The following is a 54,693-nucleotide window of genomic DNA, read 5'->3' as shown; positions in this document are numbered from 1 at the left end:
CACCGCGTCGTCGATCGCCTGGCGGGCACCCGAGGCCACCGGCCCGACCGGCATCGGCACCCGCTTCTTCGGTCACCGCGACGTCTGTGAGAGCTGTGGTTCGTCGGTCCGGACGCTGTATTCCACCTTCCTGTGGATTCCGGTCGCGAGGCTCGGCCGGTTCCGGATCATCCCGACCGGCGGGCGCAGCTACGTCGGCCGCAAGGTCGTCGACCGGCCGGTGCCGACCGTCGTACGGCGTGAACCCGTCTCGCTGATCGTGGATCACCTCGAGCTCGACGGCGACCCGGCGTACAAGCAGGCCGAGGTGTACTGGGACGACCACGAGCCCGGCCAGGCGTTGCCGTTCTACCAGGCGGCCCTGATCGACCGGGAGAAGGTCCTGCCGGCCGACGACCCGGCGGTGCTGCACGTCCGGCTGCGGGTGGCGCAGGGTCTGCTCGCGACCGGGAACTACGGCCGGGCGATCGCCTGGTTCGAGTTGGTGACACCGCAACTGGTGGAGGTGTTCGGGTCGGACCACGAGCTGACCCGCGCCGCGACCGAGGCGGTCACCGGTGCGCGGCTGATGGTCGGTGGTCTTCGATCGGAGGCGAAGCTGCTCGCGGACATCGTCGCCGTCGACGAGCAGGACCTCGACCGCCACGACCCGCAACTGCTGCGGGATCGCGCCGCCCTTGGCCGCGCGTTGCTGGCGTGCGGTGACATCGCCGCCGCCATCGAGGCGCTGTCCAGGACGGTCGAGGACAGCAGGCACGCGCTCGGCGCCTCGCATCCGGACACCGCGGTCTATCGCGCGGCGCTGGTGGAGGCGTGCGATGCGGCCGAGGCCCGGGGCCGGAAGCGGGACGTGCAGGCGCTCGCGGCGGCCCGGCGGTTGCTCAGCGACGCAGTCGTACCGACAGGCACGTGACACAGCCTTCGAGCTTCTCGAACTCGCTGATGTCCACGACCACTGGCGTGTAGCCGAGGTGCTCGAAGAGCTCCGCGGACTTCGGCGCGGACGCGGCCATCAGCAGCCGGTCCTCCCCCAGCAGGACGACGTGTGACCCGGACTCCTCGGGGACGGGCCTGAACGCCTCGAACCCGTGCGGGTCGTCGACCAGCGGCTCGTACCCGACGACCGTTCCGTCGGGCAGTGCGGTGACGGCCGACTTCAGGTGCAGCACCTTGCTGACAGGTATGGCGCGCACAGTCGCACCGAGCGGTTCGAGTGCCTCGGCCAGTTGACGGATTCCTTCGGCGTTGGTGCGGCCGCCGAGTCCGGCGTACACGGTCGAGCCGATCTTGAGGATGTCGCCGCCGTCGAGGGTGCCCGGCTCGGTGATGCGGGTGACGCGGTAGCCCTGCTCGGCCACGGTCCGCTCGGCCGCCGCGGCTTCCGGCCGGCGCTGTTCGGCACCTGCGCGGGCGATCACGGCGAGGTCGCCGTACACGACCATGGTGTCCTCGATGAAGACACCGTCCGGGCACTCGTCGATGGCCGGCACCTCGACTGTCGTCCACCCGGTGCCTCGGAGCGCGTCGACGTACTGCTGCCACTGGCGGACCGCGAGGTCAGCGTCGACCGGTGTGCGTTCGATGTGCGTGACGAGTCCCTCCGCGAGACGAGGGCTGGGGTGTCGGACCAAGGCTGTCGGCATGCGTGCAGGTTAACTGGTACGGCCCTGGGTACTGGCCGGCCAGACGTTCGAGACTTGGAGGACGAGGAATGCCGAAGATCCTGCCGGCGACCGGTGGCGACGTGGTCGAGATCATCCTGGCCGACCACCGCTGGTTCGAAGAGGCGCTGCGTGAGTTACGGGACGTGCGGAGCGACCGCTCCGCCGTACTGGCCGACCTGGCCACCGTGCTGATCGCGCACGCCGAGGCCGAGGAGTCCAAGGTGTACCCGTCGTTGCGGAGGAAGCACGCGATCGACGCAGAAGAGGTCGAGCACTCCGTGCACGAGCACGACGAGGGCAACGCGGCGCTGCTCGAGCTGATGGAGGTCGAGGACACCGCCGGCGAGGAGTTCAGCGAGAAGCTGCACGAGTTGTCGGAGGCGCTGTCGCACCACCTCGACGAGGAGGAGCGCGACGTGCTCAACCCGGCCCGGACCGAGGTGTCGGAGGAGACCCGCCGCCAGTTGGGTGACGCGTTCGCCGAGGAACGCGCCCGGCTGATCGACTCCGGCTGCGGCGACATCGCCAACGTCCGCAAGCTCGTGGAGTCCGCCGGCCTCACAGCGGAATCGTGAGGCCTTCTTCCGCCGCGATCACTTCGCCGGTGAACACCTGCCGCGCCTCGGCGACCGAGACCGATCGGTCAGAGCCCGGCCAGAAATGCGTCAGCAGCAGCCGCCGGGCTCCTTGCGCACCACGCGCTGCTTCGGCCGCGGTCATCACATAGCGCGGCGTGGTCTGGGGCGACGGCCCCTGCAGCGTCGCGTCGGAGATGAACAGATCGGTGCCTCGGGCAAGCTTTTCCAGGTCCGGTGACGGACCGCTGTCGCCGGTGTAGGCGACGGCCACGCCGGGAGCGGTCAACCGCACCCCGAGGTTGATGTTGTAGTGCGGAAGCAGGACCGTCTCGACCGCGAACGGCCCGATCCGCGTGGTCGAAGCGAGATCGTGCACGTCGAAGACCGTGGCGGGATCAGGGTCGGGCTCGAGTGCCCGCAGTACGTCGAGGACACCCGGCGGACAGTAGAGCGGAATGGGCGCGGCGTCGGGTGCCTCGTAGTACCGCACGCGCGCGAGAGCACTGACGTCGACACAGTGGTCGGGATGCTGATGCGTGACGACGACCGCGTCGACCTCGCCGGTCGGGTCGTACCGCAGCAGCTGGGGCAGAGCGGCGTACCCGAGATCGAGGACGACCTTGAACCCGTCGTACTCGAGCAGGAACCCGGCACACGCGCGACCCGCCTCGGGCCACGCGCCGCACGAGCCGAGGACGGTGAGCGACCTCACCGGGCGGCGAACGGCTGGTCGCTCGGCACGATGTCCTTGCCGAGTGGTAGCAGCGAGATCGGGATCAGCTTGAAGTTCGCCAGGCCGAGCGGGATGCCGATGATCGTCAGGCACAGCGCGATGCCGGTGGCCAGGTGGCCCAGCGCCAGCCACCAGCCGGCGAAGATCACCCAGATGATGTTGCCGAGTACGGCGCCGGCCCCGGCGGTCGGCTTGTCCACCATCGTCCGGCCGAACGGCCAGAGCGTGAACCCGGCGATCCGGAACGCCGCGATGCCGAACGGGATCGTCACGATCAGCACGCAGCAGATGATGCCGGCGATCGCGTATCCGACCGCCAGCCAGAACCCGGCCAGCACCAGCCAGATCAGGTTGAGAAGCGTCCTCATGCCCTCCAGCCTGCCACCCGGCGGGTGTACGCCGGCTTCGGCCGCGCCACATGTCCGGGATCGTTCCGGGGCAACCAGTGCCCGTCCCTGACCACCGCCGGTGCTAGTAGTCGTCTCGGCTGAGGGTGGCGAAGGTCATCCCGGCCTTGACGAGGCGTTCGCGAAGCGCCGGACCCATGGCGGCGGCCGTGGTCGTTTGACCAGCCGTGTCCGGGAGGTCGTCGAGGGCGAGGCAAAGGGCGCTCTCACCGAGCATCTTGGCGGTTTCCTCGTACCCGGGGTCGCGACCGGCGACCTCGGTGATCACCTGCTTGCCACCACCGCGACCGACGAAACGGACGTTGAACCAGGACTTCGCGCGGCGCTCCGGCCTCGGCCCGTCGCCGGGCTTCAGCCGGTTGAGCAGCACGTTGCGGACCGGCGGGACCTGGGCCGCGGCCGCCAGCAGCGCAATGCCACCGATGCCTGCGGCAACCATCGGCAGGTGCCTCACGGCGGCGTAGTGCGAGTAGCGGAAGTCAGGGCCGTAGCGGTAGAGCAGGCGGGCGGAGTACGCCACGACCTGCGGGTCGATGGTCGGCAACGGCACCGCCCAGAAGCCCTGCTGGCGGTGGATCGCGCCGGGAACCGCCCTCGCCGATCTCCCCTCGGGACTGGGCTCGGCGCGGCGCCTGGCCCGGTGCGCCGCCAGGTTCTGCTTCGGGCGGGAGAGCGCGGTGATGACGGTGTGGAAAGTACCGCCTGACGGCCGTCCGCCGGCGCGGAGCAGACCGTCGACCTTGATCGGGACGCCTGCGGGCAACTGCTCGACGGTGTACTGGACGCCGAGGTCGTACGGGATCGAGTCGAAACCGCACGCGTGGACGATCCGGGCACCGCTCCGGACGGCACGCTCGTGGTACCGGACGTACATCCGGTCGACGAACTCGGGCTCCCCGGTCAGGTCGAGATAGTCGGTGCCGGCGTCGGCACAGGCCGCCACGACCTGCTCGCCGTACTGGATGTACGGACCGACCGTGGTGACCAGGATCCGCGTCGACTCGGCGAGTTCCCGCAGCGATCGCGGATCGATGACATCGGCCTGCAGGACGTCCCGGCCGAACCGTTCCAGCTTGGCCTTGTCGCGTCCGGCGACTGCCCAGTCCAGGTCCGCCGGAGCGTTGTTCTGGAGGTACTCGGCGGTGAGAGCGCCGGTGAACCCGCTCGCGCCGAGCAGTACGACGTCGTACCGGCGACTCATCGTCCCGCGGCCTTCTCGGCGTCGGCCCGGCCGCCGGCACCGGAGGCGCGCGTGGACTCGGCGCCGCGAGCCTCGATGTCGGCGAGCGCGGCCCGGTCGGCCTTCGGCACACTGAACCGCGAACCGGCCTCGATCACGTGCGGGATCAGCCAGCGGAACACCTTCAGCGCGCCGATCCACCCCGGCACGTGCACCACCCGCGAGCGCCGCTGAATCCCCTGGACGAACTTGTCCACCGCGAAGTCCAGCGGGTAGACCTTGCTCGCCAGCGGTACGCCGGTCCGCACCTTGCCGAACACCGGGTGCTCGTCGACCCCACGCACCATGTCGGTGTCCACGAACGTCATGTGCGCGACGCCGACCCGTACGCCGAGGTGCTTCAACTCCGCGCGCAGCGTGTCAGCCATCGCCTCCACCCCCGCCTTGGCGACGTTGTACGACGCGAGCCCGGGGATGTGCACGATTGCGGCAAGGGACGACACCAGGAGCAGGTACCCCTTGCTCGCCAGCAGATGCGGCAAGGTCAGGTGAACCGTCCGCCAGACGCCGTACAGATTGACGTCGAGGACCCGCTCCCACACCTTCGGGTCCATGCTCCGGCTGAATCCGGGCGCCGCGATGCCGGCGTTCGCCATCACCACGTCGATCCGGCCGTACCGCTCGACCACGGCCTCGACCGCGGTCCGCAGCGACTCGGTGTCGGTGACGTCGGCCTCCCACCAGCCGGCGTCCGGGCCGCAGTCCTCCGCCACCTTCTTCAGCTCGTCGGGCTCGAGACCGATCAGCGCCAGTGTGGCGCCCTGGCCGGCGAGCTTGCGGGCGACCGCGGCTCCGATTCCACGGGACGCGCCGGTGATGAGGACGACCTGACCGGGCAACGGACGCATTGGACCTCCAGCTGTTGAGTGGATACTCAACAGTAAGTGCCTGTTGACCATTTACTCAATAGACTGGCGGCATGACCTCGTCCGCACGGCTGCGCCCCGACCAGCGGCGCGCGCAGATCCTGGAGGCTGCCCGACGGGTCCTGGTCGCCGATCCGCACCGAGAGCTCACCGTCGAACTGGTCGCCGCGGAGGCCGGGGTCTCCCCCGCACTCCTGTTCCACTACTTCGGCTCGAAGAAGAAGTTCCAGTACGCCGTCATCGAGGAAGCCGCCGCGGAAGTCATGCTGCGGACCGCCCCCGACCCTTCGCTCCCACCGGTGGAGCAACTCCGCTCCGGCATTCGCGCGTTCGTCCGCGCCGTACTCGAAGCTCCGCAGCTGTACCGGGCGACGCTGCTGATGTCCGCGGCCGGGGACCCCGCCGTACGTGCGCTGCACTCGGAGATCCGTCAGGTCTTCAGCACCTGGGTCATCGGCGCCGTCGCTCAGCGCGGCATCGAGATCACCCCGACGGTCGAGCTCGCCTGTCACGGCTGGCAGGGGTACGTCGAGCAGACGCTGCTGACCTGGATCGACAACCCGACGATCTCGGCCGACGATCTCGAGGGCCTCTGCGAGCGCTCGCTCGACGCCATTCTCAGTACGACTCGCTGAAGCCTCACTAGGACTCGCTGAAGTCTCAGTAGGACTCGCTGAAGGCGGTCAGAGCCTCGAGTGTCGCCTTGGTGAGCTGGTCGGCCTGATCCGCGCCGATCGCGTCGCGAAGGCGTGCGTCGACCTCGTTGAGTACGGCCCGGCATCGATCGAGGAGCTGATGGCCGGCCGCCGTGACCTGGAGGTCGGCGGCCCGGCCTCGTCCTGGAGCGGTGAGCCGTTCGACCGCGCCCATCTCCTGCAACTGCAAGAGGGTGGACTGCATGCTCTGGGTCGTGATCCCGTCGCGGCGGGCCAGTTCGCTGTAGGAGAGGCCGGGCTGGTGCGCGAGGTGGCCGAGCGCCGAGAAGTGGCGCATCGACAGGCCCTGCCGACGCAACTCCGCCTCCGTCCGGTCGCGGAGCAGGCGGCCGAGCATCATCAGCAGGAGCGCGGGGCTGACCTGCGGCTGACCGGTCTCTTCCATCGGCACATCATCGCAGCCCGGCCAGTTTCAGGTTGCCTGATACTTGAGTTACAGTCTGCCTGAAACTTCTGCCGCGACGATCGGATCCGGATGAACAAGTTCCTGCTCAGCGTGCACGTCCTGGCCGCCATCATCTTCATCGGACCGGTGACGGTTGCGGCGAGCATGTTCCCGCCGCTCGCCCGGCGCGTGCTGGCCGCTGATCAGCCCGAGACCGGCGTACTGACAGTGCTGCACCGGATCAGTCGCGGGTACGCCATCGGAGGCCTGACCGTGCCCGTGTTCGGGATCGGGGTCGCCGCCGGGCTCGGCGTGCTCACGGACACCTGGCTCATCGTCTCGATGGTGCTGACCGCGATCGCGGCGGCCGTGCTCGCCTTCGCCGTGCTCCCGGCGCAGGCCCGGGTCCTGGAAGCCGCCGGCGCCTCCCCCGACGTACGTGAGCAGTTCATGCCTCAGGCGAAGACGTTGTCGATGACGACCGGAGTCTTCGCGTTGTTGTGGGCCGTCGTCGTGGTCCTGATGGTCGTCCGTCCCGGCTCGACGACGGGGGTCTGATGGTCAAGGTGCTGAAGGTCGCGGCCGCTGTCGAAGCGGTCACGGTGTGCCTGCTGTTCCTGAACTTGTTCACGGTTCACTGGCCGGCGGTGTCGTCCGCACTCGGTCCGACGCACGGGACGGCGTACCTGGTGACGATCGTCACCGCGCTGTCCACGGCCGGTGCCTCGACGCGGGCGAAGGTGCTGGCGTTCGTACCAGGGATCGGTGGGTATCTGGCGTTGCGCAATCTGCCGGTGGAGGCGCGTTAGGGTTTGGGCGTGCTGACGGTCGCGACGGTGAATGTGAACGGGATCAGGGCTGCGTATCGCCGCGGGATGGCGCCCTGGCTGGAGCGGACCGACCCGGACCTGCTGCTGATGCAGGAGGTCCGCGCGACCGACGACGTACTACGCGAACACCTCGGCGGCGACTGGAACATCGCCCACGCCGAGCCGACGATCGACGGTCACAAGGGCCGGGCCGGGGTCGCGGTGGCTTCACGCCGCCCGATCAAGGAGGAGCGGATCGACATCGGACCGGCGCGCTTCGCGGGGTGCGGGCGGTGGATCGAGGCGGACGTCGTGCTGGACGACGGGTCGCTGCTGACGGCGGTGAGCACGTACGTGTTCACCGGCGAGTTCGAGACGCCGCCGCGGCAGGAGGAGAAGTACGCGTTCCTGGACGCGATCACCGCGCGACTGACGCAACTGCGGGCCGACCGGCGGCACGTGCTGCTGTGCGGCGACCTGAACATCGCCCACCGCGAGGTCGACCTGAAGGCGTGGAAGGCGAACCGGAAGAAGAGCGGTTTCCTGCCCGAGGAGCGCGCCTGGATGGACCGCCTCTTCGACGCCGGCTGGGTCGACCTCGGCCGCCGCTTCGGCGGCGACGGACCCGGTCCGTACTCCTGGTGGTCCTGGCGCGGCAAGGCGTTCGACAACGACGCCGGCTGGCGCATCGACTACCAGATCGCGTCGCCCGACCTGGCTCTCGCGGCGACCGGTTGCGTGGTCCACCGGGCCCCGACGTACGCCGAGCGCTGGAGCGACCACGCTCCGGTGGTGGCGACGTACTCGCTCTGAACTCCGGCTGTGGAAAAGCGGCGCCGGGCTGTCGCCGGTTGCGGGTAGTCTCGCCGCATGTCCGAGTTGAAGTCTTCTGCTGAGCCCCCGGTCGCCGCCCGGAAGCCGGTCGAGCGCCGCCATCACGGCGACGTGTTCGTCGACGAGTACGAATGGTTGCGGGACAAGTCCGACGACGAGGTGCTGGCCTACCTGCGCGCCGAGAACGCCTACACCGAGGCGCGCACGGCGCACCTGGAATCGTTGCGTGAGGCAATCTTCAAGGAGATCTCGGACCGGACGCTGCAGACGGACCTGAGCGTGCCGGCCCGGCGCGGCGGGTACTGGTACTACTCCCGCACGATCGAGGGCAAGCAGTACGCGATCCACTGCCGGGTCAAGGTGGACGGCGACGAGCCGCCCGCGACCGACGGCGACATCCCCGGCGAAGAGGTGCTGCTCGACGGCAACGAGGTGGCCGGCGACTCCGAGTTCTTCGCGCTCGGCACGGTCGACGTGTCCCCCGACGGCCGGCTGCTCGCGTACTCGGTCGATCTGAAGGGCGACGAGCGGTTCACGCTGCGGATCAAGGACCTGTCGACCGGCGAGCTGCTGCCGGACGAGCTGCCGGGCGTGCACTACGGCTCCGCGTGGTCCGCCGACGGGTCGACGATCTTCTACACCAAGGTTGACGACGCCTGGCGGCCGTACCAGGTCTGGCGGCACACCCTCGGCGCGACCGACGACGTCCTGGTGATGGAGGAGCCGGACGAGCGGTTCTGGGTCGGTGTCGACCTGACCCGCAACGAGCAGGCGATCATGATCGCGCTCGGCAGCAAGCTGACCAGCGAGGTCTGGCTGCTCGACGCCGCCGACCCGACCGGTGAACCCGTCGTGGTCGCGCCGCGCCGCGAGGGTGTCGAGTACGACGTCGAGCACGCCGGCGACCAGCTGCTGATGACCCACAACGCGGATGCGCCGAACTTCTCCCTCGCGACCGCTCCACTCGACTCCCCCGGCTCCTGGACGACGCTGATCGAGGGCGACGAGACCAGCCGGCTGCTCGGCGTCGACGCGTTCGCCGACCACGTCATCCTGTACCGCCGCCGCAACGCGCTCACCGAGCTCGCGATCATGCGCCGTACGCCGGAAGGCTTCGGCGAGCCGGAGGTGCTGGAGTTCGACGAGCCGATCTACACCGTCTCCCCCGGCCGGAACGACGAGTGGCACGACACCCGTTACCGGTTCGGCTACACGTCGCTGGTCACGCCTGGATCGACGTACGACGTGAGCATCGCGACCGGTGAGCGTCGGCTGCTCAAGCAGCAGCCGGTGCTCGGTGGAGTCGACCTCGGCGCCTACACGCAGTACCGGGAATGGGCGACCGCGCCCGACGGGACCGCGGTGCCGATCTCGCTCGTTGCGCGCAAGGACGTCGCGAAGGACGGCAACGCGCCGGTCGTGCTGTACGGGTACGGGTCCTACGAGAGCTCGATGGATCCGTGGTTCTCGATCCCGCGGCTGTCGCTGCTGGATCGCGGTGTCGTGTTCGCCATCGCGCATGTCCGGGGCGGGGGTGAGCTCGGGCGGCACTGGTACGACAACGGCAAGATGCTGACCAAGAAGAACACCTTCACCGACTTCATCGCCGCGGCCGAGCACCTGGTGAAGGAGGGCTGGACCCGTCCCGAGCGGATCGTCGCCCAGGGCGGCAGCGCGGGCGGTCTGCTGATGGGCGCGGTCGCGAACCTGGCGCCGCAGGCGTTCGGCGGGATCGTCGCCGAGGTGCCGTTCGTGGACGCGCTGACCACGATCCTGGACCCGTCGCTGCCGCTGACGGTGATCGAATGGGAGGAATGGGGCAATCCGCTCGAGGACCGGAAGGTCTACGAGTACATGAAGTCCTACTCGCCGTACGAGAACGTCACCGCGCAGGAGTATCCGCGGATCCTGGCGATCACCAGCCTGAACGACACCCGGGTGTTCTACGTCGAGCCGGCCAAGTGGGTCGCCAAACTCCGCGCCACCGCCACCGGGGACGTCGACGTCCTGCTCAAAACCGAAATGGAAGCCGGCCACGGCGGCCGCTCCGGCCGCTACGACGCCTGGCGGGAACTGGCCTTCACCCTCGCCTGGCAACTCGACACCCTCGGCCTGGCCTGACCGCCACGTCCAGAAATCGGCCCACCCCGCGCCGTCACCGTTTCACGCGGGAACACGGCGGGTACCTGCGGCGTTGCTGTTCGATGGAGAGACCAATGGTGTGTTGTGCAACACATTCCACGGCCGGATACCCCGGGATTCTGCCCAGATTCTCAGCTTCCGGCACCGGTGTGCCACTGGACTTCGGCGCGGGAACGACCGGTGAAATACCGCGGAAGCTGCGCGATCACACCGGAATGCGCGCATATTCGGGCCGCGGCGTCCGGCAAACGGCCGCGAACGGGCCGGCAGAACCTGGTTTCCACGCGTGATCGGTGCCGGGAACTCTCAGGGAACGTTCAGGCTGTTTACACACTCGTCGTGGAATCTTGAACCTCACTCGAGCGTTGCTCTCCATGTAACGACGAAGGGAGTTTCGGTGGCTCGCACGACTCGTGTTCGCACCGCGGACGACGGCATCGACGGCAAGGACAGCGTCGGTCTCTACCTCGAAGAGATCGCGCGCACGCCCCTGCTGACGGCTGAGGAAGAGGTCGAGCTCGCTGAGACGGTCGAGGCAGGTCTCCTCGCGGAGCAACTGCTGGCCGAGGGGCGGGTTGGACGCAAGAAGGGCGGAGCGCCCAAATATGCGACGGAGGACGAACTGCGGTGGCTGGCCGAGGAGGGTCAGCGCGCGCAGCAGCGGTTCGTGACCGCGAACCTCCGGTTGGTGGTGTCGATCGCCCGCAAGTACGGGCGGTCGCAGATGCCGCTGCTGGACCTGGTCCAGGAGGGCAACACCGGACTGATCCGTGCGGTGGAGAAGTTCGACTACCGCAAGGGATTCAAGTTCTCGACGTACGCGACCTGGTGGGTGCGGCAGGCGATCACCCGCGGTATCGCGCAGCAGGCCCGGGTGGTCCGGCTGCCGGTGCACGTGGTGGAGCAGCTGAACCAGATCGGGTCGGCCCGGCGCACGCTGGAGCGCAAGCTCGGCCGGGAGCCGGAGATCGACGAGATCGCGGCGGAGCTGGACCTGGACGAGGAGCGGGTCACGGAGCTGATCCGGATCGGCCGGGACCACATCAGCCTGGACAACCCCATCGACGACGAGGGCGAGACCTCGCTGGGTGACCTGATCGCGGCCGAGACCGCGCCGGGCCCGGACCAGCTGGTCGCGGACGCGTCGGACCGGTCCGGCCTGTTCAGCCTGGTCGACCAGCTCGACCCGCGGTCCGCGGACGTGATCCGGCGGCGGTACGGCCTGCACGACGGCCGCCAGGCGAAGCTCGCCGACATCGGCGCCGTGCACGGCATCTCCGCCGAGCGCGTCCGTCAGATCGAGCGCGAGGCACTGGGCCGGCTGCGTCTGCTGGCCGACCCGACCCTGGCCGCGTAACCAACAACCCCGAAACCCCCAGCAAGGACCCCCGAGCCGCCCTCCCGGCCGGGGGTCCTTTCATTGCCGCCGCGCCTCAGGGGCCACTGGGCGGAGTAGTCAGGACAGGTGCACCCAGGACTCCACCGGGAGGTGGTCGCTCGGGAACTGCCCGTCCTTGCTGAAGGTGTTGATCGACGCCTTCGAGACCCGCAGGCCCGGGGTGGTCAGGATCCAGTCGATCCGGTTGCCGTTCGGCGTCAGCGGCCGGTAGCCGTGGAAGGTGCCGTAGAGGGCGCTGCGGCGTTCCGCGGTGACCCAGCTGTCGGCCAGCTTGCCGCTGGTGACGAGCTTGTCGTAGACGGTGACACCGGCCGCGGCGGCCTCGTTGAAGTCACCGGTCATGATCACCGGCAGCGACGGGTCGAGCGCCGTCATCCGCTGCAGGATCAGGTCGGCCGACTTCGACCGCGTCGTCGCGTCGAACGCCTCCAGGTGCGTGTTGATCGCGTAGAACTGCTTCGACGTGGCCTTGTCCTTGAACCGGACCCACGTCACCATCCGCGGGCAGCAGCCGGCCCAGGTCTTCGAGCCGATCACGTCGGGCGTGTCCGACAGCCAGTAGTGGTCGTACTCGAGCGGCTGCAGCCGGCGCGTGTCGAAGAAGATCATCATGAACTCGCCCTTGCTGCCGCCCTCGCGCCCCAGCCCGATCGAGTCGTACGACGGACCGAGGTCGGCCGAGATGTCCCGCAGCTGGGCGTACAGCCCTTCCTGCGTGCCGATCAGCTGCGGCCGCGCCTGGCGCAGCTGCTCGCGCATCACCGGCCGCCGCTCGGCCCAGCTGTTCGGCGGGGTGTCGCTGGCATAGCGCAGGTTGTACGACATCACGTGCAGCGGACCGTCGGCCGCGGCCGGCGCTGCGGCCTGCTCGCCGGCGGCCTGCGAGACACCGGTGGTCAGCGACAGGCCGGCCGCGGCGGCGGCCACGAGCGCGGCGAATCTACGGCGGGTGCTGAGCCTGATTCTGGGCATGGTCAATAACCTCCATGGGCGGATTGCTCGGAGGTAGGACGTTAACCATACTCGGTGTCCGGTTGCTAGCCGTAGCGCGTCGAGTGCGTGACGTCTCGGGTCGCCCCGGCCGCCTCCCGACCGGCGGGTTCAGGCCTCGTTCCACCTGTCGATCAGGGCCGGCAGCTCGGAGAGACGGTGGATGGTCGCGTCCGGCGTACCCTCCGTGTGGCCGATCTGCTCGACCGGGATCGCGCTGTGCGGGATGTGGGCCGCCCGCATGCCGACGTTCTGGGCGCCCCAGACGTCGTCGAACAACCGGTCGCCGACGAACAGACACCGGGCCGGATCGCTCACCCCCACGGCCTTCATCGCCGCGAGGAATGCCTCCGGGTGCGGCTTCGTGTACGGGATCTCGCTGGTGTAGACCGCTCCGTCCAGCAGGTCGAGTACGCCGTCGCGCTCGAAGATCTCCTCGTGGCGCCGGCGCGACCAGATCGTGTTCGACAACACGCCGAGCTTCAGTCCACGGTTCCGAAGCTCCTTCAGCATCGGTACGGCGTCCGGATCGAGCTCGGTGTGCGGATGCCACTGACGCTCGTACTCCGCCAGGGCCGCCGGAGTCATCACCACGTCGGCCAGCAGGCAGACCTCCTCGAGCGTGCTGCTCAGGTGCTCGTCACGGGACCTCAGCCAGACCGAGCCCTCGGCCTTGACCAGCCGCTCGGCCAACTCGTCGGCCCGGGCGTCGTCGATCACCTCGGCCACCGTCCGCCAGACGGCGTACAGGTCGATGTCGTGCCAGGTCGCCAGCGTGCCGCCCCAGTCGAACAGGACGGCCTCGATCGGTTCGGTCTTCGCGTTCGTCACGGCGGATACCTTGCCAGACCACGCCGACAGTTCTCCGCTGGTTTTTCAGCTGACCCGGGCGATCCGGTTCCGCTTGGCCAGCCAGACGATCGCGACGGCGTACAACGCCAGGCACGGCAGGTCAACGGCCAGCAGCGTCCACGGCGCGCCGCCCTGCTCGTCCCAGCCGTCCAGCTGACCCATTGCCGCAGGCAACAAGAAGGCGAACAGGTTGTTCAGCGCGTGCACCGAGACGGCCGCCTCCAGTCCCCCGGTCCACACCGTCAGCCAGCCGATCGTCATCGCGAAGACGAAGATGTCGGCCATCGCCCAGCCGGTGTACCCGTGGGCCGACACGAACGCCACGCTGCTGATCACGATCCCCGGCCACGGCGTCCGCAGCAGCGCCTTGAACCACTGCGCCCGGCCACCCACCTGGTCGGGTCCGTACGAGCCGATCGCCTGGACCAGCCAGCCGCGGAACACGAACTCCTCCGCCGCCGACTGGAACGGCACCAGGAAGACGATCACCAGCGCCGGTACGACGAAGGCCGCGAGACCGACCCAGGAGCCCTCGTCCGCGGGCACCGGGTCCTCGGCCGGGAAGATCTGGTCGACCACGATGCCGAGTGCGTAGGACAGCACGAGGTAACCGAGCGCGGGCAGACAGGACAGCAGCAGCCAGCGCCAGCGGATCCGGTTCAGCACTGAGGCGACGCTGAACCACGGGCGGCGCTGGACGAGCCAGGCGGTGAGCAGCACGAGCGGCGTCAGCACGCCGAGCATCACCAGGGTGAAGGCGAGGTTCTCGACGTCGCTCGGAAAGAGGTCATTGCCCTGCGGCTCCTCGACGTCGCCGGTGATCAGCCCATGGACGATGACCCAGCCGATCGTGATCGCGCCGATCAGGACGAAGGCGCTGGCGGCGAGGAACAGCGTGCCGACGATCGGCCGCCACCAGGTGTGTTTCGCGGTCCGGGCCAGGCGGTGGTACGGCGTACCGGCCGGAGCCTCGACGACCCGCGGTTCGCGGACGGCGAACTGACCCGGGTACGGCGGTGCACCCCACGGCGGCGGCTGCTGCGGCGACCAGTACGGCGGTTGTCCGGGCGGCGGATAGCTGCCCGGCGGCGCGTACTGAGTGGGCGGCGGATAGCCACCTGGAGGCGGCGGGTAGGCACCGGGCGGCGGCTGAGCGCCGGGCTGCCCGTACGGCGGTTGGCTGTACCCCTGTGCACCCGGCTGCCCGTACGGCGGCATCCCCGGCTGACCGTAGGGCGGCGGCGGGCCCGGCTGGCCGTACGGCGGCTGCTGGTACGGACCCGCGGGTGGATAGGGCCCCTGTTGCGGGTGGGGCGCCGGTGGCGGGGGCTGTCCGGGCTGCGAATATTGGCCCGGCTGCGGGTGTGGGCCGGGTTGCTGGGAGTTCGGCGGAACCCAGGGTTGCGGCCGGCTGCCGGGAGGTGGCTGGCTGCCTGGGCGCGGCGAATCCTCGGGGCGCGGTTCGCCTTGTTGCGGGTCCATGAGTGGACTCTAGAAGATCGGGACAAGTAGCACTCGGAGGACAGCGCTGTGGTGACAGATCCGACCCCCGGACCGACCGCGTCGACGCGAGTCCTGCCGCAATCGGTGCTGATGCCGTTGACCGGATCGGCGATCTTCCTGGTGGTGCGGATCGAGCCGGGTGGCGAGGAGAAGGCCCGCGATCTGCTGGAGCGGGTGAGCGGCCTGACCCGCTCGGTCGGCTTCCGGGTGCCGGCCGGCAACCTGTCCTGTGTCACCAGCATCGGCTCCGACGCGTGGGACCGGCTGTTCAGCGGCCCGCGCCCCGCGGAGCTGCACCCGTTCGCCGAACTGCGGGGCGCCAAGCATCACGCGGTCTCGACCCCGGGCGACCTGCTGTTCCACATTCGCGCCGCGCACACCGACCAGTGCTTCGAGCTCGCCAGTCAGATCATGAACGTCCTGGACGGTGCCGCGACCGTCGTCGACGAGGTGCACGGCTTCAAGTACTTCGAGATGCGCGACCTGCTCGGGTTCGTCGACGGCACCGAGAACCCGGCCGGCGCCGAGGCCGAGGACGCCGTACTGGTCGGAGCCGAGGACCCTGAGTTCGCCGGTGGCAGCTACGTCGTCGTGCAGAAGTACCTGCACGACCTGAAGGCCTGGAACGCACTCACGGTCGAGCAGCAGGAGCACGTGGTCGGCCGGACAAAGCTCGAGGACATCGAGCTGGACGACGACGTGAAGCCGGGCAACGCGCACATCGCGCTGACCGTGATCGAGGACGCGGACGGCAACGAGTTGCAGATCCTGCGCGACAACATGCCGTTCGGGACGATCGGGACGCAGGAGTTCGGCACGTACTTCATCGGGTACGCGAAGTCCCCGTCGGTCACCGAGCTGATGCTTCGCCGGATGTTCATCGGCGAACCGGAGGGCAACTACGACCGCATCCTCGACTTCTCCACGCCGGTCACCGGCACGTTGTTCTTCACGCCGCCGGCGGCGTTCCTCGACGACCTTCCGCCGGCTCCCTGACCCACCCTGAGGGCCAGGGAGCCGGGGAAACTCACTCTCCGAACAGCGGAGCGTCGTAGTAGCTGGACCAGCGGAAGTTCACTGGGTCGCCGAACGTCGCCGGGACCTTGCCGAGGCTCCTGATCACCGTCGCGGTCCCGTTCGCGTGACCGACGGCATACAGGTATCCCGACCTGGTGTCCTTGTCGATGCCGAGCAGCAGGGACCCGTACTGGCCGCACCGGCTCGCGATCAGCGTCTCGAAGCCCTGCCAGGTCCCGGACCGCACCTGCTTCACGATCGGCTTCATCGGCGAGCTGAGCGGGATCCGGACCGTGTAGAGGGCGCCGCCGCGGGTGGTGACCAGCAGGGTGTCGTACGTCGACGTGCGGCTGAGCAACGCCACCGCCTTGACCGCGGAGAACCCGGGGTACGAACCGGCCGCCTTCCAGACGAGCGTGCCGTTCACGGGCTGGACGAACCAGCGGAACAGTACGCCGTCGTCGCGGAGCGCGTAACTGCGGTCGAATCCCCGGTCACCGGCCGTCGCGTTCGACCGGGTGAGCGTGCGGAACCTGTCCCAGCCACCGCCGATCCGGGTCAGCCGCTGGTCCTTGATCGTCCCGGTCCCGGAAACCCGGTCGACCCAGATTGTCGAGTCGTACAACGCCGCGCCGAAGACGACGCTGCCGGTCAGTGTCTCGATCGCGGTGTCCCGGGCCCACACCATGTCGCTGTTGAGCCGAACGATCAGGTCGCCGTACGGCTGCCGGGCGATGTTCCAGTCAGGCTCCACGGTGACCGGCGACGTCGAGCGCACGATCCGGTTGACGTAGTCACGGCCGGCGGTCGAGGCGCCGGCTTCGACCCAGCAGGCCGACGCATTCGGCGCCGTCGGGGCCGTCGGTGCGGCCGTGGCCGGTGTGGTCAGGACAGCGGTAAGTGCGAGACCTGCGGTGGCGGCAAGCGTACGTCGCAACGCGGTCGCGGCGGCTCTTCTGGGCATCGTCGTACCTCCGAAGCTCTGCCTGTTGTCTGTTCGATGCGGGTGCGGCCGGGAAAGTTATGGGCCGGAAAGTGTCGGCGGGATGGGTGAGACTGGGGGCATGTTGCTCTCCGAGGTGGTCGAGACGTCGACCGGGCTGGCCGCGACGCGCTCGCGCCTGAAGAAGGCCGAGCTGATCGCGGAGCTGCTGGCCACCGCCACGGATCCCGACGAGACCGAGGTCGTCGTGACCTATCTGTCCGGCGAGCTGCGCCAGCGCCGGACAGGGGTCGGCTGGCGGACGCTGATGAATGCCCCCGAGCCGGCCGCGACGCCCTCGCTGACGGTCGCGGAGGTCGACCGCGCGTTCGCCGAGCTCGCCGAGCTGGCCGGTCCCGGATCGCAGACACGGCGGCGGGAAGCGGTCGAGGCGCTGTTCGGGCGGGCGACTGAGGCCGAGCAGCGGTTCCTGCGCATGCTTGTCGCCGGCGAGCTGCGCCAGGGCGCGCTCGACGGTGTGATGGCCGACGCCGTCGCGCGGGCGACCGGGATCCCGCTGGAGAAGATCCGGGCCGCGACGATGTTGCGTGGTGCGGCGGCGCCGGTGGCGGTCGCCGTATTGACCGAAGGAGAGGCCGGGCTGGCGCAGTTCAGCCTCGAGGTCGGGCGCGGCGTGCAGCCGATGCTGGCCCAGTCCGCGACCAGCGTGGCCGAGGCGCTCGGCAAGACGGGTACGCCGGCCGCACTCGAGTGGAAGCTGGACGGGATCCGGATCCAGGCGCACCGGGACGGCTCCGAGGTCGTGGTGTACACCCGGACGCTCGACGACATCACGACCAGGGTGCCCGAGGTGGTGAGCGCCGTGCTCGCCCTGGACGCGGAGAAGGTCGTGCTCGACGGCGAGCTGATCGCCTTGCGGCCGGACGGCCGGCCCCAGCCGTTCCAGGTGACAGGTTCGCGTACGGCGACACGCGCGGCGACCGGGCCGGAGACCGTTCCGTTGACGCCGTACTTCTTCGACATCCTGCATCAGGACGGCCAGGATCTGCTCGGGCTGGACGGTGCGACGCGGCACGAGTGGCTGAGCAAGCTGATCCCCGAGGAGCAGCGGATCCCGCGGATGGTGACCGACGACGCGGACTCCGGTCACCCCTTCTTCGTCGACGCCGTGAAGGGCGGGCACGAAGGGGTGATGGTGAAGTCCCTGTCGGTTCCGTACGAAGCCGGCCGGCGCGGCTCGGGATGGGTGAAGGTCAAGCAGACGCACACACTCGACCTGCTCGTCCTCGCGGCCGAGTGGGGCCACGGCCGCCGGACCGGATGGCTGTCCAACCTGCATCTGGGCGCGCGGGACGAGGAGACCGGTGAGTTCGTGATGCTGGGGAAGACGTTCAAGGGGCTGACGGACGAGTTGCTGCGATGGCAGACCGAGCGCTTCCAGGAGCTGGAGGTACGGCGGGACGACTACACCGTCTACCTGCGGCCGCAGATCGTCGTCGAGATCGCCTTCGACGGGGTGCAGACGTCACCGCGGTATCCGGCCGGCATGGCGTTGCGGTTCGCGCGAGTACTGCGTTATCGCGAGGAGAAGACGCCCGAGCAGGTTGATACCGTGCAGACCGTCCGAGCCATACACGAAGGCGGTGCGTATGAGTGAGCCGGCCGAGGATCCGGATGTCGTGACCCAGCGGATCGCCCGCGAGTCGTTGGACCAGGACGATCCGACCGGCTGGTTCGAGCGCCTCTACTCGGCCGCCTCGGAGGGTGCCGCTGTGGTGCCGTGGGATCGCGGTGCGGCGCATCAACTGCTGGCCGAGTGGGCCGAGCAGGCCCAGCCCTCCGGCGCGGGGAAGACCGCGCTGATCGTCGGCGCCGGCACGGGATGGGATGCCGAACTGATCGCGGACCTCGGATACGACACGACCGCGTTCGACATCTCCCCGACCGCGATCGAAGCCGCCCGCAGCAATCACCCGGACTCCAAGGTGGAGTACGTCACCGCCGACCTGCTCGACCCGCCGCCGGAGTGGCACCGCGCGTTCGACCTGGTGGTCGAGATCTACACCGTGCAGGCGCTCCCGATCGAGCTGCAACCGGTCGCGATCAAGCAGGTGGGTGAACAGGTCGCCCCCGGCGGCACGCTCCTGGTCATAGCCGCTGCTCGCCCGGACGACCAACCCGACGAGGCCGTCGAGGGTCCACCCTGGCCGCTCACCCGATCCGCCATCGACTCGTTCGCCACATCCGACCTCCACCTCATCCAACTCACCCGATCCCCCAACCCCACAGCCCCAACCCTCCACCGCTGGCGAGCCGAATACGTCCGCGAATAACCCACCCCCCACCCGCGCCGCAACACCCCCAGACTCGCGCTGATCCGCCCCACCCAACCCCGGTCCCATGGAAACCCCCGCAGCTGATCAGCACCGTCCGACCTGCACCGACTCGCGCCGATCCACCCCCACCTAACCCCCGGTCCCATGGAAACCCCCGCAGCTGATCAGTACCGTCCGACTCCCGCTGATCCGCCCCTACCCAACCCCGGTCGGGCGTGGACACCCCCCGGCTGATCAGCACCGTCCGACCTGCACCGACTCGCGCTCATCCGCCCCCACCCCCGGTCCCGTGGTGCATGGTCGGCTGCGGGCGCATGGACGTCGTACTGCGCGGGTCGATGACTGGATCATTGGCGTGAGGCTGGAGCACGACGGGTCGCTGACCGGCGATGACGCTGTGCACCTCGACTACCGCGCGGGCAACCTGCTCGTCGTCGGCGGCAGGATCACCGGGATCATCGACTGGGACGGCGCGGGTCGCGGGGATCGCCGGCTGGACCTGGTCGCCCTTCGCTTCGGTGTGCACGGCGATCCGCCCGATTCTGCGGTCGTCGCGCGGCTGGGCGCCGTACTCGACGGGTTCCCGGACGAGGTCTGCGGCCACTTTGGGCGCACATGAGCCTGCGCATGGTCGACTGGGCGATCCGGCACCTCCCGCCGTCCGCGGTGGCTCATTGGGTGGATCTCGCGGAGTGTCGGATCGGCTAGAACATATGTTCGATAGTACTGTAGACTTGGCTCATGGCGGGGCACGGTGAGGTTGGTCCGACAGCTCTGCGGATGATGCTCGGCAGTCATCTGCGGCAGCTGCGTGAGCGGGCGGGGGTGAGCCGGACGGATGCCGGCTGGGCGATCCGGGGGTCGGAGTCGAAGATCAGCCGGCTGGAGCTGGGCCGGGTCGGGTTCAAGGAGCGCGACGTCCAGGATTTGCTGACGCTGTACGGCGTCACCGACCCACAGGAGCGGGAGCGGCTGCTGGAGCTGGCCCGGGAGGCGAACAACCGCGGCTGGTGGCATCGGTACGGCGATGTCACGCCGGACTGGTTCGACGCGTACCTCGGGCTCGAGGCGGCGGCCGAGTTGATCCGGACGTACGAGATCCAGTTCGTGCCCGGGCTGCTGCAGACCGCTGACTACGCGCGGGCGGTGGCGCGGCTGACACCGGAGCGGACCCGTTCGGAGGCCGAGGTGGAGCGCGTCGTCGACCTCCGTACCCGACGGCAGCGGGTGCTCGATCGTGAGCCGCCGTTGAAGCTGTGGGCTGTCATCGAGGAGTCCGTCCTGCTCCGCCCGATCGGCGGGACCCAGGTGCTGCGCGATCAACTCGACGCGCTCCGCGCTGCCGTCGAGCGGCCGAACATCACGCTGCAGATCATCCCGGTGAACAGCCCCGGCCACGCGGCAACCGGCGGCGCGTTCAGCATCCTGCGCTTCCCCCAGCGCGACCTCCCCGACATCGTCTACCTGGAGCACCTCACCAGCGCCCTGTACCTCGACAAACGCGAAGACGTCGACACCTACACCCAGGCCCTCAACCTCCTCGCCACCACCGGACCTGCTCCCCAAGCCGCCCGCCACCACCTGACTACCCTCCTCAACCAACTCCCTACCTAGCCCGCGAACCACACCAGCCGCCCCACCCGCCAGCACCTAACCAGTCAGCCAACCGCAGGCCGGTCCCGGTCCAGTCACCCCCGTCTGCAGCCGGTCAGCCGAGGGGCTCGTCCCGCAGTCGCGATCGCAACCCAGCAACCGCAGGCCGGTCCCGGTCCAGTCACGCCGTCTGCAGCCGGTCAGCCGAGGGGCTCGTCCCGCAGCCGCGATCGCAACCCAGCAACCGCGGGCTTCTGCGGGGATCCGCCAGCCGGTACGCCGAGCTTCCAGCACCCGACCAGGCCCTGGTACTGAGCCGGCGGCTGGGCTCCAGCTGCAGCCGGTCAGCCGACACAACAGACAGGGTTAGCGGTTGGGGTCGGGTGGAGTGGCCGGGTTGTCGTCGTCGGTTTGGGATCGGAGGTGTTCGATGCGGCCCTGGTCTTCGCCGGCGTCGAGGAGGCTGTCGGCCGGGGCCCGGTTGGCTGGGTACTCCGTGAGCGCGATCTCGGGGTGGTGGTAGTCGAAGGCCGGGCTTTCGGAGCGGATGCGCGGGAGTTGCTCGAAGTTGTGGCGCGGGGGTGGGCAGCTGGTGGCCCACTCGAGTGAGCGACCCCAGCCCCACGGGTCATCCACGGTCACCCGCGGCGAGCGCCGGGCCTTGTAGACGTTGTAGAGGAACGGCAGCGTCGACGCACCGAGGATGAAGGCCCCGACGCTCGACACCTGATGCAAGAACGTGAAGCCCTCGTTCGCGCCGTACGTCGCATAGCGCCGCGGCATGCCCTCGACACCGAGCCAGTGCTGCACCAGGAACGTGGTGTGGAAGCCGATGAACAGCAGCCAGAAGTGCAGCTTTCCCAACCGTTCGTCGAGCATCCGGCCGGTCATCTTCGGCCACCAGAAGTAGAACCCGGCGAACATCGCGAACACCACGGTCCCGAACACGACGTAGTGGAAGTGCGCGACCACGAAGTACGAGTCGGTCAGCTGGTAGTCCAGCGCCGGCGACGCCAGGATGATCCCGGTCAGACCGCCGAACAGGAACGTGACCAGGAACCCGACCGACCACAGCATCGGTGTCTCCATCGACACCGAGCCGCCCCAGATCGTCCCGATCCAGTTGAAGAACTTCACCCCGGTCGGCACCGCGATCAGGAATGTCATGAACGAGAAGAACGGCAGGTTGACGCCGCCGGTGGCGAACATGTGGTGGGCCCACACCGCGATCGACAGCGCCGCGATCGCGAGGGTCGCTCCGACCAGACCGTAGTACCCGAACACCGGCTTCCGGCTGAACACCGGCAGCACCTCGGTGACGATGCCGAAGAACGGCAGCGCGATGATGTACACCTCGGGATGCCCGAAGAACCAGAACAGGTGCTGCCACAACAGCGCACCACCGTTCGCCGATGTGTACACCTGGGCGCCGAGGATCCGGTCCGCCTCCAGCATCAGCAGCGCGGCGGCGAGGATCGGGAACGCGATCAGCACCAGGATCGACGTCACGAGCGTGTTCCAGGTGAAGATCGGCATCCGGAACATCGTCATACCGGGTGCCCGCATGGTGATGATCGTGGTGATGAAGTTGACGCCTCCGAGGATGGTGCCCAGACCGGCCATCCACAGGCCCATGATCCACAGGTCGCCTCCGACGCCGGGTGAGCGCTCGGCCGTCGAGAGCGGCGTGTACGCCGTCCAGCCGAAGTCGGCCGCACCACCAGGCGTCAGGAACGCGCCCATCGTGATCAGCCCGCCGAACAGGAACAACCAGTAGCTGAACATGTTCAGCCGCGGGAACGCCACGTCGGGCGCGCCGATCTGGACCGGCATCACGACGTTGGCGAAGCCGACGAACAGCGGCGTCGCGAACAGCAGCAGCATGATCGTGCCGTGCATGGTGAAGAGCTGGTTGTACACCTCTTCGTTCACCATCTGCAGACCCGGCTCGGCCAGTTCTGCGCGGATCACCAGCGCCATCACCCCGGCGATGACGAAGAACGCGAACGACGTGATCAGGTACAACTGGCCGATGACCTTGTGGTCGGTCGTGGACAGGAGCCGGCCGATCACCTGTCCGAGCGGCCGCCTCGCCGTCCCCGCGACGATCGGCGGGCCGGTGCGTTCGGTGATCCCGGTCCGTTCGCTGACACTCGCCATGCGACCTCCCGTGCCGCTACTCCGCGCCCGGAGTACCACGCTCCATTCGATTACACACCCGCCGGGCTCAGAACAACAGACCCGCTCACGGGCTGTAGCCGGAGCGGGTCGGAGGCGGCGGAATCAGCCGATGGCTTCGAGCAGCGTCTTGGTGAAATCGGGAAGGTCGTCCGGTTTGCGGCTGGTGATCAGGTTGCCGTCGGTGACGACGGTCTCGTCGACCCATTCGGCGCCGGCGTTGCGCAGATCGGTCTGCAGACTGGGCCAGGACGTCACGGTGCGGCCGCGCACGACATCGGCCTCGATCAGGGTCCACGGCGCGTGGCAGATCGCGGCGACCGGCTTGCCGGACTCGACGAAGGACTTCACGAAAGCCACCGCGGTGCTGTCCATTCGCAGCGCGTCGGGGTTCGCCACCCCGCCGGGCAGCACCAGGGCCGCGAAGTCGTCGGCCGACGCGTCGCCGACGGCCTGGTCGACCGGTTGCTGCTCGGCGGCGGTCAGGTGGTTGAAGGTCTGCACCTCGCCGGTCTCCGGGCTGAGCAGCACCGGCTGGTGACCGGCTTCCGACACGGCCTTCCAGGGCTCGGTCAACTCGACCCGCTCGATCCCTTCCTTCGCGACAAGGAACGCGATCTTTTTGCTGTCTGCCATGACGTTTCACTCCTCTCGAGGTCTCTCGCCGGGTACCCGCTCCCCCGGCGTCCACACCCCCTCACCGCGGCGGTCCACCTGTCACCACGGCCTGTACGTCGGCCAGCCGCAGCTCAGCCGGGTCGAAGTCGGTGAGGCACCAGGTCGCCCCGGCAGCGGCATACGGTCGTACGTCGGTCGACGGTGAGAGCGCCACCACGATGTCGAACCCGTCGAGCGACCCGCGTTCCGCCTCGACGGCCGCGACACCGGCGGCCAACTGCTCGGGCGAGGTCAGGTTCACCGGGAAGTACCCGTCGTACCGCGCGGCCCGTCGTACCGGCTTGAGCTTGCCCGGGAAGCCGGCACCCCAGATCGGGACGCGTCCGGCGACCGGCCGCGGCTCGAACCGGACCGAGTCCACCAGGTAGTGCCTGCCGCGATGGTCGACCGTCTCCCCCGACCACCCGGCGGTCAGGATCTCCAGGCACTCGTCCAGCTGCTCGGCGCGGACCCGGTCGTCCACCTCGTCACCGGACCGCGAGAACTCCCCCGCGAACCGATCGCCACCCAAACCCACCCCGAGGACCAGCCGCCCGTTGCTCAGCACGTCCAATGTCGTTGTCTCGCGCAACAACTTCACCGGGCGGCGGCGGGCGACCGGTGTGACCATCGGCCCGAGGGACAGCCGCTCGGTCGCGGCGGCGACGGCCGACAGGGTGATCCACGGATCCGCCACCGCCGTGATCGGGGGGCGCCACCATAGCTGGTCCCAGACGAACAGCCCGTCCCAGCCGGCTTCCTCGGCCGACGCCGCGAGCCGCGCCACCACCCGCGGATCCGCCAACTCGTCGAACAACGGAATCCACACCGCGTACCTCATCATCGCCCCTTCGTGTGCTGTACGACGGCGTCGGCGAACTCGTCCCACGACGCCTCCGGCACACCGTGCCCAGCGCCCTTCAACACCACGAAGGAGGCACCAGGTACCGCGTCACGCAGGGCTTCCCCATGCGCCAGCGGAAGCAACGGATCCAGCTCGCCGTGGATCACCAGCACTGGCATCGACAACTCACCGAATCCGCCGTGCACCGGACCGTCGAAGTCCATCGCATAGTGATTCGTCAGCGAGGCCTCGAAGTCGCGAGCCCGAGCCATGTCCCGTCGTACCAGCTCCCGTGCCCCCGTCTCGTCGAAGTTCGCGCCCGCCTCCGCGGCCATCGACCGTACGACGTACTCCTCGACCGCCGCCTGGTCGGTGAAGTCGGGACGACCGAGCCGCGGCAAATCGGCCGAGGGCGGCGGCAGGTCGTCGGCCCCGGTCGTCGTCGACACGAATGTCACGGTCGCGACTCTCGTGGGGTGGTCGACTCCGAGGACCAGAGCCACCCCTCCGGACATCGACAGGCCCACCACATGAGCCCGATCGATGCCGAGGGCATCGAGCAGGCCGACCGCGTCGGCCGCGAGGTCACGCATCGAGTAACCGGGACGGCCGGGTGGGTACGACGTCGAGCGCCCGGTGTCGCGCTGGTCGTACCGGATCACGTACCGACCATGGCCGGCCAGCTTCGAGCACAGCGCCTCAGGCCACCAGAGCATGGACGCCGAAGCGCCGTGAATCAGCAGGACCGCCGGGTCGGCCGGATCGCCGAAGGTCTCCGCACAGAGTTCGACGCCGTTGACCGGATACATGTTCTCCATACCCCACGACGCTAGGACCCTCGGCAGCATCACGAAAAGCGATTGTTTCCGATCAAGACGATCGCCTCAGCGGATAGAGTCGGTACCATGTTCGAGGTGCGGCATCTGGCCACGCTGGTCGCGGTGGCCGACGAGGGGTCGTTCGGCCGGGCCGCCGCCCGGCTCGGTTACACGCAGTCCAGCGTCAGTCAGCAGATCGCCGTACTGGAGAAGGCTGCGGGCGGTGCGTTGTTCGACCGGCCCGGCGGGCCGAAGCCGGTCCGGATCACGCCGCTCGGCGCCGTCCTGCTGGAGCACGGCCGCGACCTGCTGGCCCGGGAACAGGCGATGACCGAGGCGGTCGAGAGGTTCCGGGCCGGCGACGGGCGGATCGACATCGGCACGTTCCAGAGCGTCTCCAACGTCCTGCTGCCACCGGTGATCCGCGAGTTGCGCGACGCTCACCCCGGCTGCGACATCCGGCTGTTCGAGGAGGAGACCGACGAGCCGGACCTGACCGCGCTCGATCTGATGTTCTTCGACGGCCGCCTCGGCGGCGACATCGAACACCTCAAGCTCCTTGACGACCCGCACGTCCTGATCGCCAGACCGGGCGACTTCCCGGCAGGGCCGGTCGGACTCGACCAGTTGCACGGCCTGCCGCTCGTCGCCCACCCGGCGATCTGCGACCAGGCGACCGTCGAGGAAATCCTGGAGACGAAGGGAATACACCCGCAGTTCGTCTTCCGCACGGTCGGCAACGAAGCCCTGCTCGCGATGGTGCGGGCAGGCCTCGGGGCGGCCGTCATGCCGCTGCTCGCCGTACGCCGGGACGACGAGTCCCTCGCCTTCCACGAGCTCGAGCCGGCACTGCCGCCGCGGGAGATCTTCCTGCTGTGGCAGGCCGGCCGCACACATTCGCCCCTCGCGGCTCATGCCATCGAGATCGCGAAACGTGTCGCGGCCGGCCTCGCTCAGGTCAGCTGACCGTCAGGACCTTCGACGGGGTCTGCGTGCCCTGGTGGTCGGCGTCGGCCAGCCACACCACGCGGTACGTGTACGTGCCACGCGCCGTGGGCTTGATGCTGAACGCGAACTTCCCGTTCGTCGCCAGCTTGCCCGTCGTCACCGCGACCCAACTCGTCCCCGAACGCCGCTGCAGGTAGACCGTCATACCCGCGTGCGGCGGGTTCAGATACCCGTACAGCACGGCCGACTGCCCCAGCGTGATCGCGCTCGGGACGAGGTACCCGGACATCGCCGGCTGCACATTGACAAGCACGGCGGCACTCCGCGTGCCCAGTAGGCCGGTCGAGCCGTTGTAACCCCACATGTAGTACGTCGACACGCCCGGCTTCGGCGCCGTACTGACGACACCGTTCGCGTCCGTCGTGAACTGTCCCGCCACGGACCACTTCGTCGCCGTCTTCGCCTTCGAATACAGCACGACCGGTACGCCGGCCAGCTTTCCGCCGTCGTTGATCCGCGTCAGCGTGGTGCTCAGGGTGACCGCGCGGCTGTACATGATCGAGGCCGCACTGGCCGTGATCGTCGACCTGGTGCCGATCAGCCGCGTGTCCACACCGGGCCCGACCTTCCCGGTGCTGTCCTTCACGAATGCGCGGTAGGCGTAGCTGGCGGAGTTCGGCAGACCGGTCACCGTGTACTGGTTTGCGGTGCCGGTGTAGATCGCCGCACCGGACGTCGGCAGCGCGGGCGAGGTGTTGCCCGACGCACCGCGCACGATGATCTGGCCGAGCGTGGTGTTGGCCGGCGGAGTCCACCGCAGCGTCGCCGAGCCTGCCGAGCCGGTGACGCTGAAGCTGCTGACCGGAGGCGGCGGAGCGGTCAGGTCCACCCAGTTCTTGTCGATGTTGACGGTCACGCCGCCGTTCGTCTCGCTGACGTTGCCCTGGTGCTGGTGCACCCGCTGGTGGTTGGTCCAGTACGTCGACGGGATGAACCGGCTCGTGCCGACCGGCGACGAACCCCAGTGCGCGAACCACAGGTTGTCCGGCCGCGTGTACGCCGTACTCGTGTAAGCACTCGCGAGGTCGACTCCACCCGAGCCGGCCGCGACGTACGCGCCACCGGCGTACCCGCGGGCGTTGAGCTCCTGGGTCCACCCGCTGAGGTAGGACAGCACCGACGCCTTGCAGGCAGCCGTGGACGTGTAGCCCTCGATGTCGCTGTAGATCGCACTGCGCTGGGCGAACCCGAGGGCCTGTGCGGCCGCGACCGCGTTGACCGCGGCGGCCTTGCCCTGCGCGAGCGCGGTGGCGGGGTCGGTCGACATCTTGCTTCTGAACGTCGTGCAGGGTGCCTGCATGCCGACGTCGATCAGCAGGAACTGCCAGCCCTTGCTCGCGTTCGTCGACACCCACTCGGGGGTCAGGTTCGGCTGCTCACACGCGCGCAGGCCGCCGCTGATGTAGATGCCGACGGCCTTGTACGTCGGCAGCCAGGCGTCCATCGTCGACTGGCTCGGCGCCGCACAGGTGTCGAAGGCGTTCCCGGTGAAATTGCCGGTGGCAACCACGGACGGCGCGACGGCGGCCGGTTGCACGACCTGTGCCGACCTGGACTTCGACACCACCCAGCCGCTGGCGAGGACGTCGTTCGCCTTCTGCTCGTCACCGGGTGCGTAGTAGGCGGTCGCCAGGACGCCGGCATCCCGTACGACGCGACGCAGCAGACCCGGTGTGGACGGTTGGGCGGTGGTCAGCGGCTCGAGCAGGATGCCCTCGCTGCGGCCCACCAGGTGGGCGGGGCAGTCGGCCTGTGCCGTACTGCGGCCGAGGTACACAGCCGGGCGGTCCAGCCGGACGCAGGCGGTCGGGTCGGCGGCCAGGTCCACGACCGGCCAGCTCGCCGGAACCTTGACCTCGTATCCGCGGTAGGACACGGTCTTCGTCTCGTCGGCGGCAGCCGGGCGACTGATGGTCACCGCTGCGGCGGTCCCGGCGACCAGGGCCAGGGCGATTGCCACCGCCCCGGACTTGTACAACCTCACAAAAGCTCCTCACTTTCGGTGGACGGCCGGTCCCGAAAGCGCACAGAGCCCCCAGTCCCAACCCTGGTCCCCAAGTCAAGGCGAGTGCCGGCCGCTCTGTCGAAGAGCGTCCGGCACTCGCCTCGATCGCCTCATGCTATCGATGCAGCTCAGCCGGCCGGCACCGGCATTTTGGACCATTCGGTCTAAAATATGTTAAGGTGACCGCATGGCCAGGCCGAGGACATTCGACGAGGATCGCGCCGTCGATGCCGCGATGAAGCTGTTCTGGACCTTCGGCTACGAAGGCACCTCGACCCAGGACCTGTGCGAGGCCACCGGGCTGGGCCGGAGCAGCATCTACAACACGTTCAGCAGCAAACGCGATCTCTTCGACCGCGCGCTCCGCCGGTACATGGAGACCAGGACGGCGGCACAGCTCGAACTGATCCAGAGCAGCGAACTCCCGATCCGGGAACGCGTCCGCCGGATCCTGTGGGACGCGGTCGAACCGGACCCGGCCGACCCGGCCGGCTGTCTGGTGGTCAACACCCTCGTCGAGCTCGCACCTCACGAGCCTGCCGTCGCCGAAGTGCTCGACCGCGACCATGCGGTGAAGATCGAGGCGCTCACGACCGCGTTCCGCGCCGCACAGGCCGCGGGCGAAGTCGCCGCAGATCATGACCCGGCCGCGCTCGCCGACTACGTGTTCGTCGTACTCAGCGGACTGCGGGTGGCCACCCGCGCCGGTGAGACCCGGGCTCGCCGGGAGGCCGTCGTCACCTCCGCACTCCGGACTTTCTGACCCGACCACCTCCTCGGTGCCGCGCGCCCGCGTTTTGCACTGATTGATCCAATATGAGAGGAACTCGATGCCCTTCGCTGTCTACGTGCTCGGCCTGGCGATCTTCGCCCAGGGCACGTCCGAACTCATGCTGGCCGGTCTGCTCCCCGAGATCGCCGCTGACCTGGACGTGTCGATCCCGGCCGCCGGCCTGCTGATCTCCGCGTTCGCGGCCGGCATGCTGATCGGCGCGCCGATCCTCGCGGTGGTGACGCTGCGCTGGTCTCGCCGGGCCGCAATGCTGGCCTTCCTCGCCGTCTTCGCGCTGACCCATGTCGTCGGCGCGCTGACACCCGGGTACGGCGTGCTCGTCGCTACCCGGATCGTCGGAGCGTTCGTGTACGCCGGTTTCTGGGCCGTCGCGGCGGTAACCGCGATCGGGCTGGCCGGACCGGAGTCGCGCGCCAGGGCGATGAGCGTCCTCGCCGGCGGCCTCACGGTCGCCACCATCGTCGGACTCCCGGCCGGGACCGTGATCGGTCAGCATCTCGGTTGGCGGGCCGCCTTCTGGGCCGTTGCCGGACTGTCGACGATCGCCATGGCGGGCGTGGTGGCGACGATCCCCGCCGGGCGATCGGACACCGCGCCGGAGCTGCGCGGAGAGTTGCGGACGATGGCCAAGCCGGAGCTCTGGCTCGCCTACGCCACCACGGCACTGTCGACCGGCGCCGTACTGGTCGTCTTCAGCTACCTCGCTCCCCTGCTCACCGATTCGACCGGGTTGTCGGCCGGCTGGATTCCTGTCGTCCTCGGGCTGTACGGCGTGGGTGCGCTGGCCGGGATCACGGTCGGCGGCCGGACGGCTGATGCCCGACCGTTCACGACCCTGCGATTCGGCCTGGCCGGACTCGTCGCGGCGTCCGTCGTCCTGGCGCTGTGGACCGGTACGGCGTGGGTCGCCGTACCGGCCGTCGTCGCGATCGGCGCCTTCGGGTTCGCCAACAATCCGGCGGTGAACGCGCGGGTGTTCACTGTGGCCGGGTCGGCGCCGACGCTGGCGGCCGCGTTCAACATCTCGGCGTTCAACGTCGGCATCACCGCCGGGCCGTGGCTGGGCGGGCTGGCGATCGGCGCGGGCGCCGGGTACTCGTCGGTCGGCTGGATCGGCGCGGCTCTCGGGGTGCTTGCCTTGGGCACCGTTGTGGTGGCGAGCCGCCGAACGACCGCCGACCGGGAGCTTCAGCGGGTGTAGGCGATCGCGAGGTCGATGACGGGCTGGTAGGCATCGCAATGACGGCGCGTCCAGACGGAACGGCCATGGGCGGCCTCGTCGGTGGCGATCCGGTAGATCAGTGCGCGGACGAGCATCTGACCCCACTCGGGGAGATGCGCCCAGCGGGCCGCCAGCCCCGGCTCGGCGTCGTACCAGCAGAGCGCGTCGACCACCGCGACGGCCGCTGCCCACGACGGCGGACGCCAGTACACCGGCCAGTCGATGATCGCCGGCGGGAGACCGTCGGCGTACATCACGTTCCCCAGCAGATCGCCGTGCACGACCTGCGCAGTCAGCACCACCGGCCGGCGCGCTTCAACCAGGCTCCGCACCAACTCCAGATACGCCCTACTCCCATCGACCGGCCGCTCGTCCCAGCCAACCTGATCGCCATACGTCCAAGGATCTTCCCGGGCAGCGAGGAACTCAGGTCGGGCCAGGGCCGCAACCGCGTGATGAAACGCCATCCCAGCCGTCAGGGCGTCGTCCGGCCGTCCGACGTCGGTCGCCCCCATCAGAAACTCGGACGCCTCCCAGCCCTCGGCAACCCACGAGCCGTCCACCGCCGGCACCGGCCGAGTCACGCGGAATCCCAGCCCGTCCGGCAAGCCCGCCAGCACCTCGGCCCGCCACACGGCCTCCGCCTCAAAGCCCACCGGCTTCAGCACCACCTCGCCGACCCGCCAAGTCTCCCCCTGTCCACCCGGCAGCAGCTCAGGGTCCCCGGACAGCCCGAAGGCAGCCAGCACGGAGTCCGATGGAAAGCCCATCGCCCGATGGTAGGGCCGTCCTCAGCCCGGCCGCGCCACCTTTTCCACCCGGGCCTAACACGCGGAACGGCCGCCCTTCCCCGGAGTCTGTGGTGGCTCCGGGGACAGGGGCGGCGCGCGGCGTGATACCGAACTAGGTGCGGGTCTGCTTCTTTGTGGCCGGGTCCTTCGCGGTGTCGTCGGCGAGCTTCTGCATGCGGTTGCAGAACTCGTCGGCGTTGATCCGGGCCGCGGCGAGCTCGGCGAAGATGCTGCGGGACGGCTTGTCCATGGTCGAGTACCAGGAGGCGAAGTACGTCGTCCAGTTGTTCGTGCCGCCGGACTTGATCAGCGCGTCGGACGACGCCGCCCCCGGGCTCAGCGTGATGCCCTCGGTCGCGCCCTTCACGATCGTCGGCGAACCGGTCAGCTCGGTGAACTTGCCGGCCGCCTCCTTCGACAGCATGATCCGCAGGTACTCCAGGCCGCCGGCCTTGTTCTTCGCCTTCTCCGGCACGATGAAGTTCTCGCCGGCGGCGATGCGGGAACAGTCGGCCGGGAGCTTGGAACCGTCCAGCAGCGGTGTGAAGGTGGCGGTGGTCTCGAAGCCCTGCGGCGCCACGGTCTTCTGCTCGTTCTCCAGCCACGAACCCGACGGGATGAACGCCGCCTTGCCTTGGTTCCAGGCCGTCTGGGATTGGATGTGGTCCAGGCCCTCGGTGCCCTGCATGATGTAGCCCTTGCCCTTGAGCTCCAGCAGCGCCTCGGCGGCCAGCTTGATCGACGCGTGCTTCCAGGCGTTCGGCTCCAGCGAGTCGATCGCCTTGATCACCTCATGGCCGCCGTGCTTCACGGCCATGTCCATCACGACATGGCCGATGTAGTTGCCGTGCTTGCCCTGGTGGGCCAGCGGTGCGATGCCGGTCTTCTTGATCTCCTCGCACAACGCCAGGAACTCGGTCCAGGTCTTCGCCGGCTGCCAGCCGTTCTTCGTGAACAGCGGCTTGTTGTACCACAGCGCGTAGACGGTCAGCACGTACTCGAGGACGAGCGGCTTGCCGTTCAGCATGGCCGCCTCGAGGGCGATCGGCTCAAGGGTGTCGCGAACCTTCTTGTTCGGGTCGTCGACCGACGGCGCGTCGAACAGTTCGGTCAGGTCGGCCAGCTGACCGGAGCTGGCCAGCGTCGACATCGGCAGCAGGGACGCGCCGGAGTTGTCGATGACATCGGGCGGGTTGCCGCCGTTGAACCGCGGCTGCAACTGCGGCGTGATGTCGGTGATGCCGGCGTGCTTGATCTCGGCTTCGGGGAACTTCTTCTTGTACAGCGCCTGGTGCGCTTTCGCGTAGTCGTCGCCGTACCCGCCCTTGAAGATCACCACGTCCAGTGGATCCGACGCCTTGACGCCGAACGGGTTCTCGGCCGTCTTCTCCGCGCCGCCACCGCCGCCGGAGTCACCGGAGTCGCTGCCGCCGCTCGCACAGGCCGACAGCAGCGTGCTGCCGCCGGTGGCCAGCAGCGTGCCGACCGCCGCGCGCTGCAGGAACAGCCGCCGCGACAGCTTGTCAGGAGTGGTCATCGTCCCGCCCTTCAGGAAACATTACTTACCGATGGCGGAAACATTCCGCCATGTCCGCCCTGTTTGGGAAGAATTTTTCGTACCTGTCCCCGGAAGTCAAGGTCGATGCGCCGAAACCTCGGCGACGATCGGCGCGTTTCGCCGCTTCGGCGCGGCGGGGCCAAGGGTTGTCGGTGCCGGGTCCTAGCATTCCGCGGGTGACTGATCTGGAGCTTTTCGGGGACCTGGACACGGCGGCGCTGCCGGAGCGGCAGCAGCGGATGCTGGTGGTGATCCGCGACTGGGTGGTCAGGTACGGCTATGCACCCAGCAGCCGGCAGATCGGTGACGCGGTCGGGCTGAAGTCGTCGTCATCGGTCTCGAAGCATCTGGCCAGCCTCGAGGAGAAGGGCTTCTTGCGGCGGAGCCCGTCGGTCTCCCGGCCCATCGACGTACGCATGTTCTTGCAGGACACACCCCGGGAGCAGGCCGAGGACTCGGTGCCAGTGCCGGTGGTCGGCGACATCGCGGCCGGTACGCCGATCGCCGCTGTCGAGCACGTGGACGACGTGATGCAGTTGCCGCGCGAGCTGACCGGTCGCGGGAACGTGTTCGGCCTGCGGGTCCGCGGTGAGTCGATGATCGACGCGGCCATCTGTGACGGCGACATCGTCGTGGTCCGGCAGCAGTCCGAGGCGCACTCCGGTCAGATCGTCGCCGCGATGATCGACGACGAGGCGACCGTGAAGGTGTACCGGCGGCGGAACGGGCACATGTACCTGGAGCCACGCAACCCGGCGTACGAGGTGATCGACGGCGACCACGCGGTCATCCTCGGCATCGTGGTGTCGGTGCTGCGAAGCGTCTGACGCTCAGGCCGAGTGGGTGTGGGCGCTGGGCAGGTCCCGGTCGAGGTGGTCGGCGTGGAAGAGGGCCTGGTCGAGCAGCCGCTTCACGTGATGGTCGGCCGCCGAGTAGTACACGAACGTGCCCTCGCGCCGGCCTTTCACCAGCCCGGCCAGCCGCAGCTTGGCCAGATGCTGGCTGACCGCGGCGGGGGCGGCGCCGGCCAGCTCGGCCAGGCACGCGACCGACGACTCCCCCTGCAGCAGCGCCCACAACACCTTGATGCGGGTCGGGTCGGAGAGCAGCCGGAAGGACTCGGCGGCCAGGTGCACCTGCTCGTCGTTCGGCATCTCGAAGTCTTCGATCGACGAATGCATGTCTCGCACTCTAGCTTCTGCCTGGGAGGTGGCGGTTGTCCGAGCGCAGCGCGGTGCTCGTCGGAGCCGGCCGCGAACGCGGTCCGCCTGCTCCCCGAGTCACTCTTCCTTCGATCGGTCCGGCCGCTGCTCGACTGGCACCCGCGGACGCTTGACACCGACGAGGACCGAGACGCCCGGGAGAATCGACAGCAGCCAGGCCAGTCCCGCTGATACCAGGAAGGCTGCAAGCACCAGTACGGCGTACTTCGCACCCAGGCCGGCGTCCCAGTCGACGACGTAGTACGCGATCAGCAGGATGATCGGCTGATGAACCAGGAAGAACGGCATCGCGGCGCGGGCGAGCGGTATCGGTAGCGGTCGCCCGAACGCACGCAGGCGCATGCCGCCACCCAGTACGGCGACCAGCCAGCCCCAGACGGCGAACGTGATCAGCATCGAGTACCAGACGTACGGCCAGGAGTAGCCGGGGTCCTCCCACCAGCCCTCGAGGAAGTCGATGATCCCGGTGACGATGCCGGTGACGAACGCACCGATGCCGAGAAGCAGGCCGGGTACGGCGTCCCGTCGGACCGCCGCGATCAGTCGACCGTCCGAAAGCACCAGGAACCCGACGACGAAGAAGTCGAAGAAGAACACGAACTCGCCCCAGCCGTGGTCCGGACCCGGGGCGGCCAGCAGCAGGAGATGCACCGGCACCAGCGGTACGGCGAGCCCCAGGATCGACCCCCGGGGCGTGCAGCGCCGCACGATCCAGTCGACCAGCCGCCGGCCGCTCGATCCGCGCAACCACACGAAGATCGGCAGACCGAGCAGCGCGAACTGCAGCAGATACACCAGGAACCACAGGTGGTAGGTGTCGCGTAACCACAGCGGCGCGTCACCACCCAGGTCGCTGAAGAACGTCCGCACGTCACCGAGGAAGGACGCGTCCGACCGGCCCTTGTGGTGCTCCTCCAGGAAGTACTGCGGCGGCGACAGCAGCACGTACGCGATCGCGAACGGCAGCAGCAACCGCAGCAGCCGTTCCTTCACGAACCCGCCCGCGGTCCGCCACCGCAACGCCAACCACGCGCCGGCTCCGGACAACAGGAAGAAGAACGCCAGTCCCCACAGTCCGAGGAACGCGATCCCGATCGAGATCGCCTCACTCCGCTCCGCGTTCTTCACGTGCCAGTCCGCGTCGTCGAACGGTCGCAGCGTGTGGAACACGAACACCCCGAACACCGCCAGCACCCGCAACCAGTCCAGGTACGAGAGCCGCCCCACCTGTTCGCCCATTCCGCAAGAATGACAGCCCCACGGTCCGGCTGGACTGCAACCAGCCCAGCGGAACTGTGGTCGAACTGCGCGCTCGCTGGACTGACGCGGAGCCTTCGGCGATCGTAATCTGAGCAGTGACCCTAGGGAGGAGACGTGCGCACCGACCATCCCGAATCGCGCACTGTGCACGAGCAACCGACCGCCGTGCTGCGTGCGACGCTGCACCGCGACGAGGTCCGAGCCTGGTTCCGTACGGCGTTCGACGTCGTCGCCGAATACCTGCGCCGTCACCGGATCCCGCCCTGCGGGTTCCCTTTCGCCCGGTACCACGTCCGGTCCGACGGGCTCTTCGAGGTCGAGGCCGGCTTCCCGGTGGCGGTGCGGATCAGCGGCGACCACCAGATCGTGCCGTCCAGCCTCCCCGGCGGGCACGTCGTGGTCGCGTGGCACGTCGGCACCTACGAGCAGCTGGGCGACGCGTACCGGGCGCTGGACGACTGGCTGAAGGCCGAGCGCGGAGCGCCCGCCGGCGATGCGTGGGAGGTCTACCACGATCCGCCGAACCGGACGCAGTGCTGGCGCACCGAGGTGATCCAGCCCTTCCGGCTGAACTGAGGGCTTCCGTGGCACCCTGAAGCATGCGGATCGTGATCGCGCTCGGGGGGAACGCGTTGCTTCGGCGCGGGGAGCGCCCCGATGCCGACGTCCAGATCGCCCACCTGGCCGCGGCCGCCCCGGGACTGGCCAAGGTCGCCGAGGAGAACGAAGTCGTCATCGTGCACGGCAACGGCCCGCAGGTGGGGCTGCTGGCGCTCGAAAGCTTCACCGACACGAGCCTGTCGAAGCCTTATCCACTCAGCGACCTCGTCGCCGAGACGCAGGGTGTGATCGGTTACTGGGTCCAGCAGGCGCTGACCAACGCCGGACTCGGCCGCCGAGCCGTCACGCTGGTGACCCAGACCGTCGTCGACGCGCATGACCCGGCCTTCAACGTCCCGACCAAGTACGTCGGATCGAGCTACCCGGAGGAACGTGCCCGCGAGCTGGCCCTCTCCTCCGGGTGGTCGGTGCGTCAGGACGGCACCGAGTGGCGACGTGTCGTCCCTTCGCCCGCACCCCAGCGGGTCCTCGAGCTGGATGCCGCCGAGCTCCTCCTGCGGAACGGCGTGACGGTCATCCTGGCCGGCGGAGGCGGGGTACCCGTCGTCGAAGGTCCGACCGGGTTGAGAGGTGTCGAGGCGGTGGTCGACAAGGATGCGACGGCCGCACTGATCGCGATCGAGCTCCGTGCGGACCTGCTCGTCATGCTGACCGACGTATCCGCTGTCTACCTCGACTACGGCGCGCCGGCACAGCGGCCGCTGGGGCAGGTCGACCCGCGGACGATTGCCTCCCTCAACCTTCCGCCCGGCTCGATGGGGCCGAAGATCACCGCCGCCCGGCACTTCGTGGAGTCCACCGGAGGGCGGGCCGCCATCGGCTCACTGGACGACACCACCGCGGTCGTGGCGGGTACCGCCGGCACCCAGGTCGGGTTTGTGGGTTGACGGCCCGGGTACCCGTTGAGTGCACGCAGTCGACGGGGATGAGCGTGAGGAGTTCGTCGTGGGTATCGGTGTGTCCGTGTTTCTGCTCGCCGTCGGTGGGATTCTGGCGTTCGCGGTGTCGGACCGGTTGTCCGGTGTCGACCTGACCGCGGTCGGTTACATCCTGATGGGTGCCGGTGCGCTGGGCCTGGTGATCGCGCTGTTCATGATCAGCCAGCGCTCGCACACCACGCACCGGGAAGTCCGGGAGCACCGTCACTTCGAGGAGTGAGTGCCACGTTGCCTACGATGCGCGCATGGCACTCATCCACAAGGCGACCCTCCGGCCGACCAAGCTCGAACTCCTGACCGACTGGCTGCCCAGCCGCGGCTGGTACGACGGGCCGACGGGTGAGATCGAGCGCGTGGCGGCGTACCGCTTCGACGACCCGGCCGGCGCCGTCGGGCTCGAGACCATGCTGATCCGCGTCGGCGACGGGCCGGCGTACCAGGTGCCGCTCACCTACCGTGAGGCGCCGCTCACCGGAGCGGACGAGTACCTGTTGGGGACCGCCGACCACTCGGTTCTCGGTAAGCGCTGGATCTACGACGGCATCGGCGACCCGGTGTACGTCGCCGCACTTGCCGAGTCGATCCTCGCGAACACCGGACAGGCCGAGCAGTTCACCCAGATCGACGACCGCCTGGAACCCCGCGAACTCGACATGTCCATCTCGAGCAACGTCTCGGACAGCACCAAGCCCGACCCAGGGGCGATCCAGAAGGTCACCGACACAGACCCGGCCGTCATCGTCACGGACACCGTCGAACTGACGCTGGTACGCCGCCTGGACACCACCCCAGCCCTCCCGGGCGCGATCCTCAGCGGATCCTGGCCAGGTGGCGAAGGGGCACTCGCCTCGGCAACCCTGCGCCGGTGAGGGCTTGATCGCCTCTCACCGGCTAGTTGCCTCCTTCAACCGTTCTACGCGGCGCGTCCTCGTTTGATGGCTTGCGCCGCGTCCACGACTCGGCGGCCTTGGAAGCGGGCGGATTCGAGGGCCACGTCACCCGGGGCGCCCTGGCCGGAGACGTGGGAGGTGCCGTAGGGGTTGCCGGACTGGTACTGGATCGGGTCGGCGTAGCCGGGTGGCACGATGATGCCGCCCCAGTGGTAGAAGACGTTGCTCAGGGCAAGAATGGTCGACTCCTGGCCGCCGTGCGCCGTACCGCTGGCGGTGAACGCGGAGTACACCTTGTCGACCAGCCGGCCCTGCTGCCACAGCGGACCCGTCGAGTCGATGAACGACTTCAGCTGACCGGCCGGCGTACCGAAGCGGGTCGGCGTACCGAACAGCACCGCATCGGCCCACGCCAGGTCGTCGAGCGTGGCCTCGGGCACGTCCGCGGTGTCACGGAGGTGCTGTTCCCAGTCCGGATTGCCGGCGATCGCCGTCTCCGGTGCGAGCTCGCGGACCTTGCGCAGCCGCACCGTGGCGCCGGCCTTCTCGGCGCCTTCCGCCACGGCCCGCGCCAGCGTGTGCACGGTCCCGGTCGCGCTGTAATAGATGACGGCAACGTTCACAGGTTCCACAGCGGTGTTCTCCATCAGGGCTCGAGGTCCAGGATCGAACGGCCGGTCGCGAAGTCGGTCGGCACCGAGACGTGGTCGTGGGCGACCAGCCAGGTGCCGTCGATCCGCCGGAAGCACGCGGTCCACCGGAGCCAGTACTCGTTCGTGGTCCCGTTGGCCGTCGTGCCGCGGATCCGGTACAGGTTGCGGACGACACCGAGGTCACCGTCGACGATCACCTCGAGATCGCGGCTCTCGTACTGGATGTCCTGGTACGTCGTGAACACGTCGACCCAGTTGTTCCACTTCGCCTCCGCACCGCGATGGTGCAACGGGGGCACGATGTCGAACGACACCAGGTCGGGGGCGTAGATCGTCTTCACGGTGTCGAGGTCCTTCGCCTGCACCGCGGCGACCAGAATCCCGACGCGCTGCCGGATGTCCTGCTCGTCGGTTGCGTGGTGTGTGGTCATGATCGGTACGACGAAACAGCCGCCCCTACTGTGAGGACCTCACAGTTCGGTACGGCGTTTCGTCGTACTGGTGAACGGGAGCGCCGACGAAGGGAACCGTGGACACCATGACCGGATCACGAGACGACCGGCTCGATCCGGGCCTGACCGCGATCATGAGCGAGCGGCGGCAGCTGATCAACCTCGCTTACCGGATGCTCGGTTCGCTCGCCGACGCGGAGGACGTGGTCCAGGAGACCTACACCCGGTGGTACGCGATGTCGCGGGCGGAGCAGGAGGCGATCGAGTCCCCCGGCGGCTGGCTCACCAAGGTGGCCAGCCGGATCTGCCTCGACCTGCTCGGGTCCGCCCGGGCCCGCCGCGAGAGGTACGTCGGCGAATGGATCCCAGAGCCGCTGCCCGACGGCGCCGAGTGGCGGTCGGCCGGCGACCCGGCCGACCCCGCCGACCGGGTCACGCTGGACGAGTCGGTGAACATGGCGTTCCTGGTCGTCCTCGAGTCGATGACACCGGCCGAGCGGGTCGCGTTCATCCTGCACGACGTCTTCCGGTACCCGTTCCCGGAGGTCGCCGAGATCGTCGGCCGCTCCCCCGCCGCCTGCCGCCAGCTCGCGACGTCGGCCCGGCGCCGGCTCGCCGCGTCCCGGTCGCAGCCGACGCCTACGGCGCAGACCGCCGGCGTCGTCCGGGACTTCAAGCAGGCCTGGCAGGCCAAGGACATCCAGGCCCTGATCAACCTGCTCGATCCGGAGGCCGTGGCCATCGGCGACGGAGGCGGCGTGGTCAGCGCCGAGCTCCACCCGGTCGCCGGCGGTGAGCGGGTGGCTCGCTACTTCGCCGCCCTGGCGGACCGCGGCACCGGCCTGACCCTGCTCGAACGCACCGTGAACGGCCAGCCTGGCCTCGTCATCCAGGAGAACGGCGTCACCGTCACGGTGATGGCGTTCGACATCGACGGCGACCGCATCAAGCACATCTGGGCGGTCCGCAACCCGGAGAAACTCCGGCCGTGGATCGCTGACTGAACCCGGGCCGGGTCGGGGTATTTGTAACGGCAGGCCGGGGTTTGTCGATGTGGGGGGTAGACATCGGTGTTCCGAGCAGCAGCGCCGACGGTTCAGTTCGGCCTGTCGGAGGCCCAGATGATGTGCGACACGACGCAGCGCCTGCTTGCGTTGCTCCGGTTGCTGGAGCGTGCTCCCGCGCAGTTCGGGGCGCTCGGCGACGACGCCGTACTCGACGCATGGTTCGGCCCGCGCTCACCGGTCTTTCCGCAGACCTCCCAGACGGAAGCGCCCGCGCCGCTACCGCTGTGATCCCCGTCACTCGGCCGGGTGCCGGGTGCTGGGAACGATGTCGGCAGCCACGTCCAGGGCGATCAGTGCTCGGCGGAGTGCCTCCAAGCTCGGCTGGTCGGCGGTCGGTGGGCCGAAGAGGCACACCACGGTGCGGCCGTCGGCGGTGAGTCCTGCGCGCTCGATCTTGCCCTCGTCGTCGTACAGGAGTTGCCAGCCCTCTTCCTCGAGGTGGCTCCGCGCGCGGTGCCAGTCGGCGGTGTGCAGCGACAGGCCGCCTCCCGGGGCTGGGATGTCGTGGTCCGGAGCAGGCGTGACGAGGTAGCCCGTCCCGGTGCGCGGGTCCAGGTACGCCGTATGCGTCGCGAACTCGACGACCGTCACGTCGACGTACTCCCGCCACTCGTCGTGTCCGGTCTGGTTCACCGCCGCCCGCCTCGACCACTCGTCACACTTCCCCCACCGTTGTGTCACGCCGCCTCGACCTCGAAGACCTGGTCGAGTCCGGTCCGGCGCAGTACGTCGGTCATCTTGCGGTTGGCGTGCCGGATCACCACACCGCCACCGCGTCGGCGGCACACCCGGTGTGTGTCCAGCAGCGCGGCCAGCAGCGTCGACGAGATCTGCCCGATCTCCGACACGTCGACGACCACCAGGCAGGCACCCTCCATCACCAGTTCGCGCAATTGCCAGCGCAGCGCCGGCAGGCCGCCGTCCAGGTCGCTGTCGGACAGCGTCACGATGGCCTTCTGCGGAAGCGGACTGTGGGTGGTGTCGCTCATTCGAGCGCCCCTTCCGTGGACGGTACGGGCTGGTGACACCACTCTCCGGCCTGGAGTTTGAGATCCGCCGTACCCCTTCTTGACGATCGGATGACGACACCGCCGGCGGCCGTCCGGTCGCCGCTGCTGACTTTACGATCGGATGACATGCCGCCCCAGGCGGTCACAGACCGCGGCCGGATTGTCAGGATGTGATGATGCCGATGCAGGTCTTGGTCGTGGAGGACGACGATCGAATCCGGGAGGTACTGCGCCTCGCCCTCGAGGACGAGGGGTACCGGGTCGCCGAGGCGGCCGACACCCCCTCGGCACTCGAACAGGTCCGCGCCGCGATGCCGGACCTGATGATGGTGGACCTGATGCTCGGCGAGGTCGACGGGTACACCTGCATCCGCGAGGTACGCCGGCTCAGCGACATCCCGATCGTGGTCGTCAGCGCCCGCTCCGACACCCACGACATCGTCGCCGGCCTCGAGGCCGGTGCCGACGATTACGTCACCAAACCCTTCCAGATCAAGGAGATCACCGCCCGGCTGCGGGCGCTGCGCCGGCGCCTGCGCACCAGCGCCGACGCCGCCGAACCCGACATCGTGCTGGACTCCGACCCGCAGCGCAGCCTGGTGCTGTCCACCTCGCGCGGCACGGTGATGCTCGACGGCCAGGACGTCAACCTGACCGTCACCGAGTACCGCCTGCTGGCCGAACTGGCGAAGCCGCCGGGCCGCGTGCTCAGCCGTCCCGCATTGCTGGCGTCGGTGTGGGAGCACGGGTACTACGGCGACGAGCGGATCGTCGACGTGCACATCAGGCGGTTGCGCACCAAGATCGAGCGCGATCCCGGCCGGCCGCAACTCGTCATGACCGTGCGAGGGATGGGCTACCGGCTGGACCCGCGATGAAGGTCGGCGCCCGTACCCTCGGCCTGCGGCACCGGCTGGTGCTGGCGTTCAGCCTGGTCGCGCTGCTGGTGTCGGCGGTGTTCGCCGTCAGCACGTATCTGCTGGCCCGCGGCTATCTGCTGGCTCAGCGCGAACGTGTCGTCCAGCACCAGACGTTCGAGGACGCCGCGTTCGTCCAGCGCCGGTTGCGGAGTTCCGGTGCCGACGTCTCCGCCGTACTGACCGCCGCGGGGACGCCGGCCGGTCACACGATCATCCTGAAGTGGCGGGGCCAGTGGTACGCGTCCGCGCTCGACGAAGGGCGGGACGCCGTACCGGCCGGGGTGCGGGAGCAGGTCGCGGACGGGCGGGCCGCCGGGCAACGGTTCCGGTCGAGCGACGGGCCGGCGTTGGTCGTCGGCGTACCGGTTCCGGCGGTGGAGGCCGAGTTCTACGAGATCGCACCGCTGACCGAACTCGACGGGAACCTTCGGTTGCTCAGCGGGATTCTGATCGGCGGCGCGTTGCTCGCCACCGCGGCCGGCGCCGCTCTCGGTGCCTGGGCCAGCAGGTCGGTCGTCACGCCGCTCAACCGCGTCGCCGTCACGGCCGCGTCGATCGCGGGTGGCGACCTCGACACCCGGCTGCCGGCGACGGACGACCCTGAGCTCGCGACGATCGTGGGCTCGTTCAACAGCATGGTCGACACGCTCCAGCAGCGGATCAACCGCGATGCCCGCCTGGCCGCCGACGTCAGTCACGAGCTCCGCTCCCCCTTGACCACCCTCGTCGGCAGCGTCGACCTGCTCAACGCTCGTCGCGACGAGCTGCCGGAGCGATCCCGACGAGCGCTCGACCTCGTGACGGCTGACCTGCAACGATTCCGGCGGCTGTTGGACGATCTGCTGGAGTTGGCTCGGTCCGACGGCGGGCTGGATCGGCGGCCGAGTTCCAGACTCGAGCTCGGGTCACTGATCCGGCAGGTGCTGGGTGAGGTCGGCCGCGATCCGTCGATCCTGAGCGGCGCGGAGGATGTCGCCGTACTGGCTGACAAGACACGGCTCGGGCGGATGTTCCGCAACCTGTTCGAGAACGCGGAAACCCACGGCGGCGGACTCACCGGCGTGGAAATCACCCGATCCGGATCGGACGTGCTGGTGCTGGTCAACGACTCCGGCCCCGGGATTCCGCCGCACGACCGCGAGCGGGTGTTCGAGCGGTTCGCCACCGGAGCCACCAAACGCGGCTCGTCCTCAGGCACCGGACTCGGGCTCGCCTTGGTCGCCGAAACAGCCGCCGCCCACGGCGGCGCCGTCTGGTGCTCCACCTCCCCCACCGGCGGCGCCCAATTCGTCCTCCGCCTCCCCAAGGCAACCCCATGAGCCCGCGCACCGCTCCACCCGCCCCCGTACACGTGCCGGTGGGTGCGGAGTTTCGTCGTACGGCGGCCCGAGGTGTCCTGGTGAGAGCGCTGGCCGGCGTCAGTTGCCGTACACGTGCCGGTGGGGGCGGAGTCCGTCGTACGGCGCCCCGAGGCGTCCTGGTGAAGCGCTGGCCGGCGTCAGTCGGCGTACACGTGCCGGTGGGGGCGGAGTCCGTCGTACGGCGCCCCGAGGCGTCCTGGTGAGAGCGCTAGCCGGCTGCAGTCGCCGTACACGTGCCGGTGCCGGCGGAGTTCGTCGTACGCCGCCCCGAGGCGCCCTGGTGAAAGCGCCGGCCGGCGTCAGTCGGCGTACACGTGCTGGTGCGGGCGGGGTTCCTCGTACGGCGACCGGAGGCGCCCTAGTGAGAGCCTTGGCCGACGGCATTCGGCATACACGTGCCGGTGGGTGCGCAATCCGTCGTACGGCGGCCCCAGGCGTCCTGGTGAGAGCGCTGGCCGACGGCATTCGCCGTACACGTGCCGGCGGGGGCGGAGTTCGCAGTACGGCGGCCCGAGGTGTCCTGGTGAGAGCGCTGGCTGGCGTCAGTCGCCGTACACGTGCCGGTGCCGGCGGAGTTCGTCGTACGGCGACCGGAGGCGCCCTAGTGAGAGCCTTGGCCGACGGCATTCGGCATACACGTGCCGGTGGGTGCGCAATCCGTCGTACGGCGGCCCCAGGCGTCCTGGTGAGAGCGCTGGCCGGCGTCAGTCGGCATACACGTGCTGGTGCGTGCGGAGTTCGTCGTACGGCGACCCGAGGCGTTCTGGTGAGAGCGCTGGCCGGCGTCGGTCGGCGTACACGTGCTGGTGGGGGCGGAGTTCGCAGTACGGCGGCCCGAGGTGTCCTGGTGAGAGCGCTGGCCGGCGTCGGTCGGCGTACATGTGCAATCCGTCGTGCGGCGGGGGGAGGCGGTCTCGGGAGGGTGTTGGTCGGGGTGGTGGTCGGTGTGCTCGTGGTGGTGGGGTGTGGGGTGCCGTTGCAGGATGAGCCGGTGCCGATTGAACCTCAGGCGATTCCGTCGCGGTTGCAGTCCCCCGGCGTACCGACTGCCGCGCCTTCTGCCGCGAGCGCCGACGTGCAGGTGAACTTCGTCCGCAACGACCGGCTCGTCCCCGTGACACGAGAGGTGACCGGCCCCGACCTCCTGGACGGTGTGATCCAGGCATTGACGGCCGGGCCGACCGGAACCGAGCAGGCGGCCGGCATCACGTCTGCACTGCCTCCTGGACTCGCGCTGAGCGTCGTGGAAGTCCAGAGCACCCGCGTCGTGCTGCAACTCTCCGGCGAGACCGACGGCCGCTCGGCGACCGAGAATGTCCTCGCGGTCGGACAAATCGTCCTGTCCGTCACCGCGCTGCGGACCGTCGAAGAGGTGACGTTCTGGCGGGACGGCGCCCCGGTCGAGGCTCTGCTCGCCGACGGCGCCCTCACCACCGACCCCCTCACCGCAGCCGACTACGAAGCCCTCCGCTCCCCCTGACCCAACACCACGCCGGGCCGCAGGGCAGGCAACTAGATCCCATTACCTGTTCAAGCCTCCCCGGCTGGGCGGCTACAAGAGTTCGGGGGTGAGGGTTGGGCTGGGCATGGTGGGGTCGAAGGGATACATCGGGCGGACGATGTTGTGGTGCCCGAGGCTGAGGAGGTCCTGGTTGACGCCGCCGGGGGTGAGGGCGAGGAGCCAGTCGGCGGCCATCGCGTACAGCTCTGGTTCGAGGTAGCCGATCTTGACGATGACGAGGTCGGCGTCGCGGGGTGACAGGTTGAGGGCGGTGAAGTCGGACTCCAGGTGGTACGGCTTGCGGCGGGTGGTGACGATGACGTGCAGGCCACCGACAGCTAGTACGACGGCCCCCTCCGCCGCATCGATCGCGGTGACCCGGGCGGTGAGCGGCACAGGACCGCAGGGGCCGGAGTCGATCTTGCCGCCGACCTCGACACTGACCGTCGCGCCGACGCCGGCGGCTTGCGCGGTCGCGGTCACCTCAGGGTCGACGATCGCGGCGTAGATCGTCGTCAAGTCGGACTCGGTGATGGCCGGAGTCCGCAGCAACGTGTCCAGCGTCCACGACGTGTCTCCTGCACCGCCCGCGGTCGGGTTGTCACCGGAGTCGCTGATGAAGAACGGCCGCGCAGTGCTCGCGACCGCGCGCTCGACACACTCCTGCAGCGGCCCGGTCGGCGCGACGAACTCGAACTTGTCGTGCGCCTCCCAATACGCCTCCGCGAGCCGCTTGGCCTGCGCCGTGATCACGTCGGAGTCGTCACCGGTCACGACGACCGCCGCTTGACACCGCGGCTCGTCCGCCCACGCGTATCCGACCCAGATCGCCGCATCGAGTACGCCGTCCATCGCCTCGACCTCGTCGACCATCGCATAGATGCTCTTGGCCGGCTCGATCCGAGTGCTCGTCTTCTCGCCCGGCAGCAGCACCGGCACCTGCACCCACGCCTTCTCGGGCCGGCCACCGGACCGCAGTCGCGCGACCAGGTTCCGCGCCGCGCGTTCCCGGGTGTCCCATGCGTCGGTGTGCGGCGCCTTGCGGTAGCACGTGATCAGGTCGAGCGTCTCGGCAAGCGGGCGCGACACGTTCCCGTGCAGGTCCATCGAAGCCGACAACAGCACGTCCGGACCGACGATCTCCCGGATCCCGCCGACGAACTCGGCCTCGATGTCGGTCCGTCCGAGCACGCTCATCGCGCCGTGGAAGTCGACGAACACTCCGTCCAGCGATCCCGCGGTACGCAGCAACTCGTAGATCTCACTGGACAGCTGCTCGTACGTCTCCTCCGTGACCGGCCCACCCGGGACGGCCACCGCGTGCAGCAGCGGCACCCACTCGACACCCTCGGTCAACTCCGAGCCGGGCGTCAGGAAGTCGTACCGCGCCAGCAGGTCCGCGCCCCGGGTCACCCGGAAGTCGTCCAGGGTGCTCCGGTGCGGCGAGAACGTACTCGACTCGATCGCGATCCCGGTGATGCCGATCCGCAACGGCTTCGGCGTGGTGGTGCGAGGGGATGAGGTCACCGCGCTGCCCTTCTCGTGTCAGTGGTTGCGGAAAACCCTATCCCGAAGGCCGCCGGGCGCGAACGAAGGCAAGGAGGGGACCGTGGCCGCCGGTCTCGACGATGTGGAAGCCCGCCTCGATCGCGAGCCGGCGCAGGTCCACGTGCTCCGCGCCGTGACCGGTCAACACGTTGATCGCGAGTCGCGACAGCTTGCCGGTCGGCGAACGGAGATCCGCGACCAGTAGCCGACCGCCGGGCTTGAGCACCCGGTACATCTCGGCGAAGGCCCGGCCGCGATCCGCGGCCGGGAGGTGGTGGACGGCCAGGCAGGACACCACCGCGTCGTACGGCGCGTCGTCGTACGGCAACTGCTCGGCGCCGGTCTCCCGGAATGTCGCGTTCGGCGGCGCATGAGCAGCGGCGTAGGCGACGACCGCCGGGCAGGGATCGATCCCCTCGACCCGGCCGTCCGGCCCGACCGCCCGAGCCACCCGCCCGCTCAGATAGCCGGTGCCGCAGCCGACGTCGAGCACGCGGTCTCCCGGGCGTACGTCGCTCCGCCGCACCAGACCGTCGTACACCCGCCGCCGTTGACCCGCGAACCCGATGACGGAGGAGAGCTCGTACCATCGCGGGTTCTCGACGTGCATGTGCTGGTGGTTCACTTCCGAACCGCCTTCCCGGATCTGTCCCAGTTCTCCCGCAGGCGATCGAGGTAGGACTGCGCCTGCGGGCCGGGCTTCACGCCCCGGGCGAAGGCCCGCATGTTGCCTCCGCCGGCGTTGTAGCCCAAGGCAAGTAACTCGTCCTCGGTGAGCTTGCCGGTGCGCTTGTCGGGCAGCCGCTTCGCGAGGTCGTGCAGGTGCCAGGCCGCGGCCTGGATCGCCAGCGTCGGGTCGTCGGGAAGTTCCTCCCACCTCCGTCCGGCGAACGGGCGGCCGCGCTTGGTGTCGTCGAAGGCGGGCCGATGCATGTTCGCGATGCCGAAGGCCGGATCGGAGTCGATCTTCGCCCACGAGCGCTCCAGCTCGGGGTCGTGCGGCTTGTACGACTCGTTGTACAAGATTGCCATCAGCAACTGCGGCCGGATACCGGCCTGGGTGGCGTACTTCCGCACCTGTACGGCGAACTTCGCCGGGTCGTAGTCCTCGTACCAAGGCTTGGGCGCCGTCGGCGTGCTGACGGCGGAAGGCTTCACCGTCGGGGTCGCACTCGGTGTGTTCGCCGCATCGGGCTTGTCGTCGCCGCATTGCGCGGCCACCCCGCCGACGGCGACGGCTCCGATCGCGACCCACGCCCACTGCTTCGCCACAGTCCCAACCTAGAGCATCAGCGGTAAGCCCTGGCCTGCAACTCGAACAGCTCCGCGTAGCGGCCACCCGCCGCGACGAGCTCCTCATGGCTGCCGACCTCCTCGACCCGCCCGTGGTGCATGACGACGATGAGGTCAGCCATCCGCACGGTCGAGAAGCGGTGGGAAACCAGGACGGTGATACCGCCGGTCTCGTCGGCCGCGATCCTGGCGGCCGCGGCGTACTGCTCGTACAACCGGTGCTCGGCCTCCGGATCCAGCGCCGCGGTCGGCTCGTCGAGCAGCAACAGCAGCGGACGTTCGCGCATGAACGCCCGCGCCAGCGCCAGCCGCTGCCACTGGCCGCCGGACAACTCGACCCCGTCGGTGAACTTCCTGCCCAGCTGCGTGTCCAGCCCGCGTGGCAGCCCGGCGACTACCGACTCCGCGTCACCTCGCGCGACGGCCGCGAGTACGGCGCCCTCGTCGGACTCCCGTCGTACGTCGCCCACCGCCACGACCTCACGCGCGGTCCACTCGAACTTCACGAAGTCCTGGAACCCGGCCGACAGTTGCGACCGCCAGGAGTCCGGCGAGATCGTCGCCAGGTCCACCCCGTCGACCAGGATCCGTCCGCTCGTCGGGTCGTACATCCGCGCCAGCAGCTTGACCAGCGTGGTCTTGCCGGCACCGTTCTCCCCCACCAGCGCGATCGCCGAGCCGGCTGGCAGCATCAGGTTCACGTCGGACAGTACGGCGGAATCCGTGCCAGGGTAGGCGAATCCGACGTTTCGCAACTCGATGCCCGACGTGAGGCGCGCCGGCGCCGGGTCCACACTTGTCCGCCACGCGTTGTCCTTCGCGTACTCCCGCAGCCAGTCGTACCGGCTGAAGCTCCGCACGACCTCGCCGATCCAGTACACGTTGCGCGCGATCCCGCCGGTCATCTGATCCACCTGCGGCGCCAGCAACAACACCAGCACCACGTCACCGGCCGTCTGCTGTCCGTTCCGCGCCCGGGTGATCACCCACACGACAGCCAGGGCGTACACGAGCCCGAACACCAGTCGCACCGACCCGTCGACCTTGCCGCCCCAGCGAGCCGCGGCGACGCGGCGACGGAATCGTTCGGTCTGCAGCGCGAAGATCTTGTCGAGCAGCACCCTCCCGAGCCCGAACACGCGCACCTCGAGCCCCGTCCGAGCGTCCTTCGACACCTCGATCAGCTTGTCGACCAATCGCTCCTGGGGCAGCGAGTCCTCGTAGGCCTTGTGCGACCGCACGCTGCTCAGGTATGCCGACCAGATCCGAGTCGCACCCAGCAACGGCAGCAGCAACAGCAGTGGATGAACGGACCCCAGCAATCCGAGCACGGTCACCGTGTTGGCGACCGTCGCGAACGCCCACAGCAGCACCTCGGCGCCGACTCCCATCCGCCAGGCGCGTTCGCGGACCAACTCGAGTCGGTCGGCGATATCGGGCCGCTCGTGGTGCGTCAGACCGGGGATACCGGTCGTGACATCGAGCAGGTCGGCGTGCACGCGGCCGGCCATGCGCTCCTGAGCCGTGTCCTGCAGCGGCCAGCCGATGGCGTCGGCGACGAACGACACGGCCAGCCCGCCGACGATGATGCCGATGCCGAGCGCGATCGTGTCCGACCGGTCGTCCGCGAGCCCTTCGACGAGCAGGCTCACGCCGTACGTCTGCGCCGGTGCCGTGATCGCCCGCGCTGCGACGAGCACGGTCGAGATCGCCATCAGCAGCGGCGCGGCGCGGAACGACGTGGCCAGCCACAGCCAGGCAATCCGGAGACTACGCATCGAGGGCCTCCGGGCTCTCCGTCGAGGTCACGTACCTTTCGGCCTGCAGCCTGAACATGGCGGCATAGGTTCCGCCCTCGGCGAGCAGCTGATCGTGCGTGCCGTCCTCCACGATCCGCCCGTCGGCGAGCACACAGATGCGATCGGCGTTGCGAACCACCGAGAACCGGTGCGAGATGATCAACGACGCCACGCCGGAGGTCAGCTCGAGATAGCGCTCGACCAACTCGGCCTCGGCCCGCACGTCCAGCGCCGCGGCCGGTTCGTCCAGCACCAGCACGCCGGCCCCGGCATGTACGGCGAACAACGCCCGGGCCAACGCGATCCGCTGCCACTCCCCGCCCGACAGGTCGACACCGCCGTCGAACGTCTTGTCCAGCACGGTGTCCCAGCCCTCCGGCAGCCCACGAACCACCCCGTCGATCCCGGACTCCCGGGCCACCTTCGCTAGCGCGACCTCGTCGTCGGCACGCTCGACCGCACCGAACACCACGTTGTCGGTCACGGACAGCGGGAACCGCAGGAAGTCCTGCACGATCGCGGCGATCCGGCGTTGCCAGGCGGCCAGATCGAGGTCGGCCAGATCGACGCCGTCGACCGTGATCCGCCCTTCGGTCGGTCTGTACGCGCCCCCGAGAAGCTTCACCAGCGTGGACTTCCCGGCCCCGTTGACGCCGACCAGCGCGAGCGCCTCGCGCGCGTGGATCGTGAGGTCGAGGTTGCGCAGCACGTCGACGTCGGAGCCGGGATACCGGAAGCTGACGTTCTCGAATCGCACCTCGCGGGCCGGCATCGTCTCCACCCGGTGCCGGGTCGCCGCGACCGGCTCGGGATGTCGCTCGGCGATCGTGCCCGGCAGTTCCTTCATCGCCCGGTACGCCGACAGGCCGCGCTTCACCTGGACGACGCCGTACCCGTTCATCGAGACGCCGATCGACAGGATCGCCGGGACCGTGGTGGCGACCTCGGTCAGCGGCAGGTCACCGCCGAGGGCGGCGCGGCCGGCGAGCAGGATCGCGAGTCCGTTCGCGGCCAGGTGCAGGCCGCCGGCCAGGACGGTCCACTTCACGTTCCGGCGGCGCCGCGCCCAGACCGGGCGGAAGCCCGCGGTCCATTCGCGGACGTACCGGTCGACCAGCCACCCGTGCAGACCGAAGACCCTCAGTTCCTTCGGTGCATCGCGCATGCCGAGGTCGAACAGGTAACTCGCCCGCCGCTGCTCCTCGGTGTTGCCCCACCAGACGTCGATCTCGCGCTCGATCAGGCGGCCGCCGTACCACTCCAGGAGCAAGGTCACCGCGACCAGCATCGCCGCGACCGGCCAGGAGAACATCACCCCGACGATGACTCCGGAACCGATCAGCGTGACCCGGCTCGCCACCAGCCAGGGTAGATTCCCCAGCCCTTCGGCGAGATGGAATCCGCTCTTGCCCTTCGCGCGCTCCTGGACGTCCAGCACTTCGGTGTCCTCGAGGTGCGTGACTCTGCGCGGACGCAGCAACGGCTCGGTGATGTCCGTGCCGATCGCGCGGACCAGTGCGGCGTCCATGATCTGCGACGCCACCTGATGGATCGCCGGCGTCAGGCTCTGCAGGACGAACACGACCAGCAGCGCGGCGAGCAGCCAACCGAACCCGCCGGCCGACATCGCGCCCGGGGCATCGTCGATCACACCTGGTACGGCGCCGACGACCTGACCGGTCAGCAAAGTGACCGCCATACCCAGCACCGAACCGAGTACGGCGAGAGCCATCGTCACAGCAGTGCTACCAGGTGAGACTCGAAGCGCATACCGGAGCAGAGTCACCATTCAATTGACCGTAACGACCCCCACCGACAAAAACATCTGAGTTTTCAGGGCGTGCGTAAGACGGTGAGCGCGATGAGTACGGCGACCAGCAGCAGAGCAGCGCACAACGCGAGGCCGAGCGCGTAGCCGTCGTTGAGTGGGGACGCTTCGTTGGCCGCGGTACCGAGGGCGGCGAGCCCGACCGAGGCGCCGAGCTCACGTGAACTGTTGAGCAGTCCGGACGCCGTACCGGACTCGTGCGGAGCGACACCGACGGTGGCGGTGGCGACGACCGGTCCGAGGCACAGCCCGAAGCCGACGCTCGCGACGATCGACGGTCCCAGAACATCGGTGAGGAACGAGCCGTCGGAGCTGATCTGGCTGAACCACGCGAACCCGGCAGCCGTCATCAACCCGCCGAGGTCATCCCGGCAGTCGCGAGGACAGCACCCACCACATCGGGTCGACCGTCGCGGGTGGTCGCCGGGTCGGCGGCGATGCCGCGCACAGCCAAGGCCAGTGCGACAGCAGCCATCGGAACGCTGATGAACATCACCCATCGCCAGCCGAGGTACTGCGTGAGCAGCCCGCCCGCGAGCACGCCGAGCGCACCGCCGGCCGCGTTCATCGCACTCCACACCCCGAAGGCCCGGATGCGCGGCCTGCCCGCCGGGAAAGCTCGCCGTTAGTACCGCGAGCGCTGTGCACCTAGGCCGAGGTCGTCCAGGTCTTTCGCCGGAACACCCCGTCCCACTCGACGGTGACCCGGTCGACCGTGTTCGGCTCCGGGATGTTGACGGTGACCGTCTCGTACGGACCGATCTCACCGGGCCGGGTCGCGACCCGTGCGGGCGTGATCCCCTCCGTCCAGCGGCGACCGCCGATCTCGCCTTCGAACGTGACCTGCACCCGCCGCGCCTGCTTCCCGCTGATGTTGGTCAACGCCCAGTCCCCCGGCCCGTTCACTGTCCTGACCACTTTCCAGTCCTCGTCAGTCATCTCTCCACCTTCTCGCGGAGCGGGGGCATCGGGCCGCTGCCGTACTGATCACGCGGTGGTCAGTGCCGGCGGGAGCGGTTTCTCGTGGATGATCTGGAGGCGGCTGACGGCTCGGGTCAGTACGACGTACAGGCGGTGGAGGCCGCGGGGTTCGGCAGCGACGATGCGGGCCGGCTCCGCGACCACGACCACGTCGAACTCGAGGCCCTTGGCGAGCGTGGCCGGGACGCACACCAGTCTGGTGGTGTCCATCTCGTCCTCGGTCTCACCGAGCAGAGCCGGCTCGAGACCAGCGGCGGCGAGTGCGTCACGCAGGTCTGAGACCTGGTCGTCGGCAGCGATCACCGCAACCGAACCCTCACCGGCCAGAGCGTTCCGGCACGAAGCGACCACCGCGTCCGGCAGAGAGTCCGTCGCCACGATGCTCAGCGCATCGGCCACCGACCGGACCCCGCGCGGCACACTGAGGGTGGGCGCGATCTCGGGCAACAGCCTCGCCGCGAAGTCGATGATCTGATCCGGCACCCGGAATCCGCGGTCCAGTTCGGCCACGACACCGTCGGACTTGTCCAGGTGGCCGAGCACGCGATCCCAGGAACCCGCGGCCCACGGCGTCGTCGCCTGCGCCAGGTCGCCGAGGACCGTCGCCGAGCCGGTCCGGCAGCGCCGCCCCAGCGCACGCAGCTGCATCGCGGACAGGTCCTGTGCCTCGTCCAGCACGAGATGACCGAGGGATCCGGTCCGGCGTTCGATCAGGTCGTCCAGCTCGTCGAGCAGGACCGCGTCGGCCGCCGACCACTTCGCCGACTTCCACGAGCGCGGAGCCTTGGGCCAGAGCAACGCGGCCTGTTCTTCCTTCGTCAGCTCGTCGCCGGCCGACGAGGCCAGGAAGTCCGGGTCAGAGAAGAGCCGGTGCAGCACCTGCTCCGGCGTGACGCGCGGCCAGACCGAGTCGACCACTTCCTTGACCGGCTTCGAGCGGGCCACGGCGTTCTGGACCCGGTCGTCCGGCGACTCACCACGCCGTTCCATCAGAACCAGGACGGCGTGCGCGATCCGCTGCGCCAGCGCGTTCCGCCCCGCGGCGTACCGGGTCGACCCGCGCAGCGCGGAGACGATGTCCACGAGCTCGTAGTCGTGCACGCGGTACCGCTGGGAACCCTTGCTGTAAAGCAGTCCGTCGGCCGGCGTACCGACGTACGACCACAGAGCCCGCTGCAGTACGGCGGCCATCCGGGCGTCACCCTTGACCCGGGCGGCCTCCGGCTCGTCCGAGGCGGGGGCGGGCAGGGTGATCAGTTCGTCGATGGTGATCTGGCGTACGTCGACCTCGCCGAGCGCGGGCAGGACCTTGCGGATGTAGGAGAGGAACGACCGGTTCGGCCCGACGATCACGACGCCACCGCGGCTGAGTCGTTCGCGCTCGGTGTAGAGCAGGTACGCGACCCGGTGCAGGCCGACGGCCGTCTTACCGGTCCCGGGCGCACCCTGAACGCAGACGGTCGGCTGCAGCGGTGCGCGGACCAGGTCGTCCTGTTCGGGCTGGATCGTGGCGACGATGTCGCGCATCGGCCCGGTGCGCGGGCGTTCGATCTCGGCCCGCAGGAACGCGTCGGCCTGATCCGCGGCCGCGGACCCGACCAGCGGCTCGTCCTCGAAGCCGGTCAACTCGGCGGTGTCGGAGAAGCCGTAGCGGCGCCGCATCAGCACGCGTTGCCGGTCGCTGCGGGTCGCCCGGTAGAACGGCACCGACACCGGCGCCCGCCAGTCGATCACCAGCGGCACGCCGTTGCCGTCGTGCACGTGCCGGCGACCGATGTAGATCCGGTCGAGCTCGTCGATGGTCCCGGCCTCGTAGTCGAGCCGGCCGAAGAACAGCGGTACGTCGGGCATGTCGACCAGAGCCAGCGTCCGCTCCCGGTGCGCACGCTCGTTGGCCTCGTTGGTGAAGCGCTCGTCGTTGTCCTCACCGCCGATCATCGGGACCTCGCGGATCTCGACGTCGCGGTGCATCCTGGCCAGTGCGGCCCGCGCCTCGGTCAGGAAGGCACGCTCGGCGTCGAGTTCGGCAGGGGCGATCGCAGGTTCGGACGTCATGGGAGCCTCGACTCGTGGTCAGCGGAATCAACGGACTGGCGGCAATCGACAGGGTCCCGCCCCGGAAAGACATCCGGTTCGTTGCGATCCTTCACGCAGTGCAAGAAGCCACCGGAAAAGACAGGCCGAGGACGTTACCAGCGCCCTCGTCACCCCGCCACCGAATTACCGCCCGCCGTTTCCGGGCAGGGCGGCTGGGCACCGGGACCGGGATCCGGAACTGAGGAGGGCGACCGCAGATGGGACACCATGAAGCGTCGACGATCGTGGACGTCGCGCCGAACATCCTCTTCGACTACCTGTCCGACCTCGAGCACCTGCCCGACTACCTGCCCCGGCTGAGCGACGTACACCGCACCGGGCCACAGCCGGACGAAGCGCAGGGGATGGAGGTACGGCGACCACACCAGCC

Annotated in this window: 60 protein-coding genes (2 of these 60 running past the window's edge); 28 read left to right on the top strand and 32 right to left on the bottom strand. The window is 69.1% G+C overall.

Annotated features, from left to right (window positions below; translation table 11 throughout):
- Positions 1-913, top strand: the 3' portion of a protein-coding gene (locus tag ACYVOK_RS09075) for a tetratricopeptide repeat protein (RefSeq protein WP_460661832.1). Its footprint begins 44 nt before the window's first position; 913 of the gene's 957 nt are visible here — the last part of the coding sequence; its start codon lies beyond the left edge, outside the window; the stop codon is at positions 911-913.
- On the opposite strand, the gene ddaH is transcribed toward ACYVOK_RS09075, so the two are convergent.
- A complete protein-coding gene (gene ddaH, locus ACYVOK_RS09070) occupies positions 882-1,643 on the bottom strand; it encodes a dimethylargininase (protein ID WP_460661831.1) in 762 nt (253 codons plus the stop codon). The genes ACYVOK_RS09075 and ddaH overlap by 32 nt on opposite strands.
- A 68-nt stretch (positions 1,644-1,711) precedes the next feature.
- Here ddaH and ACYVOK_RS09065 point away from each other — a divergent pair, with 68 nt between their 5' ends.
- A complete protein-coding gene (locus tag ACYVOK_RS09065) occupies positions 1,712-2,239 on the top strand; it encodes a hemerythrin domain-containing protein (RefSeq protein ID WP_460661830.1) in 528 nt (175 codons plus the stop codon).
- On the opposite strand, the gene ACYVOK_RS09060 is transcribed toward ACYVOK_RS09065, so the two are convergent.
- The 4 genes from ACYVOK_RS09060 to ACYVOK_RS09045 all read right to left on the bottom strand — a co-directional run bounded on the left by ACYVOK_RS09060 (position 2,223) and on the right by ACYVOK_RS09045 (position 5,470).
- Positions 2,223-2,954 carry an MBL fold metallo-hydrolase gene (locus ACYVOK_RS09060; RefSeq protein WP_460661829.1) on the bottom strand — a complete coding sequence of 244 codons (732 nt, stop codon included), beginning with the start codon at positions 2,952-2,954 and terminating at the stop codon, positions 2,223-2,225. The two genes, ACYVOK_RS09065 and ACYVOK_RS09060, sit on opposite strands and share 17 nt — an antisense overlap.
- Complete coding sequence (locus ACYVOK_RS09055; RefSeq protein ID WP_460661828.1) at positions 2,951-3,343, bottom strand: YccF domain-containing protein; 393 nt, start codon at positions 3,341-3,343, stop codon at positions 2,951-2,953. The genes ACYVOK_RS09060 and ACYVOK_RS09055 overlap by 4 nt, the downstream gene beginning before the upstream one ends.
- 103 nt (positions 3,344-3,446) lie before the next feature.
- The gene (locus ACYVOK_RS09050) at positions 3,447-4,583 is read right to left on the bottom strand and encodes a saccharopine dehydrogenase family protein (protein ID WP_460661827.1); all 1,137 of its coding nucleotides are present in this window, start codon (positions 4,581-4,583) and stop codon (positions 3,447-3,449) included.
- Complete coding sequence (locus ACYVOK_RS09045) at positions 4,580-5,470, bottom strand: SDR family oxidoreductase (RefSeq protein ID WP_460661826.1); 891 nt, start codon at positions 5,468-5,470, stop codon at positions 4,580-4,582. Before ACYVOK_RS09045 ends, ACYVOK_RS09050 begins: the two co-directional genes overlap by 4 nt.
- Positions 5,471-5,541: 71 nt before the next feature.
- Here ACYVOK_RS09045 and ACYVOK_RS09040 point away from each other — a divergent pair, with 71 nt between their 5' ends.
- A complete protein-coding gene (locus ACYVOK_RS09040) occupies positions 5,542-6,123 on the top strand; it encodes a TetR/AcrR family transcriptional regulator (RefSeq protein ID WP_460661825.1) in 582 nt (193 codons plus the stop codon).
- Positions 6,124-6,148: 25 nt separating this feature from the next.
- Here the strand turns inward: ACYVOK_RS09040 and ACYVOK_RS09035 are convergent, their stop codons facing one another.
- Entirely contained in the window at positions 6,149-6,589 is a 441-nt protein-coding gene (locus ACYVOK_RS09035) for a MarR family winged helix-turn-helix transcriptional regulator (protein WP_460661824.1), read from the bottom strand.
- A 90-nt stretch (positions 6,590-6,679) separates the two neighbouring features.
- Between ACYVOK_RS09035 and ACYVOK_RS09030 the strand changes: the two genes are divergently transcribed.
- From ACYVOK_RS09030 to ACYVOK_RS09010, 5 genes are all read left to right on the top strand, one after another.
- Positions 6,680-7,147, top strand: a complete 468-nt coding sequence (locus ACYVOK_RS09030) for a DUF2269 family protein (RefSeq protein ID WP_460661823.1) — start codon at positions 6,680-6,682, stop codon at positions 7,145-7,147.
- On the top strand, positions 7,147-7,398 hold the full coding sequence (locus ACYVOK_RS09025; protein ID WP_460661822.1) for a DUF3817 domain-containing protein: 252 nt from the start codon (positions 7,147-7,149) through the stop codon (positions 7,396-7,398). Before ACYVOK_RS09030 ends, ACYVOK_RS09025 begins: the two co-directional genes overlap by 1 nt.
- A 9-nt stretch (positions 7,399-7,407) precedes the next feature.
- Positions 7,408-8,211: an exodeoxyribonuclease III gene (xth, locus tag ACYVOK_RS09020; protein ID WP_460661821.1), complete on the top strand. Its 804-nt coding sequence runs from the start codon at positions 7,408-7,410 to the stop codon at positions 8,209-8,211.
- Positions 8,212-8,268: 57 nt separating this feature from the next.
- Positions 8,269-10,353, top strand: a complete 2,085-nt coding sequence (locus ACYVOK_RS09015) for a S9 family peptidase (protein WP_460661820.1) — start codon at positions 8,269-8,271, stop codon at positions 10,351-10,353.
- A gap of 418 nt (positions 10,354-10,771) precedes the next feature.
- Positions 10,772-11,731, top strand: a complete 960-nt coding sequence (locus ACYVOK_RS09010; protein WP_460661819.1) for a sigma-70 family RNA polymerase sigma factor — start codon at positions 10,772-10,774, stop codon at positions 11,729-11,731.
- Between the two features lie 99 nt (positions 11,732-11,830).
- On the opposite strand, the gene ACYVOK_RS09005 is transcribed toward ACYVOK_RS09010, so the two are convergent.
- The 3 genes from ACYVOK_RS09005 to ACYVOK_RS08995 all read right to left on the bottom strand — a co-directional run bounded on the left by ACYVOK_RS09005 (position 11,831) and on the right by ACYVOK_RS08995 (position 14,833).
- Positions 11,831-12,745 carry an endonuclease/exonuclease/phosphatase family protein gene (locus ACYVOK_RS09005; protein WP_460661818.1) on the bottom strand — a complete coding sequence of 305 codons (915 nt, stop codon included), beginning with the start codon at positions 12,743-12,745 and terminating at the stop codon, positions 11,831-11,833.
- A 129-nt stretch (positions 12,746-12,874) separates the two neighbouring features.
- Positions 12,875-13,594 carry an HAD family hydrolase gene (locus ACYVOK_RS09000; protein WP_460661817.1) on the bottom strand — a complete coding sequence of 240 codons (720 nt, stop codon included), beginning with the start codon at positions 13,592-13,594 and terminating at the stop codon, positions 12,875-12,877.
- Positions 13,595-13,639: 45 nt separating this feature from the next.
- The gene (locus tag ACYVOK_RS08995; protein WP_460661816.1) at positions 13,640-14,833 is read right to left on the bottom strand and encodes a lysostaphin resistance A-like protein; all 1,194 of its coding nucleotides are present in this window, start codon (positions 14,831-14,833) and stop codon (positions 13,640-13,642) included.
- A gap of 315 nt (positions 14,834-15,148) precedes the next feature.
- On the opposite strand from ACYVOK_RS08995, the gene ACYVOK_RS08990 reads away from it, so the two are divergent.
- Positions 15,149-16,114 (top strand): Dyp-type peroxidase, encoded by a 966-nt coding sequence (locus tag ACYVOK_RS08990; protein WP_460661815.1) that lies wholly within the window; start codon positions 15,149-15,151, stop codon positions 16,112-16,114.
- Between the two features lie 31 nt (positions 16,115-16,145).
- On the opposite strand, the gene ACYVOK_RS08985 is transcribed toward ACYVOK_RS08990, so the two are convergent.
- Positions 16,146-17,099: a hypothetical protein gene (locus ACYVOK_RS08985; protein WP_460661814.1), complete on the bottom strand. Its 954-nt coding sequence runs from the start codon at positions 17,097-17,099 to the stop codon at positions 16,146-16,148.
- An 82-nt stretch (positions 17,100-17,181) separates the two neighbouring features.
- Here ACYVOK_RS08985 and ACYVOK_RS08980 point away from each other — a divergent pair, with 82 nt between their 5' ends.
- The 4 genes from ACYVOK_RS08980 (at position 17,182) to ACYVOK_RS08965 (ending at position 21,028) form a co-directional block, all read left to right on the top strand.
- Positions 17,182-18,735, top strand: a complete 1,554-nt coding sequence (locus ACYVOK_RS08980) for an ATP-dependent DNA ligase (protein WP_460661813.1) — start codon at positions 17,182-17,184, stop codon at positions 18,733-18,735.
- On the top strand, positions 18,728-19,411 hold the full coding sequence (locus ACYVOK_RS08975; protein WP_460661812.1) for a class I SAM-dependent methyltransferase: 684 nt from the start codon (positions 18,728-18,730) through the stop codon (positions 19,409-19,411). Before ACYVOK_RS08980 ends, ACYVOK_RS08975 begins: the two co-directional genes overlap by 8 nt.
- Positions 19,412-19,769: 358 nt before the next feature.
- Positions 19,770-20,033, top strand: coding sequence for a phosphotransferase (locus ACYVOK_RS08970; RefSeq protein WP_460661811.1), 264 nt, complete (start codon positions 19,770-19,772; stop codon positions 20,031-20,033).
- 122 nt (positions 20,034-20,155) lie between these two features.
- Entirely contained in the window at positions 20,156-21,028 is an 873-nt protein-coding gene (locus ACYVOK_RS08965) for a helix-turn-helix domain-containing protein (protein WP_460661810.1), read from the top strand.
- 345 nt (positions 21,029-21,373) lie between these two features.
- On the opposite strand, the gene ctaD is transcribed toward ACYVOK_RS08965, so the two are convergent.
- From ctaD to ACYVOK_RS08945, 4 genes are all read right to left on the bottom strand, one after another.
- Entirely contained in the window at positions 21,374-23,167 is a 1,794-nt protein-coding gene (gene ctaD, locus ACYVOK_RS08960) for an aa3-type cytochrome oxidase subunit I (protein WP_460661809.1), read from the bottom strand.
- 123 nt (positions 23,168-23,290) lie between these two features.
- Complete coding sequence (locus ACYVOK_RS08955) at positions 23,291-23,821, bottom strand: type 1 glutamine amidotransferase domain-containing protein (RefSeq protein WP_460661808.1); 531 nt, start codon at positions 23,819-23,821, stop codon at positions 23,291-23,293.
- Positions 23,822-23,882: 61 nt separating this feature from the next.
- Positions 23,883-24,683 (bottom strand): LLM class flavin-dependent oxidoreductase, encoded by an 801-nt coding sequence (locus ACYVOK_RS08950; RefSeq protein ID WP_460661807.1) that lies wholly within the window; start codon positions 24,681-24,683, stop codon positions 23,883-23,885.
- A complete protein-coding gene (locus tag ACYVOK_RS08945; protein ID WP_460661806.1) occupies positions 24,683-25,504 on the bottom strand; it encodes an alpha/beta fold hydrolase in 822 nt (273 codons plus the stop codon). Before ACYVOK_RS08945 ends, ACYVOK_RS08950 begins: the two co-directional genes overlap by 1 nt.
- A gap of 87 nt (positions 25,505-25,591) precedes the next feature.
- Between ACYVOK_RS08945 and ACYVOK_RS08940 the strand changes: the two genes are divergently transcribed.
- Positions 25,592-26,470: a LysR family transcriptional regulator gene (locus tag ACYVOK_RS08940; protein WP_460661805.1), complete on the top strand. Its 879-nt coding sequence runs from the start codon at positions 25,592-25,594 to the stop codon at positions 26,468-26,470.
- Here the strand turns inward: ACYVOK_RS08940 and ACYVOK_RS08935 are convergent.
- Positions 26,463-28,496 (bottom strand): DUF1906 domain-containing protein, encoded by a 2,034-nt coding sequence (locus ACYVOK_RS08935; RefSeq protein WP_460661804.1) that lies wholly within the window; start codon positions 28,494-28,496, stop codon positions 26,463-26,465. The two genes, ACYVOK_RS08940 and ACYVOK_RS08935, sit on opposite strands and share 8 nt — an antisense overlap.
- A gap of 208 nt (positions 28,497-28,704) precedes the next feature.
- Between ACYVOK_RS08935 and ACYVOK_RS08930 the strand changes: the two genes are divergently transcribed.
- Positions 28,705-29,280 carry a TetR/AcrR family transcriptional regulator gene (locus ACYVOK_RS08930; protein ID WP_460661803.1) on the top strand — a complete coding sequence of 192 codons (576 nt, stop codon included), beginning with the start codon at positions 28,705-28,707 and terminating at the stop codon, positions 29,278-29,280.
- 67 nt (positions 29,281-29,347) lie between these two features.
- Positions 29,348-30,511, top strand: coding sequence for a Cmx/CmrA family chloramphenicol efflux MFS transporter (locus ACYVOK_RS08925; RefSeq protein WP_460661802.1), 1,164 nt, complete (start codon positions 29,348-29,350; stop codon positions 30,509-30,511).
- On the opposite strand, the gene ACYVOK_RS08920 is transcribed toward ACYVOK_RS08925, so the two are convergent.
- Positions 30,499-31,302 carry a TIGR02569 family protein gene (locus tag ACYVOK_RS08920; RefSeq protein WP_460661801.1) on the bottom strand — a complete coding sequence of 268 codons (804 nt, stop codon included), beginning with the start codon at positions 31,300-31,302 and terminating at the stop codon, positions 30,499-30,501. The two genes, ACYVOK_RS08925 and ACYVOK_RS08920, sit on opposite strands and share 13 nt — an antisense overlap.
- Positions 31,303-31,435: 133 nt before the next feature.
- Positions 31,436-32,860, bottom strand: coding sequence for an N-acetylglucosamine/diacetylchitobiose ABC transporter substrate-binding protein (ngcE, locus tag ACYVOK_RS08915; protein ID WP_460661800.1), 1,425 nt, complete (start codon positions 32,858-32,860; stop codon positions 31,436-31,438).
- 197 nt (positions 32,861-33,057) lie between these two features.
- Between ngcE and lexA the strand changes: the two genes are divergently transcribed.
- Entirely contained in the window at positions 33,058-33,708 is a 651-nt protein-coding gene (gene lexA / locus ACYVOK_RS08910) for a transcriptional repressor LexA (protein WP_460661799.1), read from the top strand.
- A gap of 3 nt (positions 33,709-33,711) precedes the next feature.
- On the opposite strand, the gene ACYVOK_RS08905 is transcribed toward lexA, so the two are convergent.
- Together ACYVOK_RS08905 and ACYVOK_RS08900 are read right to left on the bottom strand one after the other, a co-directional pair.
- A complete protein-coding gene (locus ACYVOK_RS08905) occupies positions 33,712-34,062 on the bottom strand; it encodes an ArsR/SmtB family transcription factor (RefSeq protein ID WP_460661798.1) in 351 nt (116 codons plus the stop codon).
- A gap of 99 nt (positions 34,063-34,161) precedes the next feature.
- Positions 34,162-35,343, bottom strand: coding sequence for an acyltransferase family protein (locus tag ACYVOK_RS08900; protein WP_460661797.1), 1,182 nt, complete (start codon positions 35,341-35,343; stop codon positions 34,162-34,164).
- Between the two features lie 135 nt (positions 35,344-35,478).
- Between ACYVOK_RS08900 and ACYVOK_RS08895 the strand changes: the two genes are divergently transcribed.
- From ACYVOK_RS08895 to ACYVOK_RS08880, 4 genes are read left to right on the top strand one after another with little or no spacing between them, the layout of a single operon-like run.
- Positions 35,479-35,940 (top strand): GyrI-like domain-containing protein, encoded by a 462-nt coding sequence (locus ACYVOK_RS08895; protein ID WP_460661796.1) that lies wholly within the window; start codon positions 35,479-35,481, stop codon positions 35,938-35,940.
- Positions 35,941-35,963: 23 nt separating this feature from the next.
- On the top strand, positions 35,964-36,872 hold the full coding sequence (locus ACYVOK_RS08890; RefSeq protein WP_460661795.1) for a carbamate kinase: 909 nt from the start codon (positions 35,964-35,966) through the stop codon (positions 36,870-36,872).
- Positions 36,873-36,930: 58 nt separating this feature from the next.
- Positions 36,931-37,143: a DUF6458 family protein gene (locus ACYVOK_RS08885; RefSeq protein WP_460661794.1), complete on the top strand. Its 213-nt coding sequence runs from the start codon at positions 36,931-36,933 to the stop codon at positions 37,141-37,143.
- 25 nt (positions 37,144-37,168) lie between these two features.
- Positions 37,169-37,792, top strand: a complete 624-nt coding sequence (locus ACYVOK_RS08880) for a CG0192-related protein (RefSeq protein WP_460661793.1) — start codon at positions 37,169-37,171, stop codon at positions 37,790-37,792.
- A 44-nt stretch (positions 37,793-37,836) separates the two neighbouring features.
- On the opposite strand, the gene wrbA is transcribed toward ACYVOK_RS08880, so the two are convergent.
- Positions 37,837-38,445, bottom strand: coding sequence for an NAD(P)H:quinone oxidoreductase (gene wrbA, locus ACYVOK_RS08875; RefSeq protein WP_460661792.1), 609 nt, complete (start codon positions 38,443-38,445; stop codon positions 37,837-37,839).
- A gap of 14 nt (positions 38,446-38,459) precedes the next feature.
- Positions 38,460-38,897, bottom strand: coding sequence for a YybH family protein (locus ACYVOK_RS08870; RefSeq protein WP_460661791.1), 438 nt, complete (start codon positions 38,895-38,897; stop codon positions 38,460-38,462).
- Positions 38,898-39,004: 107 nt separating this feature from the next.
- Here ACYVOK_RS08870 and sigJ point away from each other — a divergent pair, with 107 nt between their 5' ends.
- Complete coding sequence (sigJ, locus tag ACYVOK_RS08865; RefSeq protein ID WP_460661790.1) at positions 39,005-39,922, top strand: RNA polymerase sigma factor SigJ; 918 nt, start codon at positions 39,005-39,007, stop codon at positions 39,920-39,922.
- A gap of 66 nt (positions 39,923-39,988) precedes the next feature.
- Positions 39,989-40,213 carry a hypothetical protein gene (locus tag ACYVOK_RS08860; protein ID WP_460661789.1) on the top strand — a complete coding sequence of 75 codons (225 nt, stop codon included), beginning with the start codon at positions 39,989-39,991 and terminating at the stop codon, positions 40,211-40,213.
- A gap of 6 nt (positions 40,214-40,219) precedes the next feature.
- Here ACYVOK_RS08860 and ACYVOK_RS08855 read toward each other — a convergent pair whose 3' ends face one another.
- Both ACYVOK_RS08855 and ACYVOK_RS08850 read right to left on the bottom strand, forming a co-directional pair.
- A complete protein-coding gene (locus tag ACYVOK_RS08855; RefSeq protein WP_460661788.1) occupies positions 40,220-40,618 on the bottom strand; it encodes a hypothetical protein in 399 nt (132 codons plus the stop codon).
- Positions 40,619-40,662: 44 nt separating this feature from the next.
- Positions 40,663-40,974 carry an STAS domain-containing protein gene (locus ACYVOK_RS08850; RefSeq protein WP_460661787.1) on the bottom strand — a complete coding sequence of 104 codons (312 nt, stop codon included), beginning with the start codon at positions 40,972-40,974 and terminating at the stop codon, positions 40,663-40,665.
- A gap of 197 nt (positions 40,975-41,171) precedes the next feature.
- On the opposite strand from ACYVOK_RS08850, the gene ACYVOK_RS08845 reads away from it, so the two are divergent.
- From ACYVOK_RS08845 to ACYVOK_RS08830, 4 genes are all read left to right on the top strand, one after another.
- Positions 41,172-41,873 (top strand): response regulator, encoded by a 702-nt coding sequence (locus tag ACYVOK_RS08845; protein WP_460661786.1) that lies wholly within the window; start codon positions 41,172-41,174, stop codon positions 41,871-41,873.
- Entirely contained in the window at positions 41,870-43,234 is a 1,365-nt protein-coding gene (locus ACYVOK_RS08840) for a HAMP domain-containing sensor histidine kinase (RefSeq protein ID WP_460661785.1), read from the top strand. Before ACYVOK_RS08845 ends, ACYVOK_RS08840 begins: the two co-directional genes overlap by 4 nt.
- An 80-nt stretch (positions 43,235-43,314) precedes the next feature.
- Positions 43,315-43,479 (top strand): hypothetical protein, encoded by a 165-nt coding sequence (locus ACYVOK_RS08835; protein ID WP_460661784.1) that lies wholly within the window; start codon positions 43,315-43,317, stop codon positions 43,477-43,479.
- Between the two features lie 788 nt (positions 43,480-44,267).
- Entirely contained in the window at positions 44,268-44,756 is a 489-nt protein-coding gene (locus ACYVOK_RS08830) for a GerMN domain-containing protein (protein ID WP_460661783.1), read from the top strand.
- Positions 44,757-44,828: 72 nt separating this feature from the next.
- Here ACYVOK_RS08830 and ACYVOK_RS08825 read toward each other — a convergent pair whose 3' ends face one another.
- The 9 genes from ACYVOK_RS08825 to ACYVOK_RS08785 all read right to left on the bottom strand — a co-directional run bounded on the left by ACYVOK_RS08825 (position 44,829) and on the right by ACYVOK_RS08785 (position 54,281).
- Positions 44,829-46,304 (bottom strand): M81 family metallopeptidase, encoded by a 1,476-nt coding sequence (locus ACYVOK_RS08825; RefSeq protein WP_460661782.1) that lies wholly within the window; start codon positions 46,302-46,304, stop codon positions 44,829-44,831.
- 37 nt (positions 46,305-46,341) lie between these two features.
- Positions 46,342-46,950: a class I SAM-dependent methyltransferase gene (locus ACYVOK_RS08820; protein ID WP_460661781.1), complete on the bottom strand. Its 609-nt coding sequence runs from the start codon at positions 46,948-46,950 to the stop codon at positions 46,342-46,344.
- Positions 46,947-47,597 carry a transglycosylase SLT domain-containing protein gene (locus ACYVOK_RS08815; protein WP_460661780.1) on the bottom strand — a complete coding sequence of 217 codons (651 nt, stop codon included), beginning with the start codon at positions 47,595-47,597 and terminating at the stop codon, positions 46,947-46,949. The genes ACYVOK_RS08820 and ACYVOK_RS08815 overlap by 4 nt, the downstream gene beginning before the upstream one ends.
- Positions 47,598-47,614: 17 nt before the next feature.
- A complete protein-coding gene (locus ACYVOK_RS08810) occupies positions 47,615-49,396 on the bottom strand; it encodes an ABC transporter ATP-binding protein (RefSeq protein ID WP_460661779.1) in 1,782 nt (593 codons plus the stop codon).
- Positions 49,389-51,206: an ABC transporter ATP-binding protein gene (locus ACYVOK_RS08805; protein WP_460661778.1), complete on the bottom strand. Its 1,818-nt coding sequence runs from the start codon at positions 51,204-51,206 to the stop codon at positions 49,389-49,391. Before ACYVOK_RS08805 ends, ACYVOK_RS08810 begins: the two co-directional genes overlap by 8 nt.
- A 44-nt stretch (positions 51,207-51,250) precedes the next feature.
- A complete protein-coding gene (locus ACYVOK_RS08800; RefSeq protein WP_460661777.1) occupies positions 51,251-51,595 on the bottom strand; it encodes a hypothetical protein in 345 nt (114 codons plus the stop codon).
- Complete coding sequence (locus ACYVOK_RS08795; protein ID WP_460661776.1) at positions 51,595-51,813, bottom strand: hypothetical protein; 219 nt, start codon at positions 51,811-51,813, stop codon at positions 51,595-51,597. The genes ACYVOK_RS08800 and ACYVOK_RS08795 overlap by 1 nt, the downstream gene beginning before the upstream one ends.
- 80 nt (positions 51,814-51,893) lie before the next feature.
- Positions 51,894-52,184 (bottom strand): hypothetical protein, encoded by a 291-nt coding sequence (locus tag ACYVOK_RS08790; RefSeq protein WP_460661775.1) that lies wholly within the window; start codon positions 52,182-52,184, stop codon positions 51,894-51,896.
- A gap of 48 nt (positions 52,185-52,232) precedes the next feature.
- Positions 52,233-54,281, bottom strand: coding sequence for a HelD family protein (locus tag ACYVOK_RS08785; protein ID WP_460661774.1), 2,049 nt, complete (start codon positions 54,279-54,281; stop codon positions 52,233-52,235).
- Positions 54,282-54,520: 239 nt separating this feature from the next.
- On the opposite strand from ACYVOK_RS08785, the gene ACYVOK_RS08780 reads away from it, so the two are divergent.
- On the top strand, positions 54,521-54,693 hold the beginning of the coding sequence (locus ACYVOK_RS08780) for an SRPBCC family protein (RefSeq protein ID WP_460661773.1). The gene runs 301 nt beyond the window's last position; only the first 173 of its 474 coding nucleotides appear in the window; the start codon lies at positions 54,521-54,523; the stop codon falls past the right edge of the window.

The organism is Kribbella swartbergensis (genome assembly GCF_054784135.1).
This window is presented reverse-complemented; position numbering and strand designations above follow the sequence as displayed.

Excerpts from the sequence above, each read along its gene's own strand:
- ACYVOK_RS09055 (WP_460661828.1), bottom strand. The coding sequence starts at position 3,343 with ATGAGGACGCTTCTCAACCTGATCTGGCTGGTGCTGGCCGGGTTCTGG.
- ACYVOK_RS09030 (WP_460661823.1), top strand. The coding sequence starts at position 6,680 with ATGAACAAGTTCCTGCTCAGCGTGCACGTCCTGGCCGCCATCATCTTC.
- ACYVOK_RS09040 (WP_460661825.1), top strand. The coding sequence starts at position 5,542 with ATGACCTCGTCCGCACGGCTGCGCCCCGACCAGCGGCGCGCGCAGATC.
- ACYVOK_RS08940 (WP_460661805.1), top strand. The coding sequence starts at position 25,592 with ATGTTCGAGGTGCGGCATCTGGCCACGCTGGTCGCGGTGGCCGACGAG.
- ACYVOK_RS08800 (WP_460661777.1), bottom strand. The coding sequence starts at position 51,595 with ATGACGGCTGCCGGGTTCGCGTGGTTCAGCCAGATCAGCTCCGACGGC.
- ACYVOK_RS08805 (WP_460661778.1), bottom strand. The coding sequence starts at position 51,206 with ATGGTGACTCTGCTCCGGTATGCGCTTCGAGTCTCACCTGGTAGCACT.
- ACYVOK_RS08790 (WP_460661775.1), bottom strand. The coding sequence starts at position 52,184 with ATGACTGACGAGGACTGGAAAGTGGTCAGGACAGTGAACGGGCCGGGG.
- ACYVOK_RS08870 (WP_460661791.1), bottom strand. The coding sequence starts at position 38,897 with ATGACCACACACCACGCAACCGACGAGCAGGACATCCGGCAGCGCGTC.
- ACYVOK_RS09045 (WP_460661826.1), bottom strand. The coding sequence starts at position 5,470 with ATGCGTCCGTTGCCCGGTCAGGTCGTCCTCATCACCGGCGCGTCCCGT.
- ACYVOK_RS09005 (WP_460661818.1), bottom strand. The coding sequence starts at position 12,745 with ATGCCCAGAATCAGGCTCAGCACCCGCCGTAGATTCGCCGCGCTCGTG.
- ACYVOK_RS09015 (WP_460661820.1), top strand. The coding sequence starts at position 8,269 with ATGTCCGAGTTGAAGTCTTCTGCTGAGCCCCCGGTCGCCGCCCGGAAG.
- ACYVOK_RS08795 (WP_460661776.1), bottom strand. The coding sequence starts at position 51,813 with ATGAACGCGGCCGGCGGTGCGCTCGGCGTGCTCGCGGGCGGGCTGCTC.
- ACYVOK_RS08995 (WP_460661816.1), bottom strand. The coding sequence starts at position 14,833 with ATGCCGCCGTACGGGCAGCCGGGTGCACAGGGGTACAGCCAACCGCCG.
- ACYVOK_RS08845 (WP_460661786.1), top strand. The coding sequence starts at position 41,172 with ATGCCGATGCAGGTCTTGGTCGTGGAGGACGACGATCGAATCCGGGAG.
- ACYVOK_RS09050 (WP_460661827.1), bottom strand. The coding sequence starts at position 4,583 with ATGAGTCGCCGGTACGACGTCGTACTGCTCGGCGCGAGCGGGTTCACC.
- ACYVOK_RS09065 (WP_460661830.1), top strand. The coding sequence starts at position 1,712 with ATGCCGAAGATCCTGCCGGCGACCGGTGGCGACGTGGTCGAGATCATC.
- ACYVOK_RS08925 (WP_460661802.1), top strand. The coding sequence starts at position 29,348 with ATGCCCTTCGCTGTCTACGTGCTCGGCCTGGCGATCTTCGCCCAGGGC.
- ACYVOK_RS08965 (WP_460661810.1), top strand. The coding sequence starts at position 20,156 with ATGGCGGGGCACGGTGAGGTTGGTCCGACAGCTCTGCGGATGATGCTC.
- ctaD (WP_460661809.1), bottom strand. The coding sequence starts at position 23,167 with ATGGCGAGTGTCAGCGAACGGACCGGGATCACCGAACGCACCGGCCCG.
- ACYVOK_RS08850 (WP_460661787.1), bottom strand. The coding sequence starts at position 40,974 with ATGAGCGACACCACCCACAGTCCGCTTCCGCAGAAGGCCATCGTGACG.
- ACYVOK_RS08905 (WP_460661798.1), bottom strand. The coding sequence starts at position 34,062 with ATGCATTCGTCGATCGAAGACTTCGAGATGCCGAACGACGAGCAGGTG.
- ddaH (WP_460661831.1), bottom strand. The coding sequence starts at position 1,643 with ATGCCGACAGCCTTGGTCCGACACCCCAGCCCTCGTCTCGCGGAGGGA.
- ACYVOK_RS08985 (WP_460661814.1), bottom strand. The coding sequence starts at position 17,099 with ATGCCCAGAAGAGCCGCCGCGACCGCGTTGCGACGTACGCTTGCCGCC.
- ACYVOK_RS08955 (WP_460661808.1), bottom strand. The coding sequence starts at position 23,821 with ATGGCAGACAGCAAAAAGATCGCGTTCCTTGTCGCGAAGGAAGGGATC.
- ACYVOK_RS08920 (WP_460661801.1), bottom strand. The coding sequence starts at position 31,302 with ATGGGCTTTCCATCGGACTCCGTGCTGGCTGCCTTCGGGCTGTCCGGG.
- ngcE (WP_460661800.1), bottom strand. The coding sequence starts at position 32,860 with ATGACCACTCCTGACAAGCTGTCGCGGCGGCTGTTCCTGCAGCGCGCG.
- ACYVOK_RS08810 (WP_460661779.1), bottom strand. The coding sequence starts at position 49,396 with ATGCGTAGTCTCCGGATTGCCTGGCTGTGGCTGGCCACGTCGTTCCGC.
- ACYVOK_RS08945 (WP_460661806.1), bottom strand. The coding sequence starts at position 25,504 with ATGGAGAACATGTATCCGGTCAACGGCGTCGAACTCTGTGCGGAGACC.
- ACYVOK_RS08840 (WP_460661785.1), top strand. The coding sequence starts at position 41,870 with ATGAAGGTCGGCGCCCGTACCCTCGGCCTGCGGCACCGGCTGGTGCTG.
- ACYVOK_RS08880 (WP_460661793.1), top strand. The coding sequence starts at position 37,169 with ATGGCACTCATCCACAAGGCGACCCTCCGGCCGACCAAGCTCGAACTC.
- ACYVOK_RS08900 (WP_460661797.1), bottom strand. The coding sequence starts at position 35,343 with ATGGGCGAACAGGTGGGGCGGCTCTCGTACCTGGACTGGTTGCGGGTG.
- ACYVOK_RS08980 (WP_460661813.1), top strand. The coding sequence starts at position 17,182 with ATGGGTGAGACTGGGGGCATGTTGCTCTCCGAGGTGGTCGAGACGTCG.
- ACYVOK_RS08930 (WP_460661803.1), top strand. The coding sequence starts at position 28,705 with ATGGCCAGGCCGAGGACATTCGACGAGGATCGCGCCGTCGATGCCGCG.
- ACYVOK_RS08890 (WP_460661795.1), top strand. The coding sequence starts at position 35,964 with ATGCGGATCGTGATCGCGCTCGGGGGGAACGCGTTGCTTCGGCGCGGG.
- sigJ (WP_460661790.1), top strand. The coding sequence starts at position 39,005 with ATGACCGGATCACGAGACGACCGGCTCGATCCGGGCCTGACCGCGATC.
- ACYVOK_RS09025 (WP_460661822.1), top strand. The coding sequence starts at position 7,147 with ATGGTCAAGGTGCTGAAGGTCGCGGCCGCTGTCGAAGCGGTCACGGTG.
- ACYVOK_RS08785 (WP_460661774.1), bottom strand. The coding sequence starts at position 54,281 with ATGACGTCCGAACCTGCGATCGCCCCTGCCGAACTCGACGCCGAGCGT.
- ACYVOK_RS08975 (WP_460661812.1), top strand. The coding sequence starts at position 18,728 with ATGAGTGAGCCGGCCGAGGATCCGGATGTCGTGACCCAGCGGATCGCC.
- ACYVOK_RS08950 (WP_460661807.1), bottom strand. The coding sequence starts at position 24,683 with ATGAGGTACGCGGTGTGGATTCCGTTGTTCGACGAGTTGGCGGATCCG.
- ACYVOK_RS09035 (WP_460661824.1), bottom strand. The coding sequence starts at position 6,589 with ATGGAAGAGACCGGTCAGCCGCAGGTCAGCCCCGCGCTCCTGCTGATG.